Annotated in this window: 51 protein-coding genes, 1 tRNA gene, 2 rRNA genes, 1 pseudogene and 1 riboswitch (1 of these 56 running past the window's edge); of the genes and pseudogenes, 26 read left to right on the top strand and 29 right to left on the bottom strand. The window is 52.4% G+C overall.

Features of this window, described 5'->3' with window-relative positions; translation table 11 throughout:
* The 6 genes in view from ibaG to mlaF are tightly spaced (at most 5 nt apart) and all read right to left on the bottom strand, a layout consistent with a single transcriptional unit that may run on beyond the window.
* On the bottom strand, nt 1-60 hold the 5' portion of the coding sequence (gene ibaG, locus BZG20_RS08125) for a BolA family iron metabolism protein IbaG (protein ID WP_077578666.1). It extends 195 nt beyond the left edge of the window; 60 of the gene's 255 nt are visible here — the first part of the coding sequence; its start codon is at nt 58-60; its stop codon lies beyond the left edge, outside the window.
* A 2-nt stretch (nt 61-62) separates the two neighbouring features.
* Nucleotides 63-377, bottom strand: coding sequence for an STAS domain-containing protein (locus tag BZG20_RS08120; protein ID WP_046073920.1), 315 nt, complete (start codon nt 375-377; stop codon nt 63-65).
* A complete protein-coding gene (mlaC, locus tag BZG20_RS08115) occupies nt 374-1,048 on the bottom strand; it encodes a phospholipid-binding protein MlaC (RefSeq protein ID WP_046073919.1) in 675 nt (224 codons plus the stop codon). Before mlaC ends, BZG20_RS08120 begins: the two co-directional genes overlap by 4 nt.
* A 5-nt stretch (nt 1,049-1,053) precedes the next feature.
* The gene (gene mlaD / locus BZG20_RS08110) at nt 1,054-1,533 is read right to left on the bottom strand and encodes an outer membrane lipid asymmetry maintenance protein MlaD (protein ID WP_046073918.1); all 480 of its coding nucleotides are present in this window, start codon (nt 1,531-1,533) and stop codon (nt 1,054-1,056) included.
* A gap of 2 nt (nt 1,534-1,535) precedes the next feature.
* Nucleotides 1,536-2,318, bottom strand: a complete 783-nt coding sequence (gene mlaE / locus BZG20_RS08105) for a lipid asymmetry maintenance ABC transporter permease subunit MlaE (protein ID WP_046073917.1) — start codon at nt 2,316-2,318, stop codon at nt 1,536-1,538.
* Nucleotides 2,315-3,112: a phospholipid ABC transporter ATP-binding protein MlaF gene (mlaF, locus tag BZG20_RS08100; RefSeq protein ID WP_046073916.1), complete on the bottom strand. Its 798-nt coding sequence runs from the start codon at nt 3,110-3,112 to the stop codon at nt 2,315-2,317. Before mlaF ends, mlaE begins: the two co-directional genes overlap by 4 nt.
* Nucleotides 3,113-3,497: 385 nt before the next feature.
* On the opposite strand from mlaF, the gene BZG20_RS08095 reads away from it, so the two are divergent.
* The 12 genes from BZG20_RS08095 to mgtE all read left to right on the top strand — a co-directional run bounded on the left by BZG20_RS08095 (nt 3,498) and on the right by mgtE (nt 12,874).
* Nucleotides 3,498-4,460 carry a calcium/sodium antiporter gene (locus tag BZG20_RS08095; RefSeq protein ID WP_046073915.1) on the top strand — a complete coding sequence of 321 codons (963 nt, stop codon included), beginning with the start codon at nt 3,498-3,500 and terminating at the stop codon, nt 4,458-4,460.
* Between the two features lie 12 nt (nt 4,461-4,472).
* Nucleotides 4,473-5,447 (top strand): KpsF/GutQ family sugar-phosphate isomerase, encoded by a 975-nt coding sequence (locus BZG20_RS08090; RefSeq protein ID WP_077578665.1) that lies wholly within the window; start codon nt 4,473-4,475, stop codon nt 5,445-5,447.
* Nucleotides 5,447-6,007: a 3-deoxy-manno-octulosonate-8-phosphatase KdsC gene (kdsC, locus tag BZG20_RS08085; protein WP_077578664.1), complete on the top strand. Its 561-nt coding sequence runs from the start codon at nt 5,447-5,449 to the stop codon at nt 6,005-6,007. Before BZG20_RS08090 ends, kdsC begins: the two co-directional genes overlap by 1 nt.
* Entirely contained in the window at nt 6,004-6,567 is a 564-nt protein-coding gene (gene lptC / locus BZG20_RS08080) for an LPS export ABC transporter periplasmic protein LptC (RefSeq protein ID WP_077578663.1), read from the top strand. The genes kdsC and lptC overlap by 4 nt, the downstream gene beginning before the upstream one ends.
* Entirely contained in the window at nt 6,548-7,081 is a 534-nt protein-coding gene (gene lptA, locus BZG20_RS08075) for a lipopolysaccharide transport periplasmic protein LptA (protein ID WP_077578764.1), read from the top strand. Before lptC ends, lptA begins: the two co-directional genes overlap by 20 nt.
* A gap of 8 nt (nt 7,082-7,089) precedes the next feature.
* A complete protein-coding gene (gene lptB / locus BZG20_RS08070; protein WP_046073911.1) occupies nt 7,090-7,815 on the top strand; it encodes an LPS export ABC transporter ATP-binding protein in 726 nt (241 codons plus the stop codon).
* A gap of 172 nt (nt 7,816-7,987) precedes the next feature.
* Complete coding sequence (locus BZG20_RS08065; RefSeq protein ID WP_077578662.1) at nt 7,988-9,463, top strand: RNA polymerase factor sigma-54; 1,476 nt, start codon at nt 7,988-7,990, stop codon at nt 9,461-9,463.
* Between the two features lie 25 nt (nt 9,464-9,488).
* Complete coding sequence (gene hpf / locus BZG20_RS08060; protein WP_046073909.1) at nt 9,489-9,776, top strand: ribosome hibernation promoting factor; 288 nt, start codon at nt 9,489-9,491, stop codon at nt 9,774-9,776.
* A 3-nt stretch (nt 9,777-9,779) separates the two neighbouring features.
* Nucleotides 9,780-10,223 carry a PTS IIA-like nitrogen regulatory protein PtsN gene (gene ptsN, locus BZG20_RS08055; RefSeq protein WP_046073908.1) on the top strand — a complete coding sequence of 148 codons (444 nt, stop codon included), beginning with the start codon at nt 9,780-9,782 and terminating at the stop codon, nt 10,221-10,223.
* Nucleotides 10,224-10,248: 25 nt separating this feature from the next.
* Nucleotides 10,249-11,100, top strand: a complete 852-nt coding sequence (rapZ, locus tag BZG20_RS08050; RefSeq protein ID WP_046073907.1) for an RNase adapter RapZ — start codon at nt 10,249-10,251, stop codon at nt 11,098-11,100.
* Nucleotides 11,097-11,372, top strand: coding sequence for an HPr family phosphocarrier protein (locus BZG20_RS08045; RefSeq protein WP_046073906.1), 276 nt, complete (start codon nt 11,097-11,099; stop codon nt 11,370-11,372). Before rapZ ends, BZG20_RS08045 begins: the two co-directional genes overlap by 4 nt.
* 134 nt (nt 11,373-11,506) lie before the next feature.
* On the top strand, nt 11,507-12,874 hold the full coding sequence (gene mgtE / locus BZG20_RS08040) for a magnesium transporter (protein WP_046073905.1): 1,368 nt from the start codon (nt 11,507-11,509) through the stop codon (nt 12,872-12,874).
* Nucleotides 12,875-12,957: 83 nt separating this feature from the next.
* Here the strand turns inward: mgtE and rpoD are convergent.
* The 4 genes and pseudogenes from rpoD to rpsU form a co-directional block, all read right to left on the bottom strand.
* A pseudogene (gene rpoD / locus BZG20_RS08035) lies at nt 12,958-14,835 on the bottom strand (RNA polymerase sigma factor RpoD); the annotation flags it as partial.
* Nucleotides 14,836-14,898: 63 nt separating this feature from the next.
* Nucleotides 14,899-16,650 carry a DNA primase gene (dnaG, locus tag BZG20_RS08030; protein WP_077578660.1) on the bottom strand — a complete coding sequence of 584 codons (1,752 nt, stop codon included), beginning with the start codon at nt 16,648-16,650 and terminating at the stop codon, nt 14,899-14,901.
* A gap of 82 nt (nt 16,651-16,732) precedes the next feature.
* A complete protein-coding gene (locus BZG20_RS08025; RefSeq protein ID WP_077578659.1) occupies nt 16,733-17,176 on the bottom strand; it encodes a GatB/YqeY domain-containing protein in 444 nt (147 codons plus the stop codon).
* Between the two features lie 24 nt (nt 17,177-17,200).
* Nucleotides 17,201-17,416, bottom strand: a complete 216-nt coding sequence (rpsU, locus tag BZG20_RS08020; RefSeq protein WP_046073901.1) for a 30S ribosomal protein S21 — start codon at nt 17,414-17,416, stop codon at nt 17,201-17,203.
* 253 nt (nt 17,417-17,669) lie between these two features.
* Here rpsU and tsaD point away from each other — a divergent pair, with 253 nt between their 5' ends.
* Entirely contained in the window at nt 17,670-18,695 is a 1,026-nt protein-coding gene (gene tsaD / locus BZG20_RS08015) for a tRNA (adenosine(37)-N6)-threonylcarbamoyltransferase complex transferase subunit TsaD (RefSeq protein WP_046073900.1), read from the top strand.
* An 88-nt stretch (nt 18,696-18,783) separates the two neighbouring features.
* Here the strand turns inward: tsaD and plsY are convergent, their stop codons facing one another.
* Nucleotides 18,784-19,383 (bottom strand): glycerol-3-phosphate 1-O-acyltransferase PlsY, encoded by a 600-nt coding sequence (plsY, locus tag BZG20_RS08010; protein ID WP_046073899.1) that lies wholly within the window; start codon nt 19,381-19,383, stop codon nt 18,784-18,786.
* A gap of 170 nt (nt 19,384-19,553) precedes the next feature.
* On the opposite strand from plsY, the gene folB reads away from it, so the two are divergent.
* From folB to BZG20_RS07995, 3 genes are read left to right on the top strand one after another with little or no spacing between them, the layout of a single operon-like run.
* Nucleotides 19,554-19,907, top strand: a complete 354-nt coding sequence (folB, locus tag BZG20_RS08005) for a dihydroneopterin aldolase (protein WP_046073898.1) — start codon at nt 19,554-19,556, stop codon at nt 19,905-19,907.
* Nucleotides 19,904-20,401: a 2-amino-4-hydroxy-6-hydroxymethyldihydropteridine diphosphokinase gene (folK, locus tag BZG20_RS08000; RefSeq protein WP_077578658.1), complete on the top strand. Its 498-nt coding sequence runs from the start codon at nt 19,904-19,906 to the stop codon at nt 20,399-20,401. Before folB ends, folK begins: the two co-directional genes overlap by 4 nt.
* 5 nt (nt 20,402-20,406) lie before the next feature.
* On the top strand, nt 20,407-21,204 hold the full coding sequence (locus BZG20_RS07995; protein WP_077578657.1) for an undecaprenyl-diphosphate phosphatase: 798 nt from the start codon (nt 20,407-20,409) through the stop codon (nt 21,202-21,204).
* Between the two features lie 65 nt (nt 21,205-21,269).
* On the opposite strand, the gene pmbA is transcribed toward BZG20_RS07995, so the two are convergent.
* A complete protein-coding gene (gene pmbA / locus BZG20_RS07990) occupies nt 21,270-22,610 on the bottom strand; it encodes a metalloprotease PmbA (protein ID WP_046073895.1) in 1,341 nt (446 codons plus the stop codon).
* A 128-nt stretch (nt 22,611-22,738) separates the two neighbouring features.
* Between pmbA and yjgA the strand changes: the two genes are divergently transcribed.
* On the top strand, nt 22,739-23,266 hold the full coding sequence (gene yjgA / locus BZG20_RS07985; protein ID WP_046073894.1) for a ribosome biogenesis factor YjgA: 528 nt from the start codon (nt 22,739-22,741) through the stop codon (nt 23,264-23,266).
* Nucleotides 23,267-23,301: 35 nt separating this feature from the next.
* On the opposite strand, the gene tldD is transcribed toward yjgA, so the two are convergent.
* From tldD to csrD, 10 genes are all read right to left on the bottom strand, one after another.
* Nucleotides 23,302-24,750, bottom strand: coding sequence for a metalloprotease TldD (gene tldD / locus BZG20_RS07980; RefSeq protein WP_077578656.1), 1,449 nt, complete (start codon nt 24,748-24,750; stop codon nt 23,302-23,304).
* Nucleotides 24,751-24,816: 66 nt separating this feature from the next.
* Nucleotides 24,817-25,635 carry a carbon-nitrogen hydrolase family protein gene (locus BZG20_RS07975; RefSeq protein ID WP_077578655.1) on the bottom strand — a complete coding sequence of 273 codons (819 nt, stop codon included), beginning with the start codon at nt 25,633-25,635 and terminating at the stop codon, nt 24,817-24,819.
* A 2-nt stretch (nt 25,636-25,637) separates the two neighbouring features.
* On the bottom strand, nt 25,638-29,474 hold the full coding sequence (locus BZG20_RS07970; protein WP_158010028.1) for a YhdP family protein: 3,837 nt from the start codon (nt 29,472-29,474) through the stop codon (nt 25,638-25,640).
* A gap of 24 nt (nt 29,475-29,498) precedes the next feature.
* Nucleotides 29,499-30,968, bottom strand: a complete 1,470-nt coding sequence (gene rng / locus BZG20_RS07965) for a ribonuclease G (protein ID WP_077578653.1) — start codon at nt 30,966-30,968, stop codon at nt 29,499-29,501.
* 47 nt (nt 30,969-31,015) lie between these two features.
* Nucleotides 31,016-31,582 (bottom strand): Maf family protein, encoded by a 567-nt coding sequence (locus BZG20_RS07960; RefSeq protein WP_077578652.1) that lies wholly within the window; start codon nt 31,580-31,582, stop codon nt 31,016-31,018.
* A gap of 23 nt (nt 31,583-31,605) precedes the next feature.
* Nucleotides 31,606-32,094, bottom strand: coding sequence for a rod shape-determining protein MreD (gene mreD, locus BZG20_RS07955; RefSeq protein ID WP_046073888.1), 489 nt, complete (start codon nt 32,092-32,094; stop codon nt 31,606-31,608).
* Complete coding sequence (gene mreC, locus BZG20_RS07950; protein WP_077578651.1) at nt 32,094-33,023, bottom strand: rod shape-determining protein MreC; 930 nt, start codon at nt 33,021-33,023, stop codon at nt 32,094-32,096. The genes mreD and mreC overlap by 1 nt, the downstream gene beginning before the upstream one ends.
* 33 nt (nt 33,024-33,056) lie before the next feature.
* Nucleotides 33,057-34,100 (bottom strand): rod shape-determining protein, encoded by a 1,044-nt coding sequence (locus BZG20_RS07945; RefSeq protein WP_046073887.1) that lies wholly within the window; start codon nt 34,098-34,100, stop codon nt 33,057-33,059.
* A gap of 158 nt (nt 34,101-34,258) precedes the next feature.
* A complete protein-coding gene (locus BZG20_RS07940; RefSeq protein ID WP_077578650.1) occupies nt 34,259-34,768 on the bottom strand; it encodes a hypothetical protein in 510 nt (169 codons plus the stop codon).
* Nucleotides 34,765-36,744: an RNase E specificity factor CsrD gene (csrD, locus tag BZG20_RS07935; protein ID WP_046073885.1), complete on the bottom strand. Its 1,980-nt coding sequence runs from the start codon at nt 36,742-36,744 to the stop codon at nt 34,765-34,767. The genes BZG20_RS07940 and csrD overlap by 4 nt, the downstream gene beginning before the upstream one ends.
* Before the next feature lie 120 nt (nt 36,745-36,864).
* Between csrD and BZG20_RS07930 the strand changes: the two genes are divergently transcribed.
* On the top strand, nt 36,865-37,752 hold the full coding sequence (locus BZG20_RS07930; RefSeq protein WP_046073884.1) for a LysR family transcriptional regulator: 888 nt from the start codon (nt 36,865-36,867) through the stop codon (nt 37,750-37,752).
* A gap of 145 nt (nt 37,753-37,897) precedes the next feature.
* On the top strand, nt 37,898-39,058 hold the full coding sequence (locus tag BZG20_RS07925) for an alpha-hydroxy acid oxidase (protein ID WP_077578649.1): 1,161 nt from the start codon (nt 37,898-37,900) through the stop codon (nt 39,056-39,058).
* A 105-nt stretch (nt 39,059-39,163) separates the two neighbouring features.
* Here BZG20_RS07925 and BZG20_RS07920 read toward each other — a convergent pair whose 3' ends face one another.
* Nucleotides 39,164-39,709: a single-stranded DNA-binding protein gene (locus BZG20_RS07920; RefSeq protein WP_046073882.1), complete on the bottom strand. Its 546-nt coding sequence runs from the start codon at nt 39,707-39,709 to the stop codon at nt 39,164-39,166.
* Nucleotides 39,710-39,992: 283 nt separating this feature from the next.
* Between BZG20_RS07920 and BZG20_RS07915 the strand changes: the two genes are divergently transcribed.
* The 5 genes from BZG20_RS07915 to BZG20_RS07895 all read left to right on the top strand — a co-directional run bounded on the left by BZG20_RS07915 (nt 39,993) and on the right by BZG20_RS07895 (nt 47,406).
* Complete coding sequence (locus BZG20_RS07915; RefSeq protein ID WP_077578648.1) at nt 39,993-40,700, top strand: LuxR C-terminal-related transcriptional regulator; 708 nt, start codon at nt 39,993-39,995, stop codon at nt 40,698-40,700.
* A gap of 62 nt (nt 40,701-40,762) precedes the next feature.
* On the top strand, nt 40,763-41,728 hold the full coding sequence (locus BZG20_RS07910) for an acetyltransferase (RefSeq protein ID WP_077578647.1): 966 nt from the start codon (nt 40,763-40,765) through the stop codon (nt 41,726-41,728).
* 181 nt (nt 41,729-41,909) lie between these two features.
* A complete protein-coding gene (gene galU / locus BZG20_RS07905) occupies nt 41,910-42,773 on the top strand; it encodes a UTP--glucose-1-phosphate uridylyltransferase GalU (RefSeq protein WP_077578646.1) in 864 nt (287 codons plus the stop codon).
* Between the two features lie 137 nt (nt 42,774-42,910).
* Nucleotides 42,911-45,736 carry an excinuclease ABC subunit UvrA gene (uvrA, locus tag BZG20_RS07900; protein WP_077578645.1) on the top strand — a complete coding sequence of 942 codons (2,826 nt, stop codon included), beginning with the start codon at nt 42,911-42,913 and terminating at the stop codon, nt 45,734-45,736.
* Nucleotides 45,736-47,406, top strand: a complete 1,671-nt coding sequence (locus BZG20_RS07895; protein ID WP_077578644.1) for a Wzy polymerase domain-containing protein — start codon at nt 45,736-45,738, stop codon at nt 47,404-47,406. Before uvrA ends, BZG20_RS07895 begins: the two co-directional genes overlap by 1 nt.
* Here the strand turns inward: BZG20_RS07895 and BZG20_RS07890 are convergent.
* Entirely contained in the window at nt 47,403-48,536 is a 1,134-nt protein-coding gene (locus tag BZG20_RS07890) for an alanine--glyoxylate aminotransferase family protein (RefSeq protein ID WP_077578643.1), read from the bottom strand. The genes BZG20_RS07895 and BZG20_RS07890 overlap by 4 nt on opposite strands.
* Nucleotides 48,537-48,799: 263 nt before the next feature.
* Nucleotides 48,800-48,987: riboswitch (Lysine riboswitch) on the top strand.
* Between the two features lie 97 nt (nt 48,988-49,084).
* Here BZG20_RS07890 and lysC point away from each other — a divergent pair.
* Entirely contained in the window at nt 49,085-50,473 is a 1,389-nt protein-coding gene (lysC, locus tag BZG20_RS07885) for a lysine-sensitive aspartokinase 3 (RefSeq protein WP_077578642.1), read from the top strand.
* A gap of 38 nt (nt 50,474-50,511) precedes the next feature.
* Here the strand turns inward: lysC and metH are convergent, their stop codons facing one another.
* Nucleotides 50,512-54,171 (bottom strand): methionine synthase, encoded by a 3,660-nt coding sequence (gene metH, locus BZG20_RS07880; protein ID WP_077578641.1) that lies wholly within the window; start codon nt 54,169-54,171, stop codon nt 50,512-50,514.
* Nucleotides 54,172-54,354: 183 nt separating this feature from the next.
* On the opposite strand from metH, the gene BZG20_RS07875 reads away from it, so the two are divergent.
* Nucleotides 54,355-55,647: a sodium:proton antiporter gene (locus tag BZG20_RS07875; RefSeq protein ID WP_077578640.1), complete on the top strand. Its 1,293-nt coding sequence runs from the start codon at nt 54,355-54,357 to the stop codon at nt 55,645-55,647.
* A 37-nt stretch (nt 55,648-55,684) separates the two neighbouring features.
* On the opposite strand, the gene metA is transcribed toward BZG20_RS07875, so the two are convergent.
* The 4 genes from metA to rrf (BZG20_RS07855) form a co-directional block, all read right to left on the bottom strand.
* Complete coding sequence (gene metA / locus BZG20_RS07870; RefSeq protein WP_046073872.1) at nt 55,685-56,632, bottom strand: homoserine O-succinyltransferase; 948 nt, start codon at nt 56,630-56,632, stop codon at nt 55,685-55,687.
* Nucleotides 56,633-56,813: 181 nt separating this feature from the next.
* Nucleotides 56,814-56,929, bottom strand: a 5S ribosomal RNA gene (gene rrf, locus BZG20_RS07865).
* A 7-nt stretch (nt 56,930-56,936) separates the two neighbouring features.
* Nucleotides 56,937-57,012 (bottom strand) — tRNA-Thr (locus tag BZG20_RS07860).
* Nucleotides 57,013-57,253: 241 nt separating this feature from the next.
* Nucleotides 57,254-57,369 (bottom strand): 5S ribosomal RNA (gene rrf / locus BZG20_RS07855).
* Nucleotides 57,370-57,449: the final 80 nt, after the last annotated feature.

Below are 57,449 nucleotides of genomic sequence, written 5' to 3'. Positions count from 1 at the left end.
GTGCAGCTCGTCCACTGACAAAGCTGCCTCTAAAATGGCTTTAACTTCGCTTGCTTCCACGTTTAAACCCCTTTTTGATGCTCAGCATCGTCCAAAAATGTCTCTACATTGCTCAGCGATAAGAGCAACTTAAGTTGCTCTGGCACCCCTTGATAACGCACCTGTTGCCCTTTCTCACGCAGTTGCTTATCCAGGTGTAGCAACATCGCCATGCCGGCGGAATCTACACGTGATAGCGCGCTTAAATCCAGGCTCAAGGCAGTGTCAGTGGGGAGCCACTGGTCACGCTGGCGCCAAAAGTCAGGCACTGTGTCACGATCTAGCCGCCCTGACAAGTGATACTGTTGCCCGTCGCCGGCGGTGAAGCTCACGCTCATGAGGCGTCCTGCTTTTGTTTGTCTTCGCGACGGATGGGACGTTCAGCCAAGGTTTTTAATTGCTCGATGACCGAATCAATACCATCGCGACGTAGCGGTGCTTTCCATTCCGACTGCTTAGACTGGATCATACTCACGCCCTCGGCGGTGACGTCATAGGCTTGCCAATTTCCTGTCCGAGTATTTTTACGTAAGCTAAAGTCGAGGCGAATCGGTGGCCGTGACGGATCGGTAATATCGACCCGCACTTTGACAATCTTATCGTCAGGGGCAATCGGCTGATCTTTTTGTACCTCGACATCTTGGTCATCGTACTCAAGCAAGATCTGCGCGTAAGAGGCAATCATGTATTCCGTGAATGCCTCGGTAAAGGCGTCACGCTGCGCGGGCGTGGCTTTGCGATAGTACTGCGCGCCCAACACCAGTGATGCGGCATACCGAGTATGAATGTAAGGCAGTAACTCATCTTTGACCACATCACGCAGCAAGTCAGGATCAGCGCGGAATAAGGTGCGGTCTTTACGCAGGCGGGTAAAGGTGTTGTCCGCCACTTGCTCGATGAGCTGATAAGGGTTGGATTGATCAACCGGCTCGCTCGCCTGTGCCACAGTGCCAAGGCTTGAAACCAGCAGGCAAACGGCGCTGCTCAGTGCGATCCATGTCTTTTTCATGCTGTTTACTCCTTGTCACCAACGCTATAGAGGAACTGACCAATCAAATCTTCGAGTACCAGTGCCGATTTGGTGTCCTGAATCTTGTCGCCGGCGTCTAAATAGCCAATACCCAGCGCTTCATCCACGAAGCCTGGGGTGATACCAATGTACTGTTCACCCAATAAACCTGCGGTATAAATCGATGCCGAGCTTGATTCCGGAAAACGTCCGGCGTCAGCATTGATTTGCAGGGTGACTTGGGGGACATAAGTCTCGGCGTCCAACGCAATGTCGGTCACTTGGCCAACGGTCACGCCACCCACTTTGACCGGTGAGCGCACTTTTAAGCCACCAATATTGTCGAACTCAGCGGTTAGCGTGTAAGTATCCGCCCGTCCCCAACGCTGGACATCGGCCACTTGAAACGCCAAGACCAATAACGCTGCAATGCCAGCAATGACAAAACAACCTACCCAAAATTCTGTTTTACGACTCTGTTGCATGATTAATTCCCAAACATGAGTGCAGTAAGGACAAAGTCTAGGCCGAGCACGGCCAACGATGAATGTACCACAGTACGCGTGGTGGCGCGGCTGATCCCTTCCGATGTCGGCGTGGCATCATAGCCGTTAAAAAGCGCAATCCAGGTCACAGCCACCGCAAACACCACACTTTTTATCAGTGCGTTGCCCACGTCATAGCCCAGATCGACCGACGCTTGCATCACCGACCAGAAACTGCCGTGGTCAATGCCTTTCCAGTCGACGCCGACCAGCTCGCCGCCCCAAATGCCCACCAGCATAAAAATCACTGCCAGCAGTGGCATGGCAATCACACCCGCCCAAAAGCGCGGTGCTATCACTCGGCGTAGCGGGTCAACCGCCATCATCTCTAGGCTTGATAACTGCTCGGTGGCTTTCATTAAGCCAATTTCTGCGGTCAGTGCTGACCCAGCTCGGCCAGCAAATAGCAAGGCAGTCACCACAGGGCCAAGCTCACGTAGCAGCGACAAGGCCACCATTTGTCCAAGGCTGGTTTCCGCGCCAAAGTCTGACAACACCAGATACCCTTGCAAGCTCAGCACCATACCAATAAACAGGCCAGAGACCATGATGATCGCCAGTGAGCGAACGCCTACCGAATAGAGCTGCTTGACCAATAGCGGGAAGGTTTTGCTCGGTTGCGGACGGCCAATCAGTGCGCCTGTCATCACAAAGGTTGCGCGGCCCATGGATTCGGCCACGCGCATGGCCCGGCGGCCCACGTCTTCTATGTGTGTTCTGATCACCGGAAAATCTCCTGGGTTAACTCGCCAGCGGGATAGCGAAAAGGTACCGGCCCATCAGCATGCCCTTCTAAAAACTGTTTTACCCATGGGTCAGGATTGTCACGCAGCGATTGGGGCGAACCACTGGCAATAATGCGGCTATCGGCGAGCAAATATACCTGATCGGCAATACTCATGACCTCTGGCACATCGTGCGAAACCACCACACAGGTCAATCCCAGTGCTTGGTTAAGCTGACGAATCAAGGTCACCAGCACCCCCATGGTGATCGGATCTTGGCCGACAAAGGGCTCATCAAACAAAATCAATTCAGGGTCAAGCGCAATCGAGCGTGCGAGAGCCGCACGACGTGCCATCCCGCCCGATAAATCACTGGGCATTAATCCTTGCGCGCCACGTAAGCCCACCGCTTCTAGCTTGAGCATCACGATGGTGTGAATAAGCGACTCGTCCAAGTCGGTATGTTCGCGCAGCGGGAAAGCGACATTATCAAACACCGACATATCGGTGAATAACGCCCCTGATTGGAACAGCATGCTCATACGCTGACGGACTTCAAACAACTTGCGTCGTCCTAGGGAAGGAATAGCGTGGCCATCAAACACAATCTCGCCCGCATCGGGTTTAAGCTGACCGGCAATCAAACGCAGCAAGGTGGTTTTGCCTATCCCTGATGGCCCCATGATCGCGGTTACTTGGCCACGTGGCACTTGCAAATCAATATTGTCAAAAATGCATCGATTGCCCCGTGAGAAGGTCATCCCACTGATATCTATCAGGCTCTGTGCTGCCATGGCCGCATCTCATGGTTAGAAAGGAACAAAATTAAGTGGCTGATAATAAGGCGTCACCCACTCTAACACAAGCCACGCCGCACCTCAGCGCCCACAGGACGTGACTTATCCCTGATAATAGCAGCTTATCTTCGCTTTTCTTGTCAGACATAGGTCAGCTTACGTCCGACTAATGTAACGCTGCCATTCATAGCGACTGTTTCACGATGACTGTTTCATGGCGACCATTTCATGGCGACCGTTTCACGGCGACAACCCTCATGTTGATGAATGAAATCACCGATTTCATCGCTAAAGCACGGGCTTTTCGCTTCACATTTACCCCGTTAGCCGTCAGAATTGCACCTCATTTGTACCCAATCAAAAAACGCAAAGGATAGGTGTCATGGTCATAGCGGTTGCCATACTCATTGTTGGACTCATCGTGCTAGTGTGGAGTGCCGACCGATTAGTGTTCGGTGCGGCAGCAATCGCGAAAAACTACGGGGTCTCTCCGCTGGTGATCGGGATGACTATTTTGGCCATGGGCTCCTCTGCCCCAGAGATGATGGTCTCGGCCAACGCCGCCTTAGCGGATAAAACCGACACCGCCGTGGGTAATGTGTTGGGCTCCAACATCGCTAATATTGCGCTGATCCTCGGTTTCACCGCACTGATTAAGCCCCTTTCTATTGGCTCGACTATTATTCGTCGCGAGCTGCCTCTGATGCTAGGGGTCACCGTATTGGCTGGGGTGCTGCTTTGGAACAACCACCTGGGCTTTTTTGAAGGCGTGGGGCTGTTCACCCTGTTTGTGATTTTCATCCTAATGATGCTAAAAATCGGCAAAGACTCGGGTGGCACCGATCCAATACTGGCCGACCAACAATCGGATATTCCTAATGATGTCAGTAACCTGAAAGCGGTGCTGTGGATCATCATTGGTTTGCCATTGCTGCTGGTCTCTTCCGATCAAGTGGTTGACTCGGCGGTGACCATCGCGCAGTACTTTGGCATGAGCGATTTGGTGATCGGCTTGACCATCATCGCCATTGGCACCAGCTTGCCTGAGCTCGCCGCGTCGATAGCAGGGGTAATGAAAGGGGAAGATGATTTGGCCGTCGGCAATATTATCGGCTCAAACGTGTTCAATATTCTCGCAGTGATGGGGATCCCAGGATTACTCAACCCCTCAGCGATCAGTGAGTATGCCATGAGCCGCGATTATTATATTATGTTGGTGCTTTCCATCATGTTGCTGATTTTTGCGCTCGGTAAATCACGTAGCATCAACCGCATTGAAGGCGCTGTTTTTCTCCTTTGTTATATCGGCTATCAAGGCTACCTGTTTGTTAACGCAGCAGCCTAAACGGACACGAGTATGAGTGATTACAGTTTTGATTTTCGCCGCGCAGGGCTTGATGTGCTCAACATTGAGCAAGACGCGATTGCGCAGCTAAAAACGGCGATCGATGACCACTTCGCGGCCGCTTGCCAACTCATCTTACATGCCACGGGGAAAGTGGTGGTGATGGGCATGGGTAAATCCGGCCATATTGGTAAAAAAATCGCCGCGACATTGGCCAGCACGGGGACGCCCGCGTTTTTTGTCCATCCAGGGGAAGCCAGCCACGGCGATCTGGGAATGATAAACCAAGGTGATGTGGTACTGGCCATTTCCAACTCAGGGGAAGCCGGTGAAATCTTAACCTTGCTGCCCGTGATTAAACGCCTCGGGATCCCCTTGGTCTGTATGACCGGCAACCCTAATTCCAGCATGGGTCAGCTCGCGAAAGTGAATCTCAATATTCATGTCCCGCAAGAAGCCTGCCCATTGGCCTTGGCCCCCACCTCCAGCACCACCGCCACCTTAGTGATGGGCGATGCCCTCGCGATGGCGTTGATGCAAGCCAGAGGCTTTACCGCGAACGACYTTGCCCTCTCCCACCCCGGCGGCGCACTGGGGCGTAAGCTATTATTACGTATCAGTGATTTAATGCACCAAGACGAGCGCTTACCCGTGGTTGAGGACTCCGCCACCGTCCGTGATGCGCTTTTAGAGGTGTCAGAAAAAGGCCTAGGCATGACCGCGATTGTTGATAGCCACGGGCAACTGACGGGCGTGTTTACCGATGGCGATTTGCGCCGCTTGCTGGATATGCGCATTGACCTGCATACCACCACCATTGGCTCAGTGATGTCGACAAACCCGGTGACCATTGAACCGGAACTGCTCGCGGCAGAAGGACTCAAACTCATGGAAGAGCGTAAAATTAACGGACTGCTGGTTGCTAAAAACGGCCAGCTGCTCGGCGCCCTTAACATGCATGACCTTTTAAAAGCCGGAGTTATCTAATGGCCTCCACTGTGATTGACACCCTCTATGGCCCTGTGGCTGCCGACGTTTTTCAACGTGCGGCGGCGATAAAACTGCTGATTTGCGATATTGACGGCGTCTTCTCCGATGGCCGCGTATACATGGGCAATCAGGGTGAAGAGCTCAAAGCATTTCATACCCGTGATGGGTATGGCATCAAGTCGATCATGAATGCCGGCATCGAGGTCGCGGTGATCACAGGCCGCCAATCGCAGATTGTCGCGAACCGAATGCAAGCCCTCGGTGTCCAACATGTTTATCAAGGACAAAGTGACAAACTTACCGCGTATCAAGACTTGTGCCGCCATGTTGATGTTTTACCCGCACACACGGCCTACATTGGCGATGACTTAATTGATTGGCCGGTGATGGAGAAAGTCGGGCTTGCCTGCTGTGTGGCCGATGGTCACCCACTCCTGAAGCGTCGCGCGCACTTTGTCACCCAAACAGGTGGTGGCTTTGGCGCGGTGCGTGAAGTGTGCGATTTGATGTTAGAGGCGCGTGGCGAACTCGACCAACACAAGGGCTTGAGTTTATGATCCGGCGGCTGGGCCTGCTTATACTGATCGTGCTTTGCGCAGTGAGCGGTTACTATTTATTGGTTCAGCATGGTTGGCAACGGGTACAACAGGTGACACCTGATGCCGAGAAACCTCTGTTTACTGGCGAAGCGATTGAAACCGTCCAATACAATGCGGATGGCGTGCGCAGTTACACTGTGCAAGCCAAACACCTTGAACATTACGCCAAAATTGACGAGACCCATTTCAATGAGCCCGTGCTTTGGACCTATAAGGAAGGCAAAGAGGAAGAGTGGCGTGTGAGCGCTAACTACGCGGTTTTGTCCGACGAACACCTGCTGACCATGACAGGTAACGTACGCATTTTTAACCTACTACCGAATGCACAAATTAACTCGGTAGCCACCGATTCGGTGACCTTGAATCTCACCACGCGAGATTTTTGGTCCGAGAGTCCGACGACGATCACCGGCACCCGTTTTCAAACCAAGGGAAAACGGGTGAAAGGAAATTTCGGTAACCACCAGATGGAATTGTTAGACGATGTTAGAGGCCGATATGAAACGACCCCTCGTTAAAGCGCTGGCAGGTGCCATGTTGCTGCTGTCGCATTACTCACTGGCACTAAGCAGTGATACTGAGCAACCTATTTATATAGAGTCAGAAAGCCAGCACCTAGATATGGCCACAAACACGGTGACCTTTACCCAAAACGTGGTGCTGACCCAAGGCAGCATTAAAATCCTGGCCGATAAACTGATCGTGATTCGCCCCCAAGGCCAAGAGGGTGATGAAACCATCGAAGCCTATGGTAAGCCGGCCACGTTTGAGCAAACCATGGACGATGGCAAAGAGATTCATGGCGAAGCCAACAAACTGCGCTACGAAGTGGGCAATGAATTTCTTAAAATGTCGACCAATGCGATGCTTGAGCAAAGTGGCAATCAGGTGGAAGGTAACGTGATCACCTATGAAATCGACAAGCAACAACTTGTAGCAGAAAGTGATAGTACCAAACGCGTCACCACGATTTTGCAGCCGAGCACCAAATCGTCATCCTCTCAGGATGCATCCACGTCAGACGAGCAATAAGAGGCGACATGGCAACACTCACAGCAGCCAATTTGGCCAAAAGTTATAAAGGGCGAAAGGTGGTCGCCGATGTCAGCTTGGAAGTGAAATCCGGTGAAATTGTTGGTCTTTTAGGCCCTAACGGTGCAGGTAAAACCACGTCGTTTTACATGATTGTCGGCTTGGTCGCTCGTGACGAAGGGGCCATCTATATCGATGACAAAGACATTAGCATTCAGCCGATGCATAACCGCTCACGCCTGGGGATTGGCTACTTACCGCAAGAGGCCTCGATATTTCGCAAGCTGAGCGTCTACGATAACCTAATGGCGGTGTTACAAACCCGTAAGTCGTTAAGCAAAGAAGAGCGCCAAGACAAGGCAGAAGATCTGTTGGATGAGTTTAATATTCAGCATATCCGTGACAGCCTAGGGATGGCCTTATCCGGTGGTGAGCGCCGTCGGGTAGAGATCGCGCGTGCATTGGCCGCCAACCCAAAATTTATTTTGCTGGATGAGCCGTTTGCAGGGGTCGACCCGATATCGGTGATCGATATTAAGAAAATCATCGAGCACTTACGTGATCGTGGCTTAGGCGTGCTGATTACCGACCACAATGTGCGCGAAACACTCAGTGTCTGTGAACATGCTTACATTGTCAGCCAAGGACACTTGATTGCACACGGTACCCCTGATGAAGTGCTTAATGATGAGCATGTCAAACGGGTCTATTTGGGTGATCAGTTCAAACTCTAATGCACCTGATTACGCCAACTCGGTGAGCGTGTTCGGATAAAATATAGTGGACTGGCTCACGCTACAAACTGCCAATCAAGGCTATAGTTAATAAAGAGCGCTTGCCCTGTTAGCCAGAGCAAGCGTTTTTAACCTCTTCGGTCGTTGAAATAAGGAAAGGTGTACCGCCTCTATGAAACCCACGCTTCAGCTTAAGCTTGGACAACAGCTCGCAATGACACCGCAATTGCAGCAGGCTATCCGTCTGCTGCAATTGTCGACGCTGGACTTGCAACAGGAGATCCAAGAAGCGTTGGAAACCAACCCGCTGTTGGAACATGACGAAGGCCAAGATCAGGAGGCCAGTCAGCACGAGCAATCCCATGATCAAGATACCGCTGAGCAAGAAACAGCAACCGCCAGCGCGGACACCATGGAAACCTCGGACGCGTTTGAAAAGAACGAAATGCCGGACGATCTCCCGGTCGATACGACTTGGGATCATCTCTACTCTGCCGGTACCGGCAACACAGGCGCAGGGGCCAGCGGATACGACGACCAACCCGTTTACCAAGGGGAAACCACCCAAACGCTCTACGACTATTTAAAATGGCAGCTCGAACTGACGCCCTTTTCGGAAAACGATCAGGTGATCGCCATGGCGATCATTGATGCGGTGGACGATCAAGGTTACTTGTCGGTCAGCACCGAAGAGATCCTCGACAGCTTAGGAAGCGAAGAGATTGAGCTTGACGAAGTCGAAGCGGTGCTCAAACGCGTGCAACATTTTGATCCGCTGGGTGTGGCGTCTCGCTCACTGCAAGAGTGTTTGATGCTGCAACTGGCAACCTACGACGCCGATACCCCTTGGCTCAACGAGGCTCGTAAAGTGCTCACTGAACACATGGACTTACTCGCCAACCGTGATTATCGCCAGTTGATGCGTGAAACCCGGCTAAAAGAGCCTGAGCTTAAGTCAGTGATGCAATTGATTCATAGCCTCGAGCCACGCCCAGGTAACTTGATTGTGACCAACGAGGCCGAATATGTGGTGCCTGATGTCTCCGTGTTTAAGCATCAAGGGCAGTGGGTGGTCCAAATCAACCCAGATAGCGTGCCCAAACTGAAAGTGAACGAGCAATACGCTGCCTATGGTCGTAATGGTTGTAGCCCCTCTGATAGCCAGTTTATTCGCTCACACCTACAAGAAGCCAAGTGGCTGATCAAAAGCCTGGAAAGCCGTAATGACACCTTGCTGAAGGTGGCACGCTGTATTGTCGAACATCAACACGACTTCTTTGAGTACGGGGAAGAGGCCATGAAGCCGATGGTGCTTAACGACATCGCCTTGGATGTCGATATGCATGAGTCAACCATTTCCCGTGTCACGACACAAAAGTTCATGCATACGCCGCGCGGTATTTTCGAGCTGAAGTACTTTTTCTCTAGTCACGTCAGTACCGACAATGGCGGCGAGTGCTCATCCACAGCAATTCGCGCACTGATCAAAAAATTGGTCGCTGACGAGCCGGCTAATAAGCCGCTTAGCGACAGTAAGATTGCCACATTGCTGGCCGAGCAAGGCATTAAAGTTGCACGACGGACCATTGCTAAGTACCGAGAGTCACTGGGTATTGCGCCGTCAAACCAGCGTAAGCGTCTGCTATAGGCGCCTCAACAGAAGGAAAGTGTGTATGCAAATCAATCTGACCGGACAGTCTGTCGACGTCACGCCACCACTACGCGAGTATGTGGAGACCAAGTTTGCTAAACTCGAGCGCTTTTTCGAGCACATTAATAATGTCCATGTTGTACTGAATGTCCAAAAGCTCGACCAGATTGCAGAAGCAACGCTCCACGTGAACAACGGGGAGATCCATGCAAAAGCACAATCGCATGATATGTATGCGGCCATCGATGGGCTGACCGATAAGCTGGTCAAGCAACTGAGTAAACACAAAGAAAAGCTCAAACAGCACTAAGCTATGGAACTGAAAGAAGTACTGTCAGTGGACTGCACCCGCAGTGCCGTCCACTGCTCTAGCAAGAAACGCGCCCTGGAAATCATCAGCCAGGTTGCTGCGGACAAGCTGGGCACCAACGCACAAACCTTGTTTGAATGCATGCTAAGCCGCGAAAAGCTGGGGACGACCGGCATTGGGGCGGGCATTGCCATTCCCCATGGCCGCACGCTCGACAGCCAACATGCCGTAGGCGTGCTGCTACAATGCGCCGAGCCCATAGAGTTTGATGCGGTGGACAAACGGCCTGTCGATCTGCTGTTTGCGCTGCTAGTGCCCGATGAACAGTGCAAGGTACACCTGCAAACCCTGTCTGCGATTGCCGAGAAGTTGAATGACAAAAAGCTGTGTCGTCAGCTGCGCAATGCCAATTCAGACCAAGAGCTGTACAATATCATTACCCAATAATGGGCAACGCTGACGGGAGCGAACTATGATGCTAAAAATTGTCAGTGGCCGTTCCGGCTCAGGAAAGTCAGTGGCATTGCGGGTACTGGAGGATCTTGGTTATTACTGCGTGGATAACCTGCCCGTCAACTTACTGCGTGACTTTGTTGTCTCGCAAGACGATGCGGACGCAAAAATTGCCGTCAGTCTCGATATTCGCAATCTCCCCAACGCCAAAGAGCCGGTTGCCGACACCTTGGCTGCACTGCGCGAAATCTGCGATGTCACTGTGTACTATTTAGACGCCGACGATAAAGATCTGATTAAACGCTTCAGTGAAACCCGTCGTCTGCATCCCCTTTCTCGACACAACCTCTCATTAGAGCAGGCCATCCAAGCTGAAAAGCAGCAAATGGCGCCAATTAAAGAGCACGCGGATCGGGTAATTAACACCACGGGCTTGTCGATTCACGACTTGAGTGAGTCCGTACGTTCACTGGTACTGGGTCGCACCAGCAGCGATTTGGTGATGGTGTTTGAATCCTTTGGCTTTAAGCATGGTTTGCCCGCCGATGCCGATTATGTCTTTGATGTCCGTTTTCTCCCCAATCCACACTGGGAGCCCGCGCTTCGCCCTCATACTGGGCTCGAGAAGCCTGTGCGTATGTTTCTCGCCGCCCAACCTGACGTGGCCATGTTAGTGGCGCAAATAAAAGGTTTCCTCGAGTCGTGGCTACCTGCACTTAAAAACAATAACCGTAGCTATGTGACCGTGGCGATTGGCTGTACCGGGGGCAAACACCGCTCGGTGTATGTCGCGCAATACTTGTCGGATTATTTTCAGGAGCTGGGCGAGCAAGTGCAAACGCGTCACCGTACCTTGGAGCAAAAACAGTGACCTCGGTATCGACTCAAGTATGTATTCGTAACCGTTTAGGCTTGCATGCACGCGCCGCCATCAAGCTGGTTGAACTGGTGCAAGAGTATGATGCCGATGTGGTGCTGCAAAGCACAGATAAATCCGCCACTGCTGACAGTGTAATGGCCATGCTGATGCTGGAATCAGCGCAAGGCGAAACCATTACGGTATCGGCCAGCGGCCCGCAGGCAACAACAGCGCTTGATGCGGTGAAAGCATTATTTGAGGCGGGCTTCGACGAAGACAGCTAACGGTCCCGCCTCCTCAACCACTGCGCTGACCAGCGCGGTGAATGGCGCTAAATCCCCTCTATCACCGATTTGTCATGCGACAGACTCCCCTGATTAGGTTAGAATTTTAGTCATTGCATTTGGGGGAGTGGCCGATGGCAGACACATTAGAACAAGAACAAAGTAACCTAACCCACCAACGGCTCCAAGAAGTCACTCAATTGCTTGAGCAAGGCATGTTTGTGCGCGTACGCCGTATGCTCGAGGACATGGAGCCAGAAGACACTGCTCACCTTTTAGAGGCCTCTCCGCCGAAAGGACGTCTGGTACTTTGGCAGCTCACCGACCCGGAAGATCAAGGTGAGATCCTTGATGAGCTCTCAGAAGATGTGAAAGACGGCATCATGGTTCGCATGGCCCCTGATCAGCTCGCGGCAGCGACGGAAGGGATGGAAACCGATGATGTCGCTTACTTGCTCCGTAGCCTACCGCAAGACGTTTCCCAAGACGTGCTGGCGGAAATGGATGCCCAAGACCGGACGCGCGTACAGCAAGCCCTCTCCTACCCCGAGGAGTCCGCGGGCGGGATCATGAATACTGACGTCATCACCATTCGTGATGATGTGACCGTGGATGTGGTATTACGCTATTTGCGGATGCGCGGTGAGTTACCCGACACCACAGATACCCTGTATGTGATCGACCCAAACGGCCGCTTAATTGGTAATTTGCCGATCAGTGCCCTGTTGGTTAACCAACCGGATACCGATATCGCTGACATCATGGATGCACCGGATGAGGCGATCAGTGTCACCATGGACGACGGTGATGTCGCCAGCCTGTTTGAACGCCGTAATTGGGTCTCAGCCCCCGTGGTGGATGAGCACAACCACTTGGTCGGTCGAATCACCATTGATGATGTGGTGGACATTATTCGTGAAGACGCTGAACACTCGATGATGAGCATGGCAGGCCTTGATGACGAAGAAGACACCTTTGCCCCCGCGTTTAAAAGTGCGCGTCGTCGTAGCATCTGGCTGGGGATCAATGTATTGGCGGCCTTAACCGCGGCATCGGTCTCCAACATGTTTGAAGGCACCTTGGATAAAATGGCAGCCATCGCGGTATTGATGACCATTGTTCCTTCCATGGGCGGCGTGGCTGGCAACCAGACCGTCGCCTTGGTGATTCGCGGCCTGGCAGTTGGCCATATTGGCGACTCCAATACCCGCTGGCTGCTGGCCAAAGAAGCCACCGTTGGCATGATTAACGGCCTTGTCTGGTCGCTGATCATTGGCGGTGTGGTGGTATTATGGAAAGGCAGTCTTGAGCTGGGGTTGATCATTTCAGGCGCGATGATGGTCAACTTGTTTGTCGCGGGTATTGCTGGGGTGGCGATCCCCACGTTACTGAAAAAGTACAATATCGATCCGGCATTGGCCGGTGGGATGGCCCTGACCACCGTCACCGATGTGGTTGGCCTGCTCGCGTTTTTGGGGCTGGCCACCTTATTTATTACCTAGCCTCTATTACCTAGCCTCGTTAGGATAAAAAAAGGCGAGCCATCTGGCTCGCCTTTCTCATCAGGTCGCTTGAAACCGAGCTATTACTCGTCCAAGAAGCTACGCAATGTCTCAGAGCGGCTTGGATGACGTAACTTACGTAGCGCTTTCGCCTCAATCTGGCGAATACGTTCACGGGTCACATCAAACTGCTTACCCACTTCTTCCAGCGTATGGTCGGTATTCATTTCAATACCAAAGCGCATACGCAGTACTTTCGCTTCACGCGGTGTCAGGCCAGCTAGCACGTCATTGGTTGCCATTTTGAGGTTGTTCGACGTTGCCGAATCCATCGGTAGCTCCAACGTCGTGTCCTCGATAAAGTCACCCAGGTGTGAATCTTCATCATCACCGATTGGGGTTTCCATCGAGATCGGCTCTTTGGCGATCTTCAATACCTTGCGAATTTTATCTTCCGGCATCAACATCCGCTCAGCCAGCTCTTCAGGCAGCGGCTCACGCCCCATTTCCTGAAGCATCTGACGCGAAATACGGTTGAGCTTGTTGATAGTCTCAATCATGTGTACCGGAATACGGATGGTTCGCGCTTGGTCCGCAATCGAACGCGTGATTGCCTGACGGATCCACCAGGTCGCATAAGTTGAGAACTTATAGCCACGGCGATATTCAAACTTATCGACCGCTTTCATCAAGCCAATGTTACCTTCCTGGATAAGGTCCAAGAACTGCAGGCCACGGTTGGTATATTTCTTAGCAATCGAAATAACCAGACGTAGGTTGGCCTCAACCATTTCTTTTTTCGCACGGCGTGCTTTCGCTTCACCGATAGACATACGACGGCTGATGTCTTTGATCCGCTCGACCGACAAGCCCGTCTCTTCCTCGATGATCTTCAGCTTCTGCACACAGCGGCGAAGATCTTCTTCGTAACGCGCCACACGCTCTGCGTAAGGCTTGCCAGAGTTCAGTGCTTCGTCAATCCATGCATCCGATGACTCATTGCCCGCAAACAATTGAACGAAGGTTTTCTTCGGCATTTTGGCCTGATCGACACAAAGACGCATCACCAAACGCTCTTGGGTGCGCACCTTGTCCATGGTTTGACGCATGTCATTAACCAGACGATCAAACTGTTTGGGGATCAGACGGAACTGCTTAAACGTTTCAGACAGCGCATCGATCGACTCTTTCGTACGCTCATCATAACGGCCGTACTGTTGGATCGCCGTTTCCATCGCCGCATAGGTGCTACGAAGCTCGCTGAACTTCTCACGCGCCAGTTCAGGATCGATACCAACATCTTCATCACTCTCATCGTCTTCGTCGGTATCGTCTTTGTCTTCGTCTTCATCATCTTCGTCATCAAGCTCTTTTTCGCTGAGCTCGGAGCCGATATGGGTCGCCGTAGGTGCGACGTCATCCTGGTCTGGATCGATAAAACCAGAAATAATGTCGGTTAAGCGAAGCTCTTCTGCTTCCACTTTATCGAACTGATCGAGCAGTGAGGCAATCGAGGCCGGATATTCTGCCACCGAACACTGCACCTGGTTGATGCCGTCTTCGATACGCTTGGCGATATCGATCTCACCCTCACGGGTCAACAGCTCAACCGTGCCCATTTCTCGCATATACATGCGAACAGGATCCGTGGTGCGACCGATTTCACTCTCCACGCTAGAAAGTGCTGCCGCCGCTGCTTCGGCTGCGTCTTCGTCGGCCACGGTTTCTGACATCATTAGCTCATCGGCATCAGGGGCGGCTTCCACCACTTGAATGCCCATGTCGTTAATCATCTGAATGATGTCTTCTATTTGGTCGGAATCGACAATGTCTTCCGGGAGGTGGTCATTAACTTCGGCATAGGTCAGATAGCCTTGCTCCTTGCCTTTTGCGACAAGCAACTTTAGCTGTGACTGCGGATTTTGATCCATAGACGATATCCAACTTCGGGTCTGAGTGAAGAATTTAGTATGCGGAAACGCAAACCGCCAATTTTAACAAATGTCACCTTTGCTGGCTACTTTCTAAACGGACTGGCTCTGTATCAGTAGCATCAGTTCCCGCTTCTCTTCGACTGATAAGCCGACGGTATTTGACTTCGCTTGCAACTTGGCTATTTGTTGTTCGACACACTGGGCGAGTATTTTATCCAGTGAATCGCAAAAAAGTTCTGACGCATTTTCATCGTCAACATGTAGATCCCAGCCAGCCAAGCGGGCTAGCAAGGGCTCTTGTTTGGTTCCCCGCCAGCGCTCAAGCAACTGACCGGTAGTGATATGGGGGCGCTGTCGACAAATCTCAAGGATGGGGTTTAACAACGCTAACCCAGGTAAATCAATGGTGTCGGCCGATGGTAACGGCGGCACTTCTTGGCCGAGTTTAGGGTACTGCACTAATAGCGCAATCACCTCACGCATCGGCGTGCGTTTAATATCCTGCTGACCATGGACTTTTACCGGCTGGCCCTGACGACGAATCAGGGTATCGAGCTGATGGTCATCCATGATACCCAGTTTCTGTCCTAGGGTATTACGCAAGTAAAGACGTAAGGTATCACCCGGCACCTTTTCAATCAGCGGCACCGCCAAATTCGCCAGCTTGGCTTTGCCCTCTTGGCTACTGGTGTCCACCTGCTTGAGCAACGTATTAAACATAAAGGTCGATAAGCTTTGTGCCTCACCTAAACGTTGCTCAAACCCCTCTTTGCCTTCTTGGCGAATCATGGAGTCAGGGTCGTCACCATCCGGCAAAAACATAAATTTTAATTGGCGACCATCATGAATATAAGGCAACGCTTGCTCCATCGCCCGCCAAGCGGCATCGCGCCCGGCTCTATCGCCGTCGTAGCAACACAGTATAGTACCGGTTTGCCGGAAAAGGGTTTGAATATGTTCTCCCGTGGTCGAGGTGCCCAAGGAGGCGACCGCATAATCCACGCCGAATTGCGCCAATGCGACCACGTCCATGTACCCTTCTACCACGAGTATACGCTCTGGATGGCGATAGCGTTGCATCACCTCATACAAGCCATATAGCTCACGGCCTTTATGGAAAATCGGCGTTTCTGGCGAGTTGAGGTATTTAGGGGTGCCATCGCCTAATACACGCCCACCAAAACCGATCACTCGCCCGCGGCGGTCACGGATCGGGAACATCACGCGGCCACGGAATCTGTCGTAGCTATGGCCGTTATCGTTCTCAATCAACATGCCTGCGGTAAGCAACTGGCGAATATCGGCTTGATTGCGACCAAAGCGGCGCTTAATGGTGTCCCATTTATCAGGGACAAAACCGATACCAAACTGTTTAACCACTTCGCCGGATAGACCACGCTGTTTGAGGTAATCAATGGCCACTTGCCCTGCATCAGTGCGTAACTCCCCACTGTAGGTTCGGGCAATGGCTTCCATCATCTCGTAGATCTGACGCTTGTCATCACTGGGCATACTCGGACGCGTGTTACCGCCTCCTGTTTGCTCACGAGGTACCTCTAAGCCTAACGTGCTGGCGAGCTCTTCGATGGCATCAGGAAATTCGAGTCGTTCAAACTCCATCACAAAGTCGATGGCATTGCCGTGCACACCACATCCGAAGCAGTGATAAAACTGCTTGTCTTGGCTTACACTGAATGAAGGCGTCTTTTCGTTATGGAAAGGGCAACAGGCACTGTAGTTTTTGCCTTTTTTCTTGAGCTTGACCCGTGCATCAATGATCTCAACGATGTCGAGACGTGAAAGCAAGTCATCAATGAATGCGCGCGGGATTCTGCCTGCCATAACCTGAAATTTATAGGGAGAGAAGCAAACAAGCCGCGCCGTCCAAATAGGAAAGCACGGCTTGTTATAGAGTGGGAAAAGGCTAGCCTAGGTGTGCTTTAACACGCTGGCTTACTTTTCCCATATCAGCACGGCCTTGAACTTGGGGTTTTAATACCCCCATCACTTTGCCCATGTCTTGCATTGACGATGCACCGGATTGTTCAACCGCTGCTTTCACCAATGCATCGACCTCGTCATCGCTTAGAGGTTGGGGTAGAAATTCTTCTATCACCGCAATCTCAGCGAGCTCTGTCTCGGCAAGATCATCACGACCGGCTGCTTGGTACTGGGCTACGGAATCACGGCGCTGCTTAACATTTTTGGTCAGCACAGCCAGGATCTCGTCGTCGCTCAGCGACTGACGGGTATCCACCTCTTGCTGCTTAATGGCTGCCATAACAAGGCGAAGCGTCCCTAGACGTGCCTTGTCTTTTTGTTTCATCGCCGTTTTCTGGGCGTCTTTTAGACGTTCAAGCAATTCCATAGCACCTTCCTGAATCTGTCTTTATTAGTACAGACGTACGCGGCGTTGGTTTTCGCGTGCCAACTTCTTCAGGTGACGCTTCTGAGCGGCAGCTTTAGCGCGTTTGCGAACGGTAGTTGGCTTTTCATAGTTCTCACGACGGCGAACTTCAGAAAGAATACCGGCTTTTTCACAAGAGCGCTTAAAGCGACGCAGTGCTACGTCAAATGGTTCGTTTTCACGTACTTTAACTACTGGCATGTGCCTTTCACCTCGGGGGTTGTCAGTTACTGCTGGCGAACAATTGGCCAGCCTTGATTAAAAATGGTGCGAAATTCTAATCCGAAGAAGGGGTGAATGTAAAGCGCATCTGGCGAATTACTTCTAAGCCATGTAAGATTGCGCGCACGGTCAGTCTGTTCTGACCCTCTCTTCTCCACTTCGATTGTCACATTATATCATGTGGGCAATGATCTTAAATACACAATCTATCGGCTGTTAACCTGAGGTTATGATGCGCATTTTAGGCATAGAGACATCTTGTGACGAAACCGGCATTGCGATCTACGACGATCACGCAGGTCTCTTGTCACACCAACTTTACAGTCAGGTAAAACTGCATGCCGATTATGGCGGCGTGGTACCCGAGCTGGCCTCGCGCGATCATGTTAAAAAAACCTTGCCACTGATTAAAGCGGCCATGGCAGAAGCCAACCTCACCCCCGCCCAGATTGACGGTATTGCCTATACCGCCGGTCCAGGATTGGTCGGTGCCTTACTGGTTGGCTCCACCATTGGCCGAAGCCTCGCCTATGCCTGGCAAGTCCCCGCGGTGGGCGTTCACCATATGGAAGGTCACCTTCTCGCCCCGATGCTAGAAGACAACCCGCCGCCGTTCCCGTTTATTGCCTTGTTGGTCTCTGGCGGACACACACAATTGGTCGAAGTGAAAGGGATTGGTCAGTATCGCATTCTTGGCGAGTCAATTGACGACGCTGCCGGTGAGGCGTTTGACAAAACCGCCAAGCTGATGGGCCTTGACTATCCAGGAGGGCCCTTGCTGTCGAAACTGGCAGAAAACGGCACCCACGGCCGTTTTACCTTTCCACGCCCGATGACCGACCGTCCCGGTTTAGACTTTAGCTTCTCAGGGTTAAAAACCTTTGCCGCCAATACCATTGCCGCCAATGAGACGGATGCGCAAACCCGTGCTGATATTGCCTATGCATTTCAGGATGCCGTGGTCGATACCCTGGCTATCAAGTGTAAGCGTGCGCTAGACCAGTGCGGACTAAATCGCTTAGTGGTCGCGGGCGGCGTGAGTGCCAACCGTCATTTGCGGGAAAAGCTCGAAGCGCTGACGCAAAAACGGGGGGGCGATGTGTTCTATCCTCGCCCTGAGTTTTGTACCGATAATGGCGCGATGATCGCCTATGCGGGCATGCAGCGGCTTAAAAACGGCGAGCATATGGGGCTGGGTGTGAAAGCGCAGCCACGTTGGCCACTTGACACGCTTGCCGCGGTCGACAACGACGCCTAACATTGGTCAAACTAGGTAGACAAAAGGCAGCCTTACGCTGCCTTTTTGCTACTAACGCACCAGCGTATAACCTGCCTCTTCCCTGTCGCTAACGTCGCCACCAACCAAGAAGCACGGGTTTTTCGTCACCATCCAACAAGCGCCGGATATTGTCGTAGTGACGAAACAAAATCAAACACGAAAGCATGGCGACGGGCATGGTAAATTGCGGCTTAATCCACCAGGTAAATAGGGGAGCGACGATCGCTGTTACAATCGCACTCAGTGAGGAGTAGCCCGTCAACACAAGCACCAGTCCCCAGGTCGCCACCAGCAAGCCGGTTAGACTCAAACCAATCGGCGCCATCGCGCCCAGTGCGGTCGCCACCCCTTTACCGCCACGGAAATGGAAAAAGACCGGATAAATATGTCCAAGACAGGCAGCAATCGCAATCAGGCCCAGCAGGAATGGGTTAATGCCAATCAGGTAGCTTAGCCAAACGGGGATCATCCCTTTTAGCATGTCACACAGCAGCACCCATGCCGCGGCAAAACGCCCACCAAGGCGATAAACGTTAGTCGCACCTGGGTTTTTCGACCCTTGATCTCTTGGGTCTGGCAGGCCAAACGCTCGACAGACCAACACGGCACTGGACACAGAGCCAAGTAAGTAGGCAGCGATGATGATGGCAATGGCCAGTGCAGTCATGTGAAATCCCTAGAGTTTGTGCCGCATTCGTTGCTATAGTGCGCCGACGTTCATCGATAAACCTATCATGGATCGGAACGCATTGCGTATCCATCTGTCAATGAACACATCCAATAATACGAACTTTCTTACCACAGTGGTATCCGACCTGTCACGGAGTGTGAAAAAACATGGATTCCGTATTCATAGAGCAACTCGACGTGTACACCACTATCGGTGTCTACGATTGGGAACAAACCATCCAGCAAAAGTTGGTGTTGGATATTGAAATGGCGCACGATAATCAACCCGCCGCCCAACAGGATGACGTGGCGCTGGCGCTTGATTATGCCAGTATCAGTGAGGCGGTCATCGCCCATGTACAAGCCAGCCGCTGTGCGTTGATCGAACGTGTCGCGGAAGAGGTCGCTCACTTAATCCAAACCCAGTTTGGCGTCCGCTGGATTAAAGTGCGGGTAGCCAAGCCAGGCGCAGTCGCGCAGGCCAACAACGTGGGTGTAGTCATAGAGCGAGGCACACGGTGACACAAGCATTACTTAGTATTGGCTCTAACATTGAGCGCGATCGTCATATCGAACAGGCCGTTCATGCCTTACGTCAACTCGACCCTCACTGTCGCTTTTCACGCATTTTTGAAGCCGAACCGGTAGGATTCGACGGCCCCAATTTTTATAACCTCATTGCCGAGCTTCACACCTCGCTTTCGTTGCAGGACTTTTGGCAAGCCGTTCGTGACGTTGAATCGCAACAAGGCCGCGAGCGCAACGACCCCAAATGCCGCGATCGCACCATAGACATCGACTTACTCACGTTTGGCGAGCATTGCCAGGCAAAAGGGCCCATGTTACCTCGAGACGATATCTATAAGTTTGCCTTCACGCTCCGTCCGCTCGCCGAGCTCTGCCCTAACCAAGCTATTCCTGGCGATGGCCGTACCTTCGCCCAGCTTTGGCAGACCTTTGACCAAGACCAACCACTATGGCCGATTGAGACGCCAACGTATTTGAAGGATATTTAAGCACCATGAGCCTCTTTGAAGCCTTTTTTCTGGCCTTGATTCAAGGGTTAACCGAGTTTCTTCCTATTTCCAGCTCCGCACACCTTATTCTGCCTTCACAGCTTTTTGGCTGGGCCGATCAGGGGCTCGCCTTTGATGTTGCCGTACACGTCGGCACACTGGCCGCAGTGGTGGGGTATTTTCGCCGTGAAGTGTGGCGTCTGCTTAAGGCCTTTTTTGCCTCACTCAAAGGGGAGCACAGCTCGGATAGTCAATTGGCATGGATGATCGTGTTAGCCACGATCCCGGCGTGTGTGGCCGGTTTGTTCTTAAAAGACGTGATCGAGCTTTACCTGCGAGCAGCCTGGGTGATCGCGGCAACCACACTGATTTTTGGTGGTTTATTGTGGTGGGCGGATCGCAAAGCGACCCAAACATGCGATGAATATCAAACCACGCCCTACCGCGCGGTACTGATAGGCGTTGCGCAAGCCCTTGCCCTCATTCCTGGCACCTCGCGCTCGGGGGCGACCATTACCGCAGCCTTAATGCTCGGTTATACACGCGAAGCCGCGGCACGTTTTTCATTTTTGATGTCGATTCCTATCATCACACTCGCCGGCTCCTATCTAGGCCTACAGCTTGCGACCAGCCCAGAGCCGGTGGCGATGGACGCGATTGGGGTTGGGTTATTGGTATCGTTTGTCAGTGCTTATGCGTGTATTCACGCCTTTTTAAAGCTGGTGACACGGGTGGGCATGTTACCCTTCGTGATCTATCGCTTGGTATTGGGTGTGCTATTGCTGGCGTTTATCGCCGGATAAAAAAACACCAAGCACGATATACGTGCTTGGTGATCTCACACTGAGGGGGATTAGCGGCCTAAGCGTTATTCCCCCGCGACTTTCATTGCATCAATGATCACTGAGCCAGTTTGAATTTGGCTGCGCGTTTCGATATCGGTGCCAATCGCGACAATGTTAGCGAACATCTCGTTAAGATTACCGGCAATGGTGATCCCACTCACCGGGTATTGGATCTCACCGTTTTCCACCCAAAAGCCTGCCGCGCCCCGTGAGTAATCCCCAGTCACTGGGTTCACCCCTTGTCCCATCAACTCAGTCACCAATAATCCCGTACCTAAGGTTTTTAGCATGGCATCGGCATCTTGGCCGGTGTGGCTAACGTACCAGTTGTGAATACCGCCTGCATGGCCGGTTGGTTCCATGCCCAGCTTACGCGCAGCATAACTGGTGGCGAGATACGTGTTTAGTACACCCTTTTCAATGATACGCCTGTCTTGCGTGATCACCCCTTCGCTATCAAAAGGCGCACTGGCGGAGCCTTTTCGTACATGAGGCAGCTCATTGATGGTGAGCCAATCTGGGAAGATCTGCTCGCCTTTCTTATCGAGCAAGAAAGAGGACTTGCGGTAAAGTGCTGAACCGCTGATGGCCATCACCAAATGGCCAAACAGCCCGGTCGCCACACTGCGATCGAACATCACTGGCACTTGGCATGTGGAGACACTGCGTGGATTTAAGCGCGCCACGGCGTGTTTGGCCGCTTCGACTCCCACAAATGTTGGTGTCCATAAGTCCGCTTTGTCACGCGCCACGGTGTAGCTCATGTCACGCTCCATCCCTGCATCACTTTCCGCAATCACTGAGCAGCTTAACGCTTGGCGGCTCGAGGGATAGCTGCCCAGCATGCCATGGCTGTTGCCATACACTCGCACACCATAATGACTGTCATAGCTGGCACCATCACTGAATTTGATGCGGCTGTCGTGATTGAGCGCCGCTTGCTCGGCTTCAATCGCCAAGGCGGCGGCGGTATCAGGCTCGGGCTCATCGGGATAGAACAAATCGAGATCAGGATAGTCAAACGCCATTAACGCTTTAGGCGCAGGGCCGCCAAAGGGGTCAGGCGAAGTATAGCTTGCAATTTCAAGCGCCGCTTCAACGGTTTTCGCAATCGCTTTTTCTGACAAATCAGTCGTGGATGCGCTGCCTTTGCGCTGCTCACAATATACGGTGATCCCAAGGGCACCGTCTTGATTAAACTCCACGTTTTCGACTTCGCCCATCCGCGAGCTGACGCTGATGCCGGTACTTTTGGTAATCGCCACTTCCGCCTGGTCACTTTTGGCCGATGCCATGTCGAGCGCACGGCTGACAGCTTGACGAAGTTGCTGCTCTTGCTCGGCGACTTGTTGTTTCACACTCATAGTTGACCTTTTTGATTCGCATTCAAGTTCGACACACTCAGCGCCACGCGCCTATGATAAAAAAGCCCGCGTTTGGGCGCATTTCTTGTTAACATACGTGTCATTGCACATTCTCACTGAGGTTGAACATGGGCCGTAAAAATAAACCCGCTCCCTGGGAGGAAGAGGAAGAGATCATCTGGGTCAGCAAGTCCGAGATGAAACGCGATATGCTTGCCTTGCAAGAACTTGGCGAAGCACTGGTCAAACTCAAACCAGCCGTGTTAGAAAAATTCCCGCTCGACGATGACTTGCTCAGCGCGATTACCGACGCACAACGTTTGAAAAACGAAGCGCGCCGTCGCCAACTGCAATATGTTGGCAAGCTTATGCGCTCTCGCGACCCTGAACCGATTCAGGCTGCGCTTGATAAGTTGCAAAACAAGCATGCTCAGCAAACGGTCGAGCTTCACAAGCTTGAGCAGCTCCGTGACCGCATCATTGACCAAGGCGACAGTGCGATTAGCGATGTGCTTTTGCAGTATCCTGATGCCGATCGTCAACGGTTACGTCAACTGGCTCGTCAGGCGAAAAAAGAGCAGCAACAAAACAAACCGCCCAAGGCGTATCGCGAAATTTTCCAGTATCTCAAAAGCTTTTACGACCAAAGCCTGTAAACTGCCACGCCAGTGCCCCGCACTGGCGTGCAGACTTAGGACTCAGTGCCTCCAACCGTCATCGCATCCAGTTTCAAGGTCGGCTGTCCAACCCCCACAGGGACGCTTTGTCCGGCTTTGCCACATACCCCCACACCTGGGTCAATGGCCAAATCATTCCCCACCATTGAGACTTGCTGCATCGCTTCGATACCGCTGCCAATTAAGGTCGCCCCTTTCACTGGGGTGGTAATTTCACCGTTTTCAATCAGGTAAGCCTCTGAGGTGGAGAACACAAACTTACCCGAGGTAATATCGACCTGACCGCCACCAAAGTTTGGCGCATATAAGCCACGCTCCACACTGGCAATCATCGACGCTGGCGAGCTCTCGCCACCCAGCATGTAGGTATTGGTCATCCGCGGCATAGGCAGGTGCGCATAAGACTCTCGTCGGCCATTGCCAGTGGGCGCAACGCCCATGAGGCTGGCATTGTGCTTATCTTGCATATAGCCTTTGAGCACACCGTTTTCGATTAACACATTGTACTGGCCCGGGACTCCTTCATCATCGATGCTCAGTGAGCCGCGGCGATCATTCATGGTGCCATCATCGACAATGGTGCACAGCGAAGAGGTTACCTGTTCGCCAAGGCTACCGGTAAACACCGAAGACTCTTTACGGTTAAAGTCCCCTTCAAGGCCATGGCCCACCGCTTCATGTAAGAGTACGCCCGGCCAACCCGCACCCAGTACCACGGGCATGGTGCCGGCCGGTGCCGCCTCGGCGCGCAAGTTGACCAGTGCTAAACGAATCGCTTCATCGGCAAATTGCAGCGCGCGTGACTTACCCGCATCCTCTTGCAAGAATACGTCATAGCCATAACGGCCACCGCCCCCCGCGCTGCCGCGTTCGCGGCGTCCATCTTGTTCAACCAACACAGAGACAGACAAGCGAACCAGTGGGCGAATATCGGCGCCATAGGTGCCATCAGTGGCGGCCACCAGCACTTGCTCATAAAGGCCATTCAAGCTGGCATTCACCTCTTTCACTCGAGGCTCTTTGGCACGGATATAGCTGTCTATTTCTTTGAGTAGGGCGATCTTTTGCTCGCGCGTTAAGCTCGCAAGCGGATCCGTCGGGCCATAATACGGTTTGGCCTGTACCGCTGAAAAAGCACTCACTTTGCCATGCCCACCTGCTGGGGCAATGCCGCGTGCGGCAGTGGCACTTTGCATCAAGGCGTCCGGGGTGAGCTGATCCGAGTAAGCAAATCCGGTTTTTTCACCGCTGATCGCTCTCACACCGACCCCGCGGTCGATATTAAATGAACCATCTTTAATGATGCTGTCTTCCAAGGCTAAAGATTCGTGCCATGTGGATTGGAAGAAAATATCGCCATAGTCAATCTGGCGACCGCTCAGGTGCGCCAACGTCGCATGCAGTTGCGACTCACTCACGCCCGCCGGGCGCAGCAAGGTTTCTTCGACCTGTTCCAGACTCATTCGTTTACTCTTGGTTGTGGCTGCCGAACCGACAGCCGAGAAAAAAGATAACGCGCCGAGGGTGCGCTATTTCAATTGGCTTTGCAACCGGGTATGAGACAGTACGGGCATCTTATGCCGAATGGATTCCCCTACGCTTAAATCAAGTTCCGCCCAAGTCACACCGGGTTCACTGCCCAACGAGGCGACCACTTGCCCCCATGGGTCAATGATCATTGAGTGCCCCCAGGTTTGGCGCCCTTTGCTGTGCTCCCCGCACTGACCGGCAGCGATCACCCAGCATTGGGTTTCTATTGCACGTGCCCGCAATAAGGTTTCCCAATGTGCTTGACCGGTTACCCGAGTAAAGGCCGCCGGCACAGTAATGATATCGGCTCCTTGCGCGCGTAAGGCTTGGTACATAGGCGCGAAGCGGACATCGTAGCAAATACTTAATCCAAGACAGCCAAACGGCGTATCCAATGTTGCGAGACGGTCACCGGCATCAAAATAGTCTGACTCACAGTAACGACCATGCGCATCAGCCACTTCCACATCAAATAGATGCAATTTGTCATAGCTGCCGCGTAAGTGCCCAGCGTTATCGAACACTAAGCTGGTACTGCTTAACATGCCGTTGTCGTTTTGAATTGGAAAGGCGCCGACCACCAGCCAAAGGTCATAATGATGGGCCAATTCGGCAAGCTGTTGCTGCAGTGGACCATGACCCAATCGCTCGGCATGGCGCTGATAATCTTGTTTACTGCCAAACACTAGGGCATTTTCTGGGGTAAGCACCAGTTTGACGCCTTGTTCACTCAAGCGATGTAAACTGGCTTGCAATGCCTTCATGTTGTGGCTGGGATCGGCGCTGGATGTCATCTGGACAACACCTGCTTTCATCATGCTCACTCCTTGGCGTTTTCTGCTTGTTGGCGTAATCGTTCCGTCGCGTCGGCCGGCAATGCGAGTGCCTCTTTATCACGCGACACTTCCCTGATATCGGGCGTCCCTATCGGGCCGCTTACTTGATAACGGACTTGGGTGAAAACGTCCACCACGGGTGAAATGGCGGTGGTGACCGCTAACACATACAGCGCTGTCTGCGGCGTCACCGCAAACGCGCTCAGTACTGGGATCCCAGAGGTAATATCCGGCGTAAACCGCACATCGGCGTTGACGCGATTGGTCACCAAATTGGCAATCCCTTTAATAACCATATCACCGGCAATCCCATCCATGCGGATATTATCCGTCACAACCACGCCATTTGTGATCACAGCCCGTCCGGTAATGTCATCAAAGGCCAAACCATCTTCAAATACGCCCGAGAAATCGAGCTGGATTTTACGTAAGATAGAATCAAGGCTGAACAGCCCCAACAGTTTACCGGCGCCCCCCACTCCGCTTAAATAGCCGTCTTTTACATCGGAGCGAATGTCACCATTAAGGCTGGCAATATCGACCTGCCAAGGCAGGCCGGCGTAATCTAACGAGGCTTGAGTCGAAAAGCTGGCGTCTTGGATCCCACCACTGATGCCAAACCGTCCCATGAGATCTGAGGTACTCTCCCCGCCTAACGCGAGGGTCAATGCGGTTTGATTGTGGCCTTGCTCGTCAATTAGCCAATGGCCGCTGATGGACGCGTGGTTTTTCCCACTCTCCAGCGTCAGAGAAGACAGGTCGACCTGAGAGGCTTTCTTATCAAGTACCGCCTCAATGCGTCCGAGCCGATACCCTTGTAACCACAGATCCTCAATCACCAAGTGTGTCGGCGGAATGGCGGCAAGCAAGGCTTTATCTTCCGGGGTCGCCCGTGTATCCACAGGTTCAAAAAGGGGGGTATCCGTCGGTTGCTCGTCGTCGGTCAACTGGCGATTGATATGCCAATGATCAATCTCAACATTCAAGCGCCCTTGTGTCGGCCACATGGCTTGCCCGCTAAGCTCACGACTGCCCATTAACACATCCCAGCCATCGGCTTTGTGTCGCGCGGCTAAAGACACATCATGAAACGCTAAAGGGTCGGCACTGACAGCATCAACCTTGGCATTAATACGCTGAGGCATGGGTAAAGCAGGGTATTGTCCGCTTCCGCTCGGCCAAGATTGACGGGCTTGCTCCCAGACGTTTTTCCAAGCCGCGAGATCGAGTTGTTCAACCTTTAGATCAAAACGATGACCACGCGTTGCCAATAGCCGGGTCCCTGGCTCTCCAATTTGCCATTGACTCGCGGTAAACTGCGGGCGCTGACCTTGGGTATCAATCCGTGCGTGATAGCTCACTTTGGGCAGGACCACGCGCCCCGTCAAGCCTTCACTGTTTCCCGTCGCCTCGATACGCGCCTGCCCTTTTTGCCAGCGTGGCTTGTTAAGCGGGGCTGGCAACGTCGACTGCAGCGGCGTGGTATCAACACCCACACCGAGCCGATAATCAAAACCGGTGTCATTTAAGGTTAAATCGAGCCCCGCCTGCCAACGTGCACCGCCCGCCAGATAGGGGTCAAGTGGCAACGAAAGCGTGTCCAGTAATGGCACTACATCCCAATCAGCGTCGAGATCTAAATCAAGCTGATACCCGGCCTCCACCGTTTCTCCGCTAAAGCCAAGACTGATCGGCTGCCCTAACCACTGCGCCTGCATCGATTGGGTAGTCAGGGTATCGTCACTAAAAGCCAGCTCGCCGGACAGGTTATCCAGTTGCATATCGGGTGCCTGAATCGATACCTGGTTGCCGGTAAAGCGAACCCTCCCCTCGGCATGAGGTTGCTCACCATTGAGCGGGATATCGAGTCCTAGGTCAGCGTTGACAAGCCCATCGACTTGCACATGGGTCAAGGCCGCTCCCACCGAATCGACCAAAGGCGTCGCCAGCATGTATTGACGGACAGCCGATCCGGTTGCCGCCAATGACGCGTTAATATCCAGGTAACTGTCCGGCTGGGTCATATCGGCAATCTCAGCCTGCACTTGGCGACTGACGGCGTCGCCCAAACGAACATGATCACCTTCAATCGCTAAGCGCGCATTTTCAAACAGTAAACGGGCGTCGAGCTCCGTCAACGTCGGCCACGCGGTATTAAAGCTAAATGCCCCGCCGCGAAGTGGCACCATGGCTTGGAAAATACCGCTGTGATCCGAGTAAGGGAAAGCGTCGAGGGCACCAAACCAAAGAATTTCACTGTCTTTGGCCCGTCCGGCTTGAATGGCGCGAGAAAGGTAATCGGTTAAGGAGTCTGGCAATGCTCGGGTGGGGAGATAGCGCCATGTCTGTCCAGCATCAGATACGTCAGCCTGCACGTATAACGCCAAAAAAGGCGCGCCTTTTGAGGGAATATCCAGACGAAATGCGCCTGAGCCTTGTACGTCTGCCCCCTTGACCACTGCCTGCTCACTCCATACTGACAAGCCTTGCTTGGTTTGCTGCCAGTTGAGGGTCAACGCACCGTGCTCAAGCGGGAGCGGTGCTTGAAAAAAGTCCCCGTACGGCAGAGGTTGTGCCCCCAGCGCCAGCTCAGCTTGGCCTTGTCGGCCTTGCCCAGAAATCGTCGCGCTCAAGCCTTTGAACGCCGGCAGGTAGCCCCAGCGCTTGGCTGAGACCGCTTCGAGCTTGGCTTGATAACGTAACGGGGCGTCGGGTGCTTTACTCAACGCTAAGGAGCGGATCTGACCTGATGGGGACAACGCGGTCGCCACACTGTGCTGTTGCGCCGATTGACTGGCAAGCCCAAGCAAAGGCCGTAAAGAGGCAATATCGACGTCGGCCGCATTGAGACGCCAGTTGTCTAATGCCCCCTGCCAAGAAAGCTGTGACATTGCCGCTTGCGTGGTCGTGCCGGTTTGTACCCATAGTCCATCCGTGTCGAGGCGCCATGTCTGTTCATCCAAGGCCTGCAACTGAATATGGCTATCTTTTATCGCCCATTGCTTCGCTTGACGCTCATCCTCTTGCCACGCTAACGCGAAATGATCAATCGACAACAGCCCATTGTCGACACGCCCCTGCTCCACCCTGACCCAGGCTTTTGCATCTAAACGCGCGGTGTTGATGGTGGCGGATGGCGTGAGCTGTTGGGTCAGCCAAGGAGCAATATCCATCGACTCACTGGCCAAATAAAAATCTCCCGTTAACGTACTCAAGCCGTCGGTTTCGCGGAAGGCAGCATTAACACGCACCTTTTCCAGTTGCGTGCCTTGCATGCCTAGTCGCCCTTGTACTTGGTGTTCACCTTGGTTATTGCGCCAAAACAAGTCACTGATCACCAGAGTCTGCGTTTCCAGCGAAGGGGTGACCAGGATCACCTTGGCATTGGGGATCGAAAATTGCCCTAACCGCGCCAAGAATAAGTCTTCTAGCCGCTCGCGTACGCCCGCTTGGGTATTTTTATCTGGTAGCTGACCGGTATCAAACACCAAGCCGTCGAGTGTGACATGGGAGAATACCGGCTGACGCCGAATGAGGGTGGCAGAGACATCCAATTGCAAACTGATTGCATGAGCGGTTAACAGCGGGGGACCGTTGTCGCTAGTGGCTAGCGCGACGTTTTCAAGTTGCAGTGACGGTGTCAGATTGCGCCACTGGCCGGCAATACCATCCAGTTGCGCACTAAAGCCAGTTTGCTCCGACACCCACTGTCTCAGCGGGGCTTGCAAGATCTCCATATTGGGCAATAGAAAGCGCAAACCGCCGATTAGCAGGGCGGTTATCACTATCAAACTGATGACGCTGACCGTTAGCCAGCGCATACCCCTTCTCACCCAGGTCATGGATTACATCATTACTACGTCAAACTGTTCTTGCGTGTATAAAGGCTCGGATTTCACTTTCACTTGCTTACCAATAAACACTTCCAACTCCGCCACAAGGTGCGAGTCTTCTTCTGCCAATGCCTCAATCACCGCAGGAGCCGCGTACACCACAAACTTATCCGCTTCATAAATGCGGTTAACGCGAGTAATTTCACGTAGCACTTCGTAGCAGACAGTTTCCACGGTTTTGACCGAACCTCGCCCATCACAGGTTGGACAGCCACCACACAGCACATGTTCAATACTTTCTCGCGTGCGTTTACGTGTCATTTCCACCAGCCCTAACTGAGTAAAACCATTGATATTGGTTTTGACCCTGTCTTGGCTCAGTGCCTGCTCGAGCGAATGCAAGACGCGGCGTCGGTGTTCATCGGTACTCATATCGATAAAGTCGATAATGATGATCCCACCCAAATTTCTCAGCCGCAATTGACGAGCGATCGCACGTGTAGCCTCAATGTTGGTATTAAAAATCGTCTCATCCAGGTTCCGCCGCCCAACAAATGCACCGGTGTTGATATCAATGGTGGTCATCGCTTCCGTCTGATCGATGATCAGGTAGCCACCCGATTTGAGCTGGACTTTGCGCTCTAACGAGCGTTGGATTTCATTTTCGGTGTCGTACATGTCAAAGATCGGCACTTGTCCGTCGTAGTACACCAATTTATCGGCCAGCTCAGGCACAAACTCTGACGTGAACTCTTGCAGCTTTTCATAGGCAATCTTGGAATCGACCCGGATCAAATCCAACTCGGTCCCGACAAAGTCACGCACAATGCGCTGAGCCAATGCCAGCTCACCGTACAACATGGATTTGGCTTGATAACGCGTGCGGCGCTCTAACACCTTATTCCACAAACGTTTTAAAAAGGCGGCATCTTGCGCCATTTCATTGTCTGTTGCCCCTTCAGCAGCGGTGCGAATAATAAAGCCACCGAGCTCGTCGCAATAGTCACTGACGATGCTTTTTAGTCGCTTACGTTCGTCTTCACTTTCAATACGTTGTGATACCCCAACATGGGCGGCACCTGGCATGAAAACCAAGTAACGCGAAGGCAAGGTAATATCGGTGGTGAGACGCGCGCCTTTGGTGCCCAGCGGATCTTTGACCACTTGCACCACAATATCTTGTCCTTGGCGAACCAGCTCGGAGATATCGCGCACTTGGAATTGTTGCTTCTCATTTTCCGAGACACACTCGGTATGGGGAACAATATCTGAGGCATGTAAAAACGCCGCTTTCTCCAAGCCAATATCGACAAAGGCTGCCTGCATACCAGGCAACACACGACTGACTTTGCCTTTGTAGATATTGCCTACAATGCCACGCTTTGCTTCACGTTCGATATGGATTTCTTGGAGGTTGCCCCCCTCAATCATCGCCACCCTCGTCTCGCTAGGGGTGACGTTTATTAGCAGTTCCGCACTCATGGTTTCCCCGAATCTCTCAAAAGTGGGGCCTAGCGACAGATATGCGCTCAGACCGAAAATTGTTTGAGCAGCTGCTCGGTTTCATACAGTGGCAAACCAACCACGGCGTGATAGCTTCCATCAATTCGAGTGACAAATTTACCGCCCAGCCCCTGAATCGCATAGGCGCCGGCCTTATCAACTGGCTCACCCGATTGCCAATAAGCCTCAATCTGCTCATCACTGAGCGTACAAAACCACACTTTGGTGGTCACCACAGTGGTGATCTGCTTCATCGCATTGGCGACAGTCACTGCCGTCATCACCTGGTGCTCTCTTCCAGAGAGTTGCTGAAGCATTCGGGTCGCCTCCGCTTTATCACGCGGCTTTTCGAGAACCTGCTCGCCGTCAACCACAATGGTATCGGCACCGAGCACCGGGGTATGGCCACCTGTTTGCCCGACCCCAGCCCGTGCCTTGTCTTGCGATAAACGTGACACATAGGCGTAAGGCGACTCGCCAGGCTGCTGTTGCTCCTCCACATCCACCACCACGCGGGCGAAATTCACCCCCATCTCAGTGAGTAGTTCGTGACGTCGAGGTGACCCCGAGGCCAGGTATAAATCACAGCTCATGATACCTCTTTACGATTAGTGCGTTAGCGAATGGCAAAGCGACGGCGTAAACGGCGCAATAACAGAAAGATCCAAGGCCAGAGTATAAAGTTAAGCACACCCGCCCAAAGCTGCTCAGGGTTAAACTGTACGTTAGACACCAAGTACTCCGCCCAGAACTCGATCAATTTTCCCGCCAAGGTCAGTAATGCCAACAAGAGTGCCTGCTGCCAATACGACATGTTGCGTAACAATTGAAAGTTCAGCGCCACGATGTAAACCAATATCGCCATCATCAAGCCGCGCACCCCAAGGGTCGACCCTAACATCAGATCCCACAACAGGCCGAGTACTAGCGCGGTACCGACATTGACCCGATGAGGTAATGCCAGCACCCAATAAAAAGTAACCAGTAATACCCAAGAAGGGCGAAAGGGGGCGAGTTCCCCCGGCCAAGGAGCGGCTTGTAAAATCAGCGCAATGATAAAAGAGAGCCAAATTACAAACTGGCCGCGAAATGTCACATTTGCCATTACGGCGATTCTCCCTCGGCATCGGACGATGGTGCGGTGTCAGGTGATGGTGCGGTGTCTGATGACGGCTGCGCGACAGGCTGATCCGGGCGCGCGTTCTCGCCCTTTTCAGGGGTTGGCCACACCAAAAGCAGATAACGCAGACGATCAAACTTCACCGCTGTGGTGGCGCGTACTTGCGCAAATGGGCGCTTATTATCAAACGAAAATTCCGTCACCGTACCAACCGGGTAGCCTTCAGGAAAGACTCCGCCCAGACCTGAGGTGACTAACTTGTCACCCACTTTAATGTCCGTGCTGCTAGGAATATTGTCTAAGCCAATGTAGTGGGCCGACCCGCGCCCAGACGCAATCACTCGTATGTCATTACGCATGACCTGAACAGGAATAGCATGGGTTGGATCGGTGAGCAGCAGCACTCGGCTGTTGTGGGCACCCACATACGCAATTTGGCCAACCACTCCGTGCTCGTTGATCACCGGCTGCCCTTCATAAACCCCATTGGTCCGCCCTTTGTCTAGCATGACTTGATGTTTATAAGGATCCGAGTCAACGGCCATCACTTCGGCGACCATCTTCCGTTCATCCCGAATGAACGACGAGCCCAGTAGCTCGCGTAGACGCTGGTTTTCGCGCTCTGTCTGCGCTAAAAGAAGCTGATCACTTTCCAGTTGTAACACCTGCTTTCGCAATGCTCGGTTCTCTGCCACTAAACGTTGGTGAGAACGAAACTGCATCACCAGTTCGTCTAAGGTGTCGCGCGGAACGTTGGACGCATATTGTAACGGCGCCACCAGCGTGTTTAGGAAATAACGCACCCCAGCGAACGCATCAAGACGACTATCAGCCAGCATAAGGCTGACTGATAGTAAAAGAGCGAAAAACAGGCGCAATTGCAGAGACGGACCTCTGCCAAACATAGGTTTCATAATGAAAACGACCTGTTTGTAGGCACAATCACGTTAATCTTCGCTAAAAAGATCACCGCCGTGCATATCGATCATTTCCAGCGCTTTGCCCCCGCCACGTGCTACACAGGTCAATGGGTCTTCGGCGACCACCACAGGAATACCGGTTTCTTCGGTCAGCAAGCGGTCAAGATCACGCAGCAGCGCACCACCACCGGTGATCACCATGCCACGCTCTGAAATGTCAGACGCCAGCTCCGGAGGGCATTGCTCAAGCGCGACCATTACCGCAGAGACAATCCCAGTCAGAGGCTCTTGCAGCGCTTCGAGAATTTCATTGGAGTTAAGCGTGAAGCTACGCGGCACCCCTTCCGCAAGGTTACGACCACGCACTTCAATTTCACGGACTTCATCGCCTGGATAGGCGGAACCGATTTCATGTTTAATCCGTTCTGCGGTGGCTTCACCAATCAAGCTGCCGTAATTACGGCGAACATAATTGATGATCGACTCATCAAAACGATCGCCACCAATACGCACCGACGATGAATAGACCACGCCATTAAGCGAGATCACCGCCACTTCAGTGGTACCACCGCCGATATCGATCACCATCGAGCCCGTGGCTTCGGATACTGGCAGACCTGCACCAATCGCCGCCGCCATCGGCTCATCAATCAAGTAGACTTCACGGGCGCCAGCACCCAAGGCCGACTCACGAATCGCGCGGCGTTCAACTTGGGTCGAGCCACATGGTACAGCCACCAGTACACGCGGACTTGGGCGCATATAGCTGTGATCGTGCACCGATTTGATAAAGTGCTGCAGCATCTTTTCAGTGACGTAGAAATCAGCAATCACACCATCCTTCATCGGGCGAATGGCCGCGATGTTACCCGGTGTACGACCTAGCATCTGCTTCGCATCATGACCCACAGCCGCTACGCTCTTGGGCGAGCCTGCTCGGTCTTGACGAATAGCGACAACAGACGGCTCATCCAGAACAATGCCCTGTTCTTTTACGTAAATCAGTGTATTGGCGGTTCCCAAGTCAATGGATAGATCGTTGGAAAACATCCCGCGAAGTTTCTTAAACATGATGGTCGATTAATCCTGCAAGCTATGAAATCAGACAAATTGAGCTAAATGTATCAACGCGCACGGTAAGCAGCAAGATACGGTGCTGTAAACCTGAATGAGATCTGTGTTTTTTTTCAATGCGCTGTCATTTTGATGATTTTTCCATCAAAAACGCATTATTCCTGTTGTCTTTTTTGGGTTGGTGATTGGCATGACTGATGAATCACCAACTGCGTCGATGCCTTCGTTGACGCCGTTGCCTCGTAATACGTTAAGTAACAATCCGTCGCTGGCTGATCAGGAAGCCGCCAGATAAAGTCGACCCGATTTTTCTCTGGATAGCGTCGCAACTGCCAACGCGTTGTATCCTTCAGCGCCGTCACTAACTCAGGCAAGGCACTTGCCTCAGGGTAGCCATAAGACACACGAATGGACGTGCCGTTGACGGTCAGTGATTGTTCCGCCTGATCACTGACTTTTTTCTTCTCGGCCAACGCGTGTGTTTGCGTCATGGCGCTGTCGATGCCGCTTTTTAAGCCTTTTAGCGCGGACACATTAGCATCCGCCTCATAATCGTAGAACTTAGGGATCGCAATCACCACCAGCACCGACAAAATACTGACCACTAATAAGGCTTCTAACCAACCGCGTCCTTGTTGGTGGGAGAGCTTGATGGCTTGACTCATCGCTTCCCCCATCGGCGGCGTTTTTTCTGTGCTGGGTGCGGAGACATTTCCGCCCCAAGCAGCCGCCCTTGTCCGCCCGCGACACCCAGTTCTTTCACCACTGACCATTCCTCATTGGTTTCCACGCCTACCGCCAGTACCTCGGTGGTGGTAGCCTCACAAGCACCTAACACGCTGCGTAAATACAGCTGGTTCTCTGGCCGTTGGTGGATATTGCGCACCAAACTACGATGAAGCTTAATATAAGCGGGTTGAATATCTTTAACATAGTGAGTGCTTACTATCGTTCTACCTGCTTGGTCAACAACTAGACGGCACCCTAACGCGGCAATCATTCGTAAGCAAGGCCGCGCCGCATCAAAGTGTGAAACCAAAGCGCCTTCAGACACTTCCACCAGTAAGCGATTCAATGTACTTCTTGGCGTTTGTAGCAACATATCGCGCAACCACACCACAAACTCACGTTGACAAAGTGAGTACGCACTTACATTGACGGCGTAGTTATCGATGTAGTCACGCGTTTTTAGCCACCACAGCGCGCGACCCACGGTCGCCTTGTCAAACGCCACGTCCATGCCAACCCATTCTACCCCTGGCCAAAAGCGCGAGGCCTTAAGCACCTTGCCTTTTTCGTCCTTAATTCGGCCTAAAAGTTCATAATGAAGGCGGGTTTTGCCATCTCGCGCAAACACCGGTTGGCGATAAAGCATTGGCCCTTCTCCCGCCATCACCGACTCGAGTAAGGTGCGCCAACGTACACTACCACGTTTATCCAGTTGGCTTAGTTGTTTGTCGAACTGTGACCAACCATTCTGGCCGGTTAGCGCCGCCGCTTTAAGTGCACGTTCGGCTTCATCCATTAGTCGCCCACGTCGCTCACTGGCGCCAAATGAGGTCATCCCAAGGTGGAACCAATTATCTTGATCCAACGCCTCGGGTGGCGCGAGTTTATCTAACGCATTGGTGATTTGCGCTAAAAAGGGATGCACTTCTTCTCCCGCTTGGTTGACCAGCAAAATGGCAAAGTCCGAGGCAAAATAACGTGCCAACACGGCATCCGGAAAACGCTGAATCGCATTCGACAGAACATTGCCAATCGCTTGAATCAATTGATCGGCGGCTTCTTGCCCGTGCTGCGCCACCAGATCTTCCCATTCCGCCACCCTCACTAGGATCACACTGCCTTGGCTGGCATCATCACTGGCTAGTGTGTGCAAGCGATTATCAAACATCACGCGATTCGCGGCGCCGGTGAGTTGGTCTAAGAAGGTGTTGGTGCGAATAAAGGTGTCAAAACGACTACGCTCTTGGCGCGCTTCTTTAAGCTCTTCGATCAGTTGCGTTAACGCCGCGCTTGCCGGGATCGGCCACTCGCGGCTATCACCTTGCTGCGCATCATCGAGTCGCCCCGCTAAGATCAGTCGGCCACGCTGCTCAAGCACCTCACTGCCATACAGCTGACGCCGGAGCCAACGGATCCCCCATGTGAGCCCCAAGACAATCACCAAAATCGCCGCCGATAAGGAGGACAATGGACCAATGGAATAGGCAAACTCCGCATACGGCGGCACAAAGGTCAGTTTGACCGCAAACCCTGGGTTGCTATCGAGCGGTATATCACGAGAGATTACCTGTTGATTGGTCACCGCCTGGTATTGAATTTGCTCATATTGATACAAGATCCCAGCGTCCGAGTAGATAGTGAGGGACGTCACGTCACTGGCTTTAAGCATCTTGGGAAGCCAGCGCGAAAAGTATTGGTTATCACGCTGGTCACTGGCCATCTCTTGATCAATCACCTCAACCATGCCGTCAACATAATGCGAGATGAAATCAATCCCCAATTGGCGGAAGCTGATCGCACCGCCGATAAACAACACAAAAATGGCACACACCACAATAAGCGTGACAAATGCAACGAGTCGGTTGGTCAGCTTCATACCGCTGACTTTGATCGCACTGGCTGTTCTATCCATGATTCTCTGCTGACTTGGGTCGCCTTTGGGGGCTAGTAGCCGCTATTATCAGGCTTGGTTATCATAATGTGAATGCCTAGACCACGAATCGGTGGCTGTCTTTTTACGCAACGAGGACTCATGGACTGGATTACCTGTACACAAAGCTTTATCTGCGTGGTGGATCATGGCTCGTTGGCCCAAGCGGCCACCAAGCTACACACCTCAAGTTCTGCCCTGTCAAAACGCCTAAGCTGGCTAGAACGCCAACTGGGGGTTCAATTGCTCAAACGCACTACACGCAGTTTGTCGATGACAGATGCGGGTGATCTCTTCTACCACCGCGCCAAGACGTGGGTCGATGACTGGCAACAATTAGTCAGTGAGACCACCTCCACCTTTGGTGAGGTCAGTGGTGTATTGCGTATCGGTGCGCCATTGGTGACAGGGAACCGCTTTCTGGTCAACTTTATTGCTGAGTTTCTTGAGATTTATCCGAAAATCAAAGTCGAACTCACCACCCTCACCCCTGGCCAGCTGCCGGATCTGAATCTGGACGTGGTGATCAGTCGTGAACTCGAGTACTTTAACTCCGCCAGCTACATCGCCGCCAAATTATTTGATTTTCAACCTGGCTTTTTTGCTGCCCCTGCCTACCTCGAGCGCCATCCGCCCATCACCACGCCAGCGCAACTTACCCAGCATAATATTTTGCTTTACGGTAATTCGCATCAGCCTCAAGAGCGGGTGTTTGAAGATGGCACCCGCTTACAATTGTCCGGTAATTTTGTCTCACCCAACCCTGAAGCCTTGGTCAGTGCCGCGGTGATTGGCATGGGGATCATTTTAGGGGGCGCCGGGACGGTGCAAAAAGAAATCGACCAAGGCTTATTGGTCCCGGTGCTACCAGCCCTTAAGCAACCACGCTTATCGGCCTACGCCTACTACCCTAAGCTGGAATACAACCACACCAAAACCAAATTATTTATCGATTTTATTAAACAGAAAGTTAAAGATTTGTACGTTTAGTGTGCAGGTAAAGCAAGAGGTAACGCCAACTATCATCGGGGCTTAGCCGATTTTGGAAAAAGTATTTTATCTTTTATCTATATATCGATAACAATCACTGCGCTAGGGTGAGACAAGACACTCACCTCAACAACGTGCAATATTCATGGCCTATTATAATCCTAAGTACCCTGATACCCCCTCGCTTAAACGTGCAGCAAAACGGCGTATCCCAGCCTTCGCCTTTGATTATCTTTGCGGCGGTTGTCACGATGAAATTGGCGTGGCGCACAATGCCGGGGCGTTTGAACACGTAAAACTGCAGTCTGACTTGCTTGCGCCTACCCCAGAGATCGACTTATCCGTCGAGCTATTTGGCCAACGCTATGCCGCGCCTTTTGGCGTCGCCCCCGTCGGACTTCAAGGGTTAATGTGGCCCAAGGCGCCGGAAATTTTGGCAAAAGCGGCCTATCAAGCAAAGCTTCCTTATGTGCTCAGCACCGTATCCTCAGCGAGTCTTGAGACCATCGCCGAGATCTCTGAGGGAACGGCGTGGTATCAACTCTATAACCCAACGGATGCCAAGATCCGTAAAGATCTCATGGGTCGCATTAAAAGTGCAGGATATAAAGTGCTGGTCGTCACTGTGGATGTGCCGACCTTCGGTTATCGCCCGCGCGATATAAAAAATGGCTTGGCGATGCCGCCGAAAATGAACCTGCGCAATATCGTGCAAATGGTGCAGTGTCCGGCATGGAGCTGGCAGACGTTACTGGCTGGCGTGCCTGAGATGCAAACCCTCAAGCCTTACATGCCAAAAAACATGCCCACCAGCGAACTGGCGAACTTTATGAACAATACGGTGATGGGCGCCGTCGACTTCGACAGCCTCAAGGTGATCCGCGATAACTGGGACGGCCCCTTGGTATTAAAAGGCTTGGTCAACCCAGACGATGTCAAACAAGCGGTTGCGCTCGGTGCCGACGCAGTGGTCTTATCCAACCATGGGGGACGTCAGTTAGATGTTGGCGAGTCGCCACTGGATACCATTCAAACCATCAAGCGCTTATATGGTGACAAGATTAAACTGCTGATGGACAGTGGCGTACAAAGCGGCGGGAATGTAGCCCAAGCGATGGCCATGGGCGCCGACTTCACCCTGCTGGGCCGCACTTTTGTCTATGCCTGTGGCGCGTTGGGCCATCATGGGGGGGAACACGCGATAGATATGCTCACCCAACAAATGACCCAAGTAATGGGCCAGTTAAAATGCCCAACGCCGGTGCAATTGCCGCACTTTTTAAAAGCGGGCCCCGGTGTCGCCTAACCCAGCCCGTTCAGTAACCGACCACGCCAAAAAGCAAAAAGCCCCAACAGGGGCTTTTTCGTTTCAACCACATTGGCGTTGACTCGCCACTTAACGCAGTCCGTTTTAGAACGGAATATCGTCGTCAAAATCAGGCAAATCGTTGTATTGCTGCTGAGGTTGCGACTGTGGCTGTGGTGCCGACTGCTGCGGTGGCTGTTGGTTAAAGTTTTGCTGTGGTTGTTGAGGCTGCTGAGGCTGTCCCCATCCACCTTGCTGCTGCGGTGACTGCTGCATGGGCTGACCTTGGCTCTGACCACCACGGCCACCCAGCATTTGCATGCTGCCACTAAACGGTTGTACCGCGACTTCCGTGGTATAACGGTCTTGCCCGTTTTGGTCTTGCCACTTGCGTGTCTGCAGTTGGCCTTCGATATACACCTGAGAGCCTTTGCGCAGATACTCACCCGCGACTTCGGCGGTTTTACCGAACAGCACAACACGGTGCCACTCTGTTTTCTCACGCATCTCACCGGTGTTTTTATCACGCCATGACTCTGAGGTCGCGAGGCTGAGGTTCGCCACCGCACCGCCGTTGGGGAGGTAACGGATTTCCGGATCGTTGCCCAAATTACCAATCAAGATGACTTTGTTTATGCCACGGCTGGCCATAGGTGACTCCCACTGTTCTTGGTTGCGCGCGAAACGATTTCGCAAACTGGATAAATAAGGAGGAAGTCTAGCACGAGCACCCCAGAGGTTCGAAGCTTTTCCACGCGATCTGTTTCCATATTCTGCAGTTAAAGCGTCAGCACAATGGGTTATCACTCGCAGCGTATACCTTAAAGATAAAAATGGTTTAGACTGATGGAAAGCTTGCCCAGCCTTGACGTCGGTGATCACCCCACTTACGTCACACGGATACGCATGTTGAGTCATCATCAGTAGGATGCTTATGAACCAGGCCGAAACCACCTCAGATAGTTACACACTGCTTCTTATTTCTCAGCCCAGCATGTCTGTGTCTGCACTGATGACATGCTTAGAAAAAGCAATTCATAGCGAGGTTGAGCTCGTGACGCCCGATGCGATCACTGACAAGCTCACCGCACGACCCGGTTTAGTGTTGGTAGACTTAAACGCCTTTGATGACATTGCCACCGAGCAGCTAAAACAATCGCTGATCCCCTTTGCCGACCAACATGTCTTTGCGCTGCTCAATGCACATGACTTAAGTGCCAAAGAACTCGCCAGCTGGCCATTTATCAAAGGGGTCTTTAAAAAAGAAGATGAGATCCGCCACCTATGTTATGGCATCGAAAAAATGTTCTCTGGCGAGTACTGGCTCCCCCGTCACAAAATGGCCGCGTTAATTCACTATTATCAGCAGCACCACCAACAAGCGATCGATGAGCAGGCCATTGTCCTGACCAACCGCGAGCAACAAATCCTGCGCCATCTTGTCACGGGCGCCTCTAACCAAGACATTGCCCGTGCATTGGACGTCAGTGAGCATACCGTTAAGTCGCACCTTTATAACGTGTTTAAGAAAATCAATGTTAAAAACCGAGTACAAGCCGTGTTTTGGGCGAAAAACAACTTGTCCCTAATTGGCTCGACGGGGCTTGAAGCCTATCCTGGCGCCGACGACGATCACCGCTAGTTGGGTCAAGCTCACCCATCAAGGTAGGATGTCACGTTACTCAGTTAAAAAGGAATCACAGGATGGGATTTGATGTCTTTAACGGGGATGCCGATGGGCTTACCGCACTGGTGCAATGGCGCTTAGCGCACCCACAAGCCACCACGTTAATTACTGGGGTTAAACGCGATATTGCTCTGTTAAAGCAAGTGCCCACAGGCCCCGAGCAGGTCACAGTACTCGATGTTTCGATGGCGAAGAACCAAGACGCACTCGCGAGATTACTCGCGGCTGGCACGCGCGTGTTCTATGCTGATCACCATCAAAGTGGTCCCATCCCAGATTCGCCTTTGTTAGACGCACATATTCATACCAGTGCTAATACCTGTACCGCGCTTATTATCGATAAACTTCTCGGTGGGCAGTATCGAGAATGGGCGTTAGTTGGCGCGTATGGCGATAACCTGGATCGCACTGCAAATGCCCTTGCTCAACAGTCGGGTATTGACGAGCAAACGCGCGCGCGGCTGGCACAGCTCGGCCACTATCTCAACTACAACAGCTATGGCGCGAGCTTGGATGACCTCACTATGCCCCCCGCGGTGTTATATCGTCACCTGTGTGGCTTTTCGACCCCCGATGCTTTTATGCGCGCTTATCCGGACATCGTGATGGCACTGGCTGACGCGTATCAAAGTGACCGGGCGCATGCGCAAACCCTAACCCCGGCGCTGGGCGATGAAAACGCACAGGTGTATCAGCTTCCCGATGCCGCTTGGGCACGCCGAATAAGTGGCATGTTTGGCAACCAATTAGCCAACCGCCATCCTGATAGAGCCCATGCCGTGCTCACGCCGATGCCAGGAGGAGAATGGATGGTCAGTATTCGTGCCCCGTTAAATCGTCCTACTGGGGCGGCGCAGTTGGCCGAGCAATTCACAACAGGCGGTGGCCGCGCCGCGGCGGCGGGAATTAATGCCCTCCCGCCGGCGTCCTTATCGACCTTTACCGATGCATTTATGGCGTATTTTTCCGCCCATGCGGACTAAGCAACGCGGGGACGGTCACGCTATCTAGCCGCGTTGGCGCGCAGTACTTGCTTAGCCGCACTGAACCCAGCAAACTATTGACCCAGATAACATTGTTAGCAGCCGCTTGCTAACAACCCGCTTAGGGGTGTCGACCGCGTCATAAACCGCTCGCCACCCAACAAAAACGAAAGGATCTGAGATGATAAAAAAATGTCTGTTCCCAGCGGCTGGCTATGGCACCCGCTTTTTACCGGCAACCAAGTCAATGCCGAAAGAAATGATGCCAGTGGTCAACAAGCCTTTGATTGAATACGGCGTGGATGAAGCCTTGGAAGCGGGTATCAACGGCATGTGTATTGTCACCGGTCGTGGCAAGCATGCCATCATGGATCATTTTGATAAAAACTATGAGCTTGAGCATCAAATCAGTGGCACCAACAAAGAAGTGTTACTCGATGACATTCGCAATACCATAGAGAAAGCGTCATTCACCTACATTCGCCAACACGAAATGCGTGGACTCGGACATGCGATTTTAACCGGTCGCGATCTGGTCGGCGACGAAGCGTTTGCTGTCGTGCTCGCCGATGATCTTTGCATCCATCCTGACAATGGCGTTCTCAAGCAAATGGTCGCTCTATATAACCAGTTCCGTTGCTCGATTGTCGCGGTGGAAGAAGTCCCGGAAGATGAGACCCATAAATATGGTGTCATTGCCGGTCAAGAGATCAAAGATGACCTTTTCCGCGTAGACAACATGGTGGAAAAACCCGATCCCGGCGATGCGCCAAGCAATCTTGCTATTATTGGCCGGTATATTTTAACGCCAGATATCTTTGATCTGTTAGAAACGACCCCGCCAGGTAAAAACGGCGAAGTCCAGATCACCGATGCGCTGCTCAAACAAGCACAGTCAGGGTGTGTACTGGCGTATAAATTTAAAGGCGAGCGCTTTGACTGTGGCAGCGTAGAAGGCTTTATTGAAGCCACCAATCACTGCTACAAGCACCACTACCTTGGCGGAAGCAACAAAGACGAAGCGACGGTCAAAAACCGTCGATAACGTTAACCGCGTCGGATCGCGCGTTTTTCCCCTTCGAGTAAAGGCTGTGTAAATATACAGCCTTTTTATTTGGTCATGGTCATGTCTGTGCCATACTAGGCGACCAACCAGTGAGCTGACTGAGTAGTAGGATAATAATGGACAATATCGACGTCAGAGGCGCGCGCACGCATAACCTCAAAAACATCAACCTCACCATTCCTCGTGATAAACTGATTGTGATCACCGGCCTATCTGGCTCGGGAAAATCATCGCTGGCCTTCGACACCCTATACGCCGAAGGCCAGCGCCGTTACGTTGAATCCTTGTCAGCGTATGCGCGCCAGTTTCTCTCCTTAATGGAAAAACCCGATGTTGACCATATCGAGGGTCTGTCACCTGCGATCTCGATAGAGCAAAAGTCCACCTCGCATAACCCGCGCTCAACGGTCGGCACCATCACTGAAGTGTATGACTACTTACGCTTACTGTATGCGCGAGTGGGCGAGCCACGCTGTCCCACTCATGATGTGACCTTAGCGGCTCAGACCGTCAGTCAGATGGTCGATAAAGTGCTTGCGCTGCCGGAAGGAAGCAAGCTGATGCTGCTCGCGCCGATCATTAAAAACCGTAAAGGGGAGCATGTTAAGACTCTGGAGAACCTCGCTGCGCAAGGGTTTATCCGTGCCCGAATCAATGGCGAAGTGTGCGATCTATCCGATCCGCCGACACTCGAGCTGCAGAAAAAGCACACCATTGAGGTGGTGGTCGATCGCTTTAAAGTGCGCGATGATCAGCAACAGCGTTTGGCAGAATCTTTTGAGACCGCGCTCGAGCTAACAGGCGGCAGCGCGGTGATCAGTTGGATGGACGGTGAAGGGGAAGAGATCATTTTTTCCGCCAACTTTGCCTGCCCACACTGCGGTTACAGCATGCAAGAGCTTGAACCGCGCCTGTTCTCCTTTAATAACCCAGCCGGTGCCTGTGGTACCTGCGACGGCTTGGGGGTGCAACAGTATTTTGATCCTAAGCGCGTTCTCCAAAATCCAGCCGTCAGCCTCGCGGGTGGGGCGATCCGCGGCTGGGATCGGCGTAACTTTTATTACTTCCAAATGCTACGCTCGCTGTCTGAGCATTATGGCTTTGATTTGGAAACGCCGTGGCAGGATCTGTCGGGCACCGTTCAGGACATTCTCTTGTACGGTTCCGGCCCAAAAGAGATCGAGTTCAAATACGTCAACGATCGGGGCGATATTCGCGTACGTAAGCATCCCTTCGAAGGGATCCTCAATAACATGGAGCGTCGCTATCGCGACACCGAATCGAATGCTGTGCGCGATGAGCTTGCCAAATATATCGCCACCAAACCTTGTGCCAGCTGCGGTGGCTCACGCTTACGCCAAGAAGCTCGTCACGTGTTTATCGACGGCCACAATCTACCCGAGATTTGTGAGCTGAGCATTCAACAGGCGCTGGACTTCTTTGAACAACTGACCTTGACCGGGCAACGCGCTAAGATTGCCGAAAAGGTGATGAAAGAGATCCATGACCGGCTACGGTTTTTGGTCAATGTGGGGCTTAACTACCTGAATTTATCGCGCAGTGCCGATACCCTCTCTGGCGGTGAAGCACAGCGTATTCGACTGGCCAGCCAAATTGGCGCGGGCTTGGTGGGGGTCATGTACGTACTGGATGAGCCCTCTATTGGTCTGCACCAGCGTGACAATGCCCGCTTGCTCGATACCTTGGAGCATCTGCGCGATCTGGGGAACACTGTCATGGTGGTCGAGCATGATGAAGATGCCATTCGCGCGGCCGACTACATCATTGATATTGGCCCGGGGGCCGGGGCACATGGTGGTCAAATTGTTGCCGAAGGCAGTTTAGAGGACATACTCGCCAGTGAGTCGTCACTGACAGGTCAGTATCTAAGTGGAAAGCAAGCGATCGAGGTTCCCACAAAGCGTATTGAGCGCGACCCAAACAAAATGTTGACGCTGAAAGGGGCGACGGGCAACAACCTGAAAAACGTTGATCTCCACCTACCTGTCGGACTGCTTACTTGCGTGACGGGCGTGTCAGGCTCAGGCAAGTCAACGCTTATCAATGACACCTTTTTTAAAGTGGCCCACCAGCAATTAAACGGCGCGACCACCGCCGATCCCGCGCCTTACGAGTCGATTGATGGGTTGGGACATTTCGACAAGGTGATCGATATTGATCAAAGCCCTATTGGCCGTACCCCACGCTCAAACCCAGCCACTTATACGGGGATCTTTACCCCGATCCGTGAGCTGTTTGCCGGTACCCAAGAGGCACGGGCACGCGGATATAAAGTGGGCCGTTTTAGCTTTAACGTGCGCGGCGGTCGCTGCGAAGCGTGCCAAGGTGATGGCGTGATCAAAGTGGAAATGCATTTCTTGCCCGATGTGTATGTACCTTGTGATGTGTGTAAAGGTAAACGTTATAACCGGGAAACATTGGAAGTACGCTATAAAGGCAAAACCATCGATGAAGTCCTTGAGATGACCGTCGAGGACGCGCGTGAGTTTTTCGACGCCGTGCCCGCTATCAAGCGTAAACTGCAAACATTGATGGATGTCGGCCTGAGCTATATTCGCCTTGGCCAAGCGGCCACCACCTTATCGGGGGGTGAAGCACAGCGGGTCAAGTTAGCACGAGAGCTGTCTAAGCGTGACACGGGTAAAACGCTTTACATCCTCGATGAACCAACCACAGGACTTCATTTCCATGATATTCAGCAACTGCTTAATGTCCTGCACCGCTTGCGCGAACAGGGCAACACTATCGTGGTGATTGAGCATAATCTGGATGTGATAAAGACCGCGGACTGGATCATCGACTTAGGGCCAGAGGGCGGTAATGGCGGCGGTGAAATCATCGCGCAAGGTACACCGGAAGCGATCGTGGATGTGGTGGGTAGCCACACCGCTCACTTCCTCAAACCTATGTTGGAGCGATAATGACCTCAGCGCTGCCGCAGAGTCGCGTGATACGAAAGCCGCTAACAACCCCATTTCTACTAACGTTAGCGGCCTTGTGGTTGATCTGCTTACCACTGTACTCGGTGTCTCTCCCGCTGGTTGGCATACGTCACCCTGCAGCGGCGCTTTCCTTGTTAACGCTCGCGTTCACCTTGGGGTTTGCCTGCTTAGAAGTCGTGCGTCAGCATACTTGGCGGGCAAGCCGACTGACCTGGATGCTTGGTTTGGCAACGGGCCTGGCGATTATTCCTTATTACTACCCACACGCTGAGGCACTCAATAGCGGCTATGCCATGGCCGCCTTGATACTTAGCCTCGGTTTCTTCTCCAGCCTTCAACAGTTTGTTTTTAACCATTCGCAGCGGCAAAAGCTACTCGGGGTATTTTTACTCGCCTCTTGGCTAGCGGTACTGTCGGTGTTGGGCAATCAATCACCACCGGGCATGGCGCCTTTTATGTTTAACAACTGGGTGCCTCACTTGCCCCCTGCGGTCACGCACACACTGCTACTTACAGGTCTCACCTTAGCGGCGTATATTCTCGCCAGAGAGCCGAGTGGCCGCTACCGCCATCCCATCAGCCAAAGCTTATTGGCCGTCACCCCTTTGGTTTTTATTCCAGTGTTAGCGATGCAAGGCCAGCCCCTGCTGCTGCTCTTTGCCTTGTGTGCCATCGTGTTACAGCAAGCCTATTTGAGTCGCTTTGCCTCCAGGCGCCAGCACAAAGCTTGGCTTGTGGCAGTCTGTCTCGGCGCGATCCTGGCGATATTTGCCCTCAGTGGTCAAGATAGTTGGCAATGGCTGAGCGACGGCGAGCGACGTGCGTTGGGTTTAGCGTGGCAACAATGGCAGACAACGCCCTTTTTCGGCGTGGGCATGGGGAATGGTAAGCAGGCCTTGCTGTTGCTTTCTGCTTCACAACCCGGCCACCTTGGTCCAGTGAACCTGCCCAGTGCACTGCTGTTTTGGCTGTTGGAAGGAGGCTTATTGATTGGATTGGGCTATGTGTTGGTGATCATGGCGCTCGGCGTCAGGATCCTTCGTGCTCCCTCAGGGACACGGCGGATCTTGATTGCTTTAGTGCTACCTCCGCTCACTGGACTGATGATCTATCCGGTAAGCGGCACCCAGTGGTTCAATGGGGTATTGTTACTCCTTTGGCTATACTGGCTTGATAACCTCACCAGCAAATATCGCCGCTACCCGGTACTCACTCATGGTTACAGCCAACGTGTGGCCAGTCGCACCGTGATCACTGCCCTCGTCATCACGACACTCGTGTGCCTGTCATCCGTATATTTGGCCAATCGTTATTTGCGCGACTCTTTACTCAGCTCGCAACGTTTTGCCTTATACCAGCAACATCCATGGTGGCAGCAAAAGCTGGCCCACGCACAACAAAGCCGTCACTTTCAGGCTAATTTAGCAACTCTGTCTGACACTGAGCGCCAGCAACACCTTAACCAATTATTGCGCCAAGTCGCACAACGACCACGCTTTGCTGGCTATCAGCATGCCTATCAAGTGGCCCTACAAATCGGTGACCGTCAGCGGGCTCGCGATATCCAGCAAGAAGCGCGTTACTTGTATCCAAACGCGGCGAAGGTATGGACAATCCGCCATACCCTACCGGATCATTCAACGCCCTAGCGCAATGCCTCTTCAAGGGCTTTAAGGCACAGGGCAATGTTCTCATCCCTTGCGCCGTAGCCCATTAAGCCGATTCGCCAGGCTTTACCCGCCAAATCACCGAGGCCAGCGCCAATTTCCAAGTTATAGGTGTGAAGTAAATGCTGGCGCACGGCGGCATCATCCACGCCCTCAGGAATATAAACGGCGTTAAGCTGGGGCAAACGATAAGGTTCATCGACCACAAAGCCAATCCCTAAATTGTCCAATCCCGCTTTCAAACGCTGATGCATGGTATCGTGGCGTTGCCACGCGTTCTCAATCCCTTCGTGATACAGTTTGAGCAGGGCTTCATGTAGGGCATATAAACTATTCACGGGTGCCGTATGGTGGTAGCTACGTTTGCCGTCGCCGCTCCAATACCCCAGCACCAAACTTTGATCGAGAAACCAGCTTTGCACCTTGTGAGTCCGCGCCTGCATTTTTTCTACTGCACGGGGCGAGAATGTCACTGGCGACAAGCCCGGTACACACGACAAACATTTTTGACTGCCTGAATAGACTGCATCTAATTGCCACTCGTCCACCTTCAACGGCACGCCACCGAGTGAGGTCACCGCATCGACAATAGTGAGGCAGCCGTGTTCACGTGCCAAGGTGGCAAGGGCCTGTGCATCAGAGCAAGCGCCTGTGGACGTCTCCGCGTGGACAAATGCGACAATGCTAGCCTCCGGGTGCGCCTTCAAGGCCGCTTCAACCTTTTCAGGATTAACCGGATCGCCCCAGGCATCATCAACCATGACCGCATGTGCGCCACAACGCTCCACGTTTTCTCGCATCCGGTCGCCAAACACGCCATTGCGACAGACGATCAATGTGTCGCCAGGCTCCACCAAATTGACAAAACAGGCTTCCATCCCCGCACTCCCGGGTGCAGAGACCGCAATGGTAAACGGATTGTCGGTTTGAAAAGCGTACTGCAGTAGCTGCTTGACCTCATCCATCATGCCAATGAATAAGGGGTCAAGATGCCCCAATGTCGGCTTGCTCAATGATTGCAGCACCGACGGGTAAATGTCAGAGGGCCCTGGCCCCATCAATGTGCGAGCGACGGGTTGAAAAGACTGAATATCGGAAATTGCACGAGCCATCACGAATCCTTGTTGTTGGTACCGAGGCTCACCGTTATAGCATATTTTTTCGCCATCCCCCTAGCCTCTGGCACATGAACTGTGTGATCGCTAGCGGCGATTTATGTTTCTTTTCAGTGCCGATAGGGCGCAATGGCCTCCTTTTCCTCAGTCAAAGCGGGGGCTGGGCAGTGCTCCCCCATCAAGAGCAAAAACACGGTTGACACCCTGCGACCACACCCGTAATGTTAAAACTGTTCATGCGGTCACCAACCCATGACTGAACATGCAGAAGAGGTGCATTTCTCAGGCAGTTATCAGGCGGAGCCCCACTCCTAAGCGTGATAACCAGGGGAGACAATGCCGAGGTGGCGTAAGATCGGGGTCGATACGCTGCCGGCCTTGAAGGCTGAATCCTTCAGGCTGTCACTTGTCATCCATATGGACAGACAGGTGGAGCGCTTCTGGCAGAATGCCTGCCGTTTGCTCTTCCTACCTTGTCGCGGTATTTATCGCGGTCACGATGTGACTTCTGATGTTCCCCACTGACTTTTGAATATGTTGAATCAATGAGCACGAGCTCAAAAGGGGAAAAGGACGTGAACCCGTTACCATCAATTTCAGTCGCTAAGTTTGGCGGCACCAGTGTCGGGACGCTAGCGGCGATGCAGCAAAGCGCCGCGGTTATCGAGCAAAACCCGCAAACCCGTTTAATCGTGATCAGTGCGTGCGCCGGAGTGACCAATCATTTAGTCGCGCTCGCAAAAGGGATCAGCGACCCTGACGTGCGCCAAGCCAAGTTGGACGCCATTAATGCCATTCACCAAGCAATATTGCAGCAACTTCCTGATTGCCAAAACACGCAAGCAGCCGTCGAACACTGGCATCTCGCCATTGCCGAGTATGCCGAAAAAGCGGCCATCATTCCTGACACAGCGCTAACGGATGCGTTAGTTGCCTGCGGCGAGCTGATCTCAACCCATATTTTCACCCATTTGCTCAACAGCCGAGGTATAACCGCTTTGAGAGTAGATGCGCGTGAATTGCTGCGCACCGACAGCCAGTTTGGCTGTGCCCAGCCTGACCCACAACAGACGCGAACACAGTGCCACGACCAATTGCTTCCGCATTTAGCCACACATCGAGTGGTCACCCAAGGGTTTATCGGCGCGGATGCCCACGGACAAACCACCACCTTAGGCCGTGGTGGTAGCGACTACAGTGCAGCACTGTTCGCCGAAGCCGTGGACGCAGAGAGTTTGGCCATTTGGACCGATGTGCCCGGGATTTATACCACCGACCCGCGGATTGCCGAACAAGCGCGCCCAATCAGTGAGATTAGTTTTAGCGAAGCCTCAGAAATGGCCACGTTTGGTGCCAAAATCCTGCACCCGTCCACCTTGCTGCCTGCAGTGCGCCAACATATACCAGTGTTTGTCGGGGCCGCGAGAGCGCCTGAGCAAGGCGGCACCTGGATCCGCGAGCACGCGCACTCGGCACCGCTGTTTCGTGCCGTCGCCTTACGACGAAACCAAACCATGGTGACACTAACCAGCTTAAACATGTTCCATGCATATGGTTTTTTGGCCAAAGTATTTGAGGTTTTGGCACGATTTGAAATCTCGGTGGACTTGATCACCACCTCGGAGGTCAGTGTCGCTTTAACCCTTGATCAAACCAACACTCAGGGCGACGCGCCGCAGCTGCCACAAGCGGCTATCGCCGAGCTGACCCAGTTATGTCATGTCGAGATCTGCGAGAACCTGGCGGTGGTAGCGCTGATTGGCAATGATATGAATCATACTGCTGGCGCGACAGCACCAGTGTTCAGTGCCTTAGCACAACATAAACTACGCATGATTTGCTACGGTGCCAGCAACCACAATGTATGTGTTGTGGTTGAAGATGACGATGCCACCCAGGTGGTGCAGCGGTTACACGCGGACTTATTTGAATAATAAAAAAGCCAGCACAGCCAATATGCTGGCTTCTTTCGTTAGCCGTTTAAGTTCGGCCCGAGCCATTTCTCCGCTTCTTCGCTGCTCCACCCTTTGCGTGCTGCGTAGCTGTCTCGCTGATCGTTTTGGATCTTCGCCACCGCAAAGTAACGTGACTCAGGGTGGGAAAAATACCAACCTGAGACCGACGCCCCCGGCCACATGGCATAGCTTTCGGTAAGTGTCATCCCCGTATGTGCTTCTACCGACAGCAATTGCCAAATTTTGCCTTTCTCACTGTGTTCAGGACAGGCGGCATAACCCGGCGCTGGCCGGATCCCTTGGTATTGCTCGCGGATCAGCGCATCGTTATCGAGCGTCTCATCGGGCGCATAGCCCCACAAGGTAATCCGAATTTGCTGATGGAGGTACTCTGCAAAGGCTTCTGCAAGTCTATCGGCGACCGCCTGGATCATGATCGCGTTATAATCATCCCCTTTCGCTTTGTATTCTTCCGCCAAGGCATATTCGCCAATACCACCTGTCACCGCAAATGCGCCAATCCAATCCGGCTGGCCACTGCTTTTTGGCGCAATAAAGTCCGACAAGCAATAGTTGGCACCACGAGGCTTTTTCGTTTGCTGACGCAAGTGGTTCAGTACGGTGAGCGTCGCTTGGCGAGACCCATCATCATAGACTTCAATATCATCCTCAACGCTGTTGGCAGGAAAAAGGCCACACACTCCCTTCGCGGCGACCAAGCCTTCTGCCTCGAAACGATCGAGCCAAGCATTGGCGTCTTGATACAAACGGCGCGCTTCCTCACCCACTAGTTCGTGATCCAAAATCGCCGGGAATTTGCCACTGAGTGACCACGTCATAAAGAAGGGTGTCCAGTCGATATACTGACGTAAGGTCGCTATCGAGACATCATCGTAAACATGCACGCCCGGCTTCAACGGCTGCGGAGGAGCATAGTTTGCCCAGTCCGTTTGCCACTTATTGTCCCGCGCCTGCTCAAGGGTGACGGGAGCGGTTCGAGGCGTTTTGCGTTGATGTTGCTCACGCACCGCCGCATAGTCTTTGGCTAAACGGGCCACAAAATCCGGCCGCTGAGTCTGTGACAGCAACGATGAGCACACCCCCACGGCACGTGACGCGTTGGGCACATAGACCACGGGCGCATGGTAATGCTGTTCAATCTTCACCGCGGTATGGGCTTTGGACGTGGTCGCGCCGCCAATAAGCAAAGGAATATCAAACCCTTGGCGCTCCATCTCTTTCGCCACGTTCACCATTTCATCTAACGATGGGGTAATCAGGCCTGATAAACCAATAATATCGACGTTTTCCTCACGCGCCACCGACAGGATTTTATCGGTCGGCACCATCACGCCGAGATCAATAATCTCGAAGTTATTACATTGCAGCACCACGCCAACAATGTTTTTGCCAATGTCATGCACATCCCCTTTGACCGTGGCGAGCAAGATCTTGCCATTGGTCTGTCCTTGCTGCTTTTCAGCATTGATGTAAGGCTCAAGGTAAGCCACCGCCTGCTTCATCACCCGTGCCGACTTCACCACTTGTGGTAGGAACATCTTGCCTTCACCAAACAAGTCCCCGACCACGTTCATGCCTGCCATCAGTGGGCCTTCAATCACTTCTAGAGGTTTACTTGCCGCGGCGCGAGCCAGCTCGGTGTCTTCAACAATAAACTCTGTAATGCCTTTGACCAGTGCATGTTCCAACCGCTTTTCCACCGGCCAACTGCGCCACTCTGCAGTTTCCGCGACCTCGTTCTCCCCACTATCGCGATAGCTGTCGGCGATCTCCAATAAACGCTCCGTGGCGCCATCATCTTTGTTGAGCACCACATCTTCTACTGCCAAGCGCAGCGATTCAGGCAAATCATCATAGATGGCTAACTGGCCCGCATTGACGATCCCCATGTCCATGCCATTTTTGATGCAGTGATACAAAAACACCGCATGAATAGCCTCACGGACGGGGTTGTTGCCTCGAAACGAAAACGACACATTGGAGACGCCGCCCGAGATCATGGCATGCGGCAGGGTTTGTTTAATGTCAGCCACGGCGTTGATGAAATCGACTGCGTAGTTATTGTGCTCATCAATGCCGGTAGCAACCGCAAAAATGTTGGGATCGAAGATAATATCTTCCGGCGGAAAACCGACTTGCTCGACCAGAAGATGATAAGCGCGCGTACAGATTTCCACTTTCCGCGCTTGAGTATCGGCTTGACCTTGTTCGTCAAACGCCATCACGATCACCGCCGCGCCATAGCGACGGACTAAACGTGCTTGGTGAAGAAAAGCCTCTTCTCCTTCTTTGAGCGAAATAGAATTGACGATGCCTTTCCCTTGAATGCACTTGAGGCCAGCTTCAATCACTTCCCATTTAGAGGAGTCAATCATCACTGGCACACGGGCAATATCCGGCTCGGCCGCGCATAAATTGAGGAATCGCACCATAGCCTTTTCGGCATCCAACATGCCTTCATCCATATTGATATCGATGATTTGGGCGCCGTTTTCCACTTGCTGCAATGCCACTTCCAGCGCCTCGTCGTATTGCTCTTCAACGATTAAACGTTTAAAGCGTGCTGAGCCAGTTACATTGGTGCGCTCACCCACGTTAACGAACAAGCTATCGGCATTAATGGTCAGGGGCTCGAGCCCAGATAAGCGACAGGCCACAGGGTGGTCAGGCAGAGAGCGTGGCGAATGTTTTTTCACCGCGTCGCTAATCGCTTGAATATGTTCAGGCGTGGTGCCACAACAACCACCGACCAAATTGATAAAGCCTGACGCCGCCCACTCATCAATGTGTGTCGCCATCTCTTCGGGAGAAAGGTCATACTCACCAAACGCGTTGGGCAACCCCGCATTAGGGTGGACGGAGACAAAGCCCTCACAAATGTCGCTCAGCTCTTTGACATACTGGCGCAATTCAGCCGGCCCCAGTGCGCAGTTTAAGCCAAACGACAGTGGCTCAACATGGCGCAGCGAGTGATAAAAGGCGGCGGTCGTTTGTCCGGATAAGGTGCGTCCAGACGCATCAGTGATGGTGCCGGAGATCATAATGGGTAAGCGAAACCCACGGGCATCAAAGACCTTTTCAACCGCAAACGCACAGGCTTTGGCATTCAAGGTATCAAAAATGGTCTCCAACATGATGATATCAACCCCACCCTCAATGAGCGCTTCGGTGGACTCGGCATACACGTCGACTAACTGATCAAAGCTGACATTGCGAAACCCAGGGTCATTCACATCTGGTGAGATTGAGCACGTTCGGTTGGTCGGCCCCAACACACCCGCGACAAAACGGGGTTTATCCGGCGTTTTCGCCGTCCACGCATCAGCGACCTCACGCGCAAGCCGGGCTGCCGCGACGTTGATTTCCGCACTCAGCGCCTGCATGTCGTAATCGGCCATCGCAATTTGGGTGGCGTTAAAGGTGTTAGTTTCAATAATGTCCGCGCCCGCGGCCAGGTAATCACTGTGTAGCGAAGCGATCTTATCAGGCTGAGTCAGCACCAAAAGATCATTGTTGCCTTTCACATCACAGTGCCAATCTTTAAAACGTTGGCCACGATAATCGGCCTCATTGAGCCCTAACCCCTGAATCATGGTGCCCATGCCACCATCGATCACTAGAATACGGTCGCGCAGTTGCTGTGTCAGTCGGTCCATACTATTACGCTTATCATCTTCCTCGTTGCAGTCATTTCATCCTACCACAGCGAAAATGGAAATCTAGACGTCTATAAATAACAATTTATTTTGATCTATTTCAATTCAGCTGTTCGTTTTGACAACGATTTCTATTAATATTTTGACACATTTTTTCATTCCCTCGTTGTACTAGGAAGCGGCATGTCAACTTACGCAATCCTCAGCTTTATGGCTGCTGCAGCCATCTTTATCGCTTTTATTAATAGTAAAATCAGTCGAGTACAAACCACCATCGCCATTACCGCTAGCTCGCTCCTACTGTCTTTGTTGATAGTGGTCGCTGGTCAATACCAAGCCATTCCACTCAAAACCATGGCCGAGCAAATACTGACAGATATCCACTTTGATACCTTTTTGCTCAAAGGCGTCCTCGGCTTTTTGCTCTTCGCGGGGGGAATTGGTGTCAAGCTTCCCTCTTTCTCCGACCAAAAGTGGGAGATCACGACCCTGGTGATCGGCGGGCTATTGGTCTCTGTGTTTTTAATCGGCACCGGTATCTGGGGCGTGTTTCAGCTGATCGGTATTCCTTTCGATTATCTCTACTGCCTGCTATTTGGCGCGCTGATCTCGCCGACCGATCCCATTGCTGTTCTCGCCATTGTGAAAAAACTGCAAGCACCGATGCGGATCACGACACAAATAGAGGGAGAGTCGCTATTTAATGATGGCGTGGGTATCGTGATCTTTGTGACTCTTTTTACCCTGGCCTTTGGCGACAACAACCCGACGGTGGGCGGTACCATTGCCTTGTTTTTACAAGAAGCCGTTGGCGGGATTTTATATGGCCTGGTGCTTGGCTATCTTTTCCATCGCTTGATTTGTGCCACCAACGATCACTCGATGGAATTGCTATTAACGCTGGCTATCCCCAGCGCTGGCTATGTCCTGGCCGATATGCTGCATGTCTCTGGCCCGCTGGCAATGGTGGTTGCCGGGATTATGATTGGCAACTGGACCCGCTTTATTGGCTTTTCCAAAGAAAGTGAAGATCACCTCGACCACTTCTGGGAACTGGTCGATGAATTTCTTAACAGCCTACTCTTTCTCCTAATCGGGGTTAGCTTGCTGCAAATCAGTTTCCATAAAGAAGACTGGATCATTATGGCGGCGGTGGTGCCTATTGTGCTTCTCGCCCGGTTTATCAGCGTGAAAGTGTGTTACCTCGGCTTTAAGCGCTTTCGAACCTATAACCCTTGGGCAGTACGTATATTAAGCTGGGGAGGCTTACGCGGAGGGCTTGCGTTGGCCATGGCAATGGCCGTGCCCGCTGGCATCATGGTGGTGCCGGAAAAAAATATCGATGTTCGCGAGCTGATCCTCATCATGACCTATGCGGTGGTGGTGTTCTCCATTTTGGTGCAAGGCTCAACCATGACAGGCATGGTTGATAAAGCAAACGCAGCACAAGACGAAATGGATAAACATCAAAGCTAACCGAGTCCCTAACCCAAAAGCGCCCGCGGGCGCTTTTTTATTCATCAAGGGTAAAGTTAGACGCGGAAAAGGCATCCAAGTCAAAGGGCGTTTGCTGGTAAACACAATAGTTTAGCCAGTTGGCAAACAGTAAATGCCCATGGCTGCGCCAACTCACATACGGTGGCTGCGAAGGATCGTCATCTGGGTAATAGTTAAGGGGGACCGCGGGCTCCATGCCTTCTTCTAAATCCCGATGGTATTCATGATGCAGGGTATGAGAATCATACTCAGGATGACCGGTGACAAACACATTGCGCTTATCTTTCGTCGCCGCCAGATAGGTACCCGCTTCATTGGACGTGGCTAAAATATCGAGGTCGGTATGTTCGGCCAGATAACTCGGAGAAAAATCCGCATAGCGTGAGTGGGGCGCTAAGAAGCTATCATCAAAGCCGCGTAATAGCGGGTGTTTGCATAACTCAGCATTAATGTGGTGACGGTAAACCCCTGACAACTTCTCTTTGCGGGTTTTCTTGGGTAAATCATACAGCAACTTTAACCCTGCTTGCGCGGCCCAACAAATATATAAGGTTGAGGTAACGTGCTTATGCGCCCAATTCATCACATCTTGAAGGTGCTCCCAATATATCACGTCCTCAAACTGCACCAGTCCTAACGGTGCCCCCGTCACGATCAGACCATCAAAGTTGCGCGTTCGTACGGTCTCAAATTGACGATAGAAGGTATCAAGATGCTCGGTTGGCGTATTTTTGCTTGGTCGATTATCTATCCGCAGTAACTCCACATCCACTTGCAAGGGACTGTTAGAAAGCAGACGCATAAATTGCGTTTCGGTCTCGATTTTTTTCGGCATCAGGTTAAGTAGCAGCACCTTCAGCGGGCGAATGTTTTGACTCACCGCACGGGTTTCTGTCATCACGAAAATATTTTCGCGCCGCAGGATATTGGTCGCGGGAAGTTGATCCGGGATTTTAATCGGCATCACTGCCTCCTAGGGATGTTTAGACGTCCAGATATCTAATAACATAACGCAGCCACTGACCGAGCTCAAGCAATAATCAATCATTGCACAAGTGTTGTTTAAGCATAGGAAAAGACAGGATCAATGAGGAGAGGCAAAAACGAAAAAAGCCCCCCGCAAATGCGGAGGGCTTATAAATAACTCTTGGCAGTGACCTACTCTCACATGGGGAGACCCCACACTACCATCGGCGCAGCAACGTTTCACTTCTGAGTTCGGCATGGGTTCAGGTGGTGCCGTTACGCTATGGCCGCCAAGAAAAACCTGGTGCTGATAGGCAGATTTGAACTGCCGACCTCACCCTTACCAAGGGTGCGCTCTACCAACTGAGCTATATCAGCGAAAACGCTTCATCAAAGTCTTACTTTTTATCTGCTTTGATAATTAAATCACTTCTAATTAAAGTCTTACACTACGTTGCTTTAATTAGGTTATCTTGTTTGATGCGATGAGGATGTTGAATCGAGACGCGCAGTGTATGCCAATACATGAGCATCGCAGATATCAAAAGCATCGAGCTATCAACAAGATGAGCCGTTTTTGCCTTCAGATTTTTCCAAAAATCTGAAAACAAGAAAGCAAGCCTGGCGATGTCCTACTCTCACATGGGGAGACCCCACACTACCATCGGCGCTGCTTCGTTTCACTACTGAGTTCGGCATGGAGTCAGGTGGGTCCAAAGCGCTATGGTCGCCAAGCAAAATTTTGTCTGGAACAAAATTTAACGCACTTCAGTGCGGCCCGTCAGGGTCAAATACAAGGATGTATTTGATAAATT

The sequence above is a fragment of the Salinivibrio sp. IB868 genome, assembly GCF_001995655.1.
Lineage (GTDB): Bacteria > Pseudomonadota > Gammaproteobacteria > Enterobacterales > Vibrionaceae > Salinivibrio > Salinivibrio siamensis.
Note: the sequence above shows the minus strand (reverse complement) of the source record. Positions and strands in the feature narration are given on the sequence as shown.

What these genes read in the sequence shown, in the direction of transcription:
- BZG20_RS08120 (WP_046073920.1), bottom strand. Translation starts at nt 377, where the DNA reads ATGAGCGTGAGCTTCACCGCCGGCGACGGGCAACAGTATCACTTGTCA.
- mgtE (WP_046073905.1), top strand. Translation starts at nt 11,507, where the DNA reads ATGGCAGACACATTAGAACAAGAACAAAGTAACCTAACCCACCAACGG.
- rpsU (WP_046073901.1), bottom strand. Translation starts at nt 17,416, where the DNA reads ATGCCAGTAGTTAAAGTACGTGAAAACGAACCATTTGACGTAGCACTG.
- galU (WP_077578646.1), top strand. Translation starts at nt 41,910, where the DNA reads ATGATAAAAAAATGTCTGTTCCCAGCGGCTGGCTATGGCACCCGCTTT.
- BZG20_RS07930 (WP_046073884.1), top strand. Translation starts at nt 36,865, where the DNA reads ATGGACTGGATTACCTGTACACAAAGCTTTATCTGCGTGGTGGATCAT.
- BZG20_RS07940 (WP_077578650.1), bottom strand. Translation starts at nt 34,768, where the DNA reads ATGAGTCAAGCCATCAAGCTCTCCCACCAACAAGGACGCGGTTGGTTA.
- kdsC (WP_077578664.1), top strand. Translation starts at nt 5,447, where the DNA reads ATGGCCTCCACTGTGATTGACACCCTCTATGGCCCTGTGGCTGCCGAC.
- csrD (WP_046073885.1), bottom strand. Translation starts at nt 36,744, where the DNA reads ATGGATAGAACAGCCAGTGCGATCAAAGTCAGCGGTATGAAGCTGACC.
- metA (WP_046073872.1), bottom strand. Translation starts at nt 56,632, where the DNA reads ATGCCGATTAAAATCCCGGATCAACTTCCCGCGACCAATATCCTGCGG.
- ptsN (WP_046073908.1), top strand. Translation starts at nt 9,780, where the DNA reads ATGGAACTGAAAGAAGTACTGTCAGTGGACTGCACCCGCAGTGCCGTC.
- BZG20_RS08095 (WP_046073915.1), top strand. Translation starts at nt 3,498, where the DNA reads ATGGTCATAGCGGTTGCCATACTCATTGTTGGACTCATCGTGCTAGTG.
- lysC (WP_077578642.1), top strand. Translation starts at nt 49,085, where the DNA reads ATGAGCACGAGCTCAAAAGGGGAAAAGGACGTGAACCCGTTACCATCA.
- mlaD (WP_046073918.1), bottom strand. Translation starts at nt 1,533, where the DNA reads ATGCAACAGAGTCGTAAAACAGAATTTTGGGTAGGTTGTTTTGTCATT.
- BZG20_RS07960 (WP_077578652.1), bottom strand. Translation starts at nt 31,582, where the DNA reads ATGAGCTGTGATTTATACCTGGCCTCGGGGTCACCTCGACGTCACGAA.
- rng (WP_077578653.1), bottom strand. Translation starts at nt 30,968, where the DNA reads ATGAGTGCGGAACTGCTAATAAACGTCACCCCTAGCGAGACGAGGGTG.
- BZG20_RS07895 (WP_077578644.1), top strand. Translation starts at nt 45,736, where the DNA reads ATGACCTCAGCGCTGCCGCAGAGTCGCGTGATACGAAAGCCGCTAACA.
- mreC (WP_077578651.1), bottom strand. Translation starts at nt 33,023, where the DNA reads ATGAAACCTATGTTTGGCAGAGGTCCGTCTCTGCAATTGCGCCTGTTT.
- pmbA (WP_046073895.1), bottom strand. Translation starts at nt 22,610, where the DNA reads ATGAGTGTGAAACAACAAGTCGCCGAGCAAGAGCAGCAACTTCGTCAA.
- metH (WP_077578641.1), bottom strand. Translation starts at nt 54,171, where the DNA reads ATGGACCGACTGACACAGCAACTGCGCGACCGTATTCTAGTGATCGAT.
- mlaC (WP_046073919.1), bottom strand. Translation starts at nt 1,048, where the DNA reads ATGAAAAAGACATGGATCGCACTGAGCAGCGCCGTTTGCCTGCTGGTT.
- folB (WP_046073898.1), top strand. Translation starts at nt 19,554, where the DNA reads ATGGATTCCGTATTCATAGAGCAACTCGACGTGTACACCACTATCGGT.
- mlaF (WP_046073916.1), bottom strand. Translation starts at nt 3,112, where the DNA reads ATGGCAGCACAGAGCCTGATAGATATCAGTGGGATGACCTTCTCACGG.
- dnaG (WP_077578660.1), bottom strand. Translation starts at nt 16,650, where the DNA reads ATGGCAGGCAGAATCCCGCGCGCATTCATTGATGACTTGCTTTCACGT.
- tsaD (WP_046073900.1), top strand. Translation starts at nt 17,670, where the DNA reads ATGCGCATTTTAGGCATAGAGACATCTTGTGACGAAACCGGCATTGCG.
- rapZ (WP_046073907.1), top strand. Translation starts at nt 10,249, where the DNA reads ATGATGCTAAAAATTGTCAGTGGCCGTTCCGGCTCAGGAAAGTCAGTG.
- lptB (WP_046073911.1), top strand. Translation starts at nt 7,090, where the DNA reads ATGGCAACACTCACAGCAGCCAATTTGGCCAAAAGTTATAAAGGGCGA.
- BZG20_RS07915 (WP_077578648.1), top strand. Translation starts at nt 39,993, where the DNA reads ATGAACCAGGCCGAAACCACCTCAGATAGTTACACACTGCTTCTTATT.
- tldD (WP_077578656.1), bottom strand. Translation starts at nt 24,750, where the DNA reads ATGAGTCTGGAACAGGTCGAAGAAACCTTGCTGCGCCCGGCGGGCGTG.
- BZG20_RS07995 (WP_077578657.1), top strand. Translation starts at nt 20,407, where the DNA reads ATGAGCCTCTTTGAAGCCTTTTTTCTGGCCTTGATTCAAGGGTTAACC.
- BZG20_RS07910 (WP_077578647.1), top strand. Translation starts at nt 40,763, where the DNA reads ATGGGATTTGATGTCTTTAACGGGGATGCCGATGGGCTTACCGCACTG.
- hpf (WP_046073909.1), top strand. Translation starts at nt 9,489, where the DNA reads ATGCAAATCAATCTGACCGGACAGTCTGTCGACGTCACGCCACCACTA.
- BZG20_RS07925 (WP_077578649.1), top strand. Translation starts at nt 37,898, where the DNA reads ATGGCCTATTATAATCCTAAGTACCCTGATACCCCCTCGCTTAAACGT.
- BZG20_RS07945 (WP_046073887.1), bottom strand. Translation starts at nt 34,100, where the DNA reads ATGTTTAAGAAACTTCGCGGGATGTTTTCCAACGATCTATCCATTGAC.
- BZG20_RS07970 (WP_158010028.1), bottom strand. Translation starts at nt 29,474, where the DNA reads ATGCGCTGGCTAACGGTCAGCGTCATCAGTTTGATAGTGATAACCGCC.
- BZG20_RS07920 (WP_046073882.1), bottom strand. Translation starts at nt 39,709, where the DNA reads ATGGCCAGCCGTGGCATAAACAAAGTCATCTTGATTGGTAATTTGGGC.
- lptC (WP_077578663.1), top strand. Translation starts at nt 6,004, where the DNA reads ATGATCCGGCGGCTGGGCCTGCTTATACTGATCGTGCTTTGCGCAGTG.
- BZG20_RS07875 (WP_077578640.1), top strand. Translation starts at nt 54,355, where the DNA reads ATGTCAACTTACGCAATCCTCAGCTTTATGGCTGCTGCAGCCATCTTT.
- BZG20_RS08025 (WP_077578659.1), bottom strand. Translation starts at nt 17,176, where the DNA reads ATGGAATTGCTTGAACGTCTAAAAGACGCCCAGAAAACGGCGATGAAA.
- BZG20_RS07975 (WP_077578655.1), bottom strand. Translation starts at nt 25,635, where the DNA reads ATGATGAAAGCAGGTGTTGTCCAGATGACATCCAGCGCCGATCCCAGC.
- uvrA (WP_077578645.1), top strand. Translation starts at nt 42,911, where the DNA reads ATGGACAATATCGACGTCAGAGGCGCGCGCACGCATAACCTCAAAAAC.
- lptA (WP_077578764.1), top strand. Translation starts at nt 6,548, where the DNA reads ATGAAACGACCCCTCGTTAAAGCGCTGGCAGGTGCCATGTTGCTGCTG.
- BZG20_RS07890 (WP_077578643.1), bottom strand. Translation starts at nt 48,536, where the DNA reads ATGGCTCGTGCAATTTCCGATATTCAGTCTTTTCAACCCGTCGCTCGC.
- plsY (WP_046073899.1), bottom strand. Translation starts at nt 19,383, where the DNA reads ATGACTGCACTGGCCATTGCCATCATCATCGCTGCCTACTTACTTGGC.
- mreD (WP_046073888.1), bottom strand. Translation starts at nt 32,094, where the DNA reads ATGGCAAATGTGACATTTCGCGGCCAGTTTGTAATTTGGCTCTCTTTT.
- BZG20_RS08065 (WP_077578662.1), top strand. Translation starts at nt 7,988, where the DNA reads ATGAAACCCACGCTTCAGCTTAAGCTTGGACAACAGCTCGCAATGACA.
- yjgA (WP_046073894.1), top strand. Translation starts at nt 22,739, where the DNA reads ATGGGCCGTAAAAATAAACCCGCTCCCTGGGAGGAAGAGGAAGAGATC.